This is a genomic window from Candidatus Methylacidiphilales bacterium (assembly GCA_033875315.1).
Classification (GTDB): Bacteria; Verrucomicrobiota; Verrucomicrobiia; order Methylacidiphilales; family CAZTYG01; genus JANRJG01.
In genome coordinates, this window is record JANRJG010000005.1 from 1 (window position 1) to 48,418 (window position 48,418).

General features: G+C 61.4%; 54 protein-coding genes and 3 tRNA genes. 35 read left to right on the forward strand and 22 right to left on the reverse strand.

Features of this window, described 5'->3' with window-relative positions; all coding sequences use genetic code 11:
* Window positions 1-137: 137 nt before the first annotated feature.
* The gene (locus SFU85_01555) at window positions 138-1,298 is read right to left on the reverse strand and encodes a substrate-binding domain-containing protein (GenBank protein MDX6765455.1); all 1,161 of its coding nucleotides are present in this window, start codon (window positions 1,296-1,298) and stop codon (window positions 138-140) included.
* A 12-nt stretch (window positions 1,299-1,310) separates the two neighbouring features.
* Window positions 1,311-2,009, reverse strand: coding sequence for a lytic transglycosylase domain-containing protein (locus tag SFU85_01560; protein ID MDX6765456.1), 699 nt, complete (start codon window positions 2,007-2,009; stop codon window positions 1,311-1,313).
* Between the two features lie 89 nt (window positions 2,010-2,098).
* Between SFU85_01560 and priA the strand changes: the two genes are divergently transcribed.
* The 7 genes from priA (at window position 2,099) to SFU85_01595 (ending at window position 10,861) form a co-directional block, all read left to right on the forward strand.
* Window positions 2,099-4,360: a primosomal protein N' gene (priA, locus tag SFU85_01565; GenBank protein MDX6765457.1), complete on the forward strand. Its 2,262-nt coding sequence runs from the start codon at window positions 2,099-2,101 to the stop codon at window positions 4,358-4,360.
* A gap of 145 nt (window positions 4,361-4,505) precedes the next feature.
* Complete coding sequence (locus tag SFU85_01570) at window positions 4,506-4,853, forward strand: hypothetical protein (protein ID MDX6765458.1); 348 nt, start codon at window positions 4,506-4,508, stop codon at window positions 4,851-4,853.
* 90 nt (window positions 4,854-4,943) lie between these two features.
* Window positions 4,944-5,747: an FAD-binding domain-containing protein gene (locus SFU85_01575; protein ID MDX6765459.1), complete on the forward strand. Its 804-nt coding sequence runs from the start codon at window positions 4,944-4,946 to the stop codon at window positions 5,745-5,747.
* Entirely contained in the window at window positions 5,740-6,156 is a 417-nt protein-coding gene (locus tag SFU85_01580; protein ID MDX6765460.1) for a hypothetical protein, read from the forward strand. Before SFU85_01575 ends, SFU85_01580 begins: the two co-directional genes overlap by 8 nt.
* A 251-nt stretch (window positions 6,157-6,407) precedes the next feature.
* Window positions 6,408-7,949: a methionine--tRNA ligase gene (gene metG / locus SFU85_01585; GenBank protein ID MDX6765461.1), complete on the forward strand. Its 1,542-nt coding sequence runs from the start codon at window positions 6,408-6,410 to the stop codon at window positions 7,947-7,949.
* Window positions 7,950-8,172: 223 nt separating this feature from the next.
* Window positions 8,173-9,993, forward strand: a complete 1,821-nt coding sequence (locus SFU85_01590) for a phosphoenolpyruvate carboxykinase (GTP) (GenBank protein ID MDX6765462.1) — start codon at window positions 8,173-8,175, stop codon at window positions 9,991-9,993.
* A gap of 166 nt (window positions 9,994-10,159) precedes the next feature.
* The gene (locus SFU85_01595; GenBank protein ID MDX6765463.1) at window positions 10,160-10,861 is read left to right on the forward strand and encodes a hypothetical protein; all 702 of its coding nucleotides are present in this window, start codon (window positions 10,160-10,162) and stop codon (window positions 10,859-10,861) included.
* On the opposite strand, the gene SFU85_01600 is transcribed toward SFU85_01595, so the two are convergent.
* The 6 genes from SFU85_01600 to rplU all read right to left on the reverse strand — a co-directional run bounded on the left by SFU85_01600 (window position 10,851) and on the right by rplU (window position 14,769).
* Window positions 10,851-11,666: a L,D-transpeptidase gene (locus SFU85_01600; GenBank protein MDX6765464.1), complete on the reverse strand. Its 816-nt coding sequence runs from the start codon at window positions 11,664-11,666 to the stop codon at window positions 10,851-10,853. The two genes, SFU85_01595 and SFU85_01600, sit on opposite strands and share 11 nt — an antisense overlap.
* A gap of 389 nt (window positions 11,667-12,055) precedes the next feature.
* Window positions 12,056-12,238, reverse strand: a complete 183-nt coding sequence (locus SFU85_01605; GenBank protein MDX6765465.1) for a hypothetical protein — start codon at window positions 12,236-12,238, stop codon at window positions 12,056-12,058.
* Between the two features lie 144 nt (window positions 12,239-12,382).
* Entirely contained in the window at window positions 12,383-13,552 is a 1,170-nt protein-coding gene (locus SFU85_01610; GenBank protein ID MDX6765466.1) for a sulfite reductase subunit alpha, read from the reverse strand.
* 104 nt (window positions 13,553-13,656) lie between these two features.
* On the reverse strand, window positions 13,657-13,887 hold the full coding sequence (locus SFU85_01615; GenBank protein MDX6765467.1) for a ferredoxin: 231 nt from the start codon (window positions 13,885-13,887) through the stop codon (window positions 13,657-13,659).
* Window positions 13,888-14,157: 270 nt separating this feature from the next.
* On the reverse strand, window positions 14,158-14,415 hold the full coding sequence (gene rpmA, locus SFU85_01620) for a 50S ribosomal protein L27 (protein ID MDX6765468.1): 258 nt from the start codon (window positions 14,413-14,415) through the stop codon (window positions 14,158-14,160).
* A 39-nt stretch (window positions 14,416-14,454) separates the two neighbouring features.
* Window positions 14,455-14,769, reverse strand: coding sequence for a 50S ribosomal protein L21 (gene rplU / locus SFU85_01625; GenBank protein ID MDX6765469.1), 315 nt, complete (start codon window positions 14,767-14,769; stop codon window positions 14,455-14,457).
* Between the two features lie 166 nt (window positions 14,770-14,935).
* On the opposite strand from rplU, the gene SFU85_01630 reads away from it, so the two are divergent.
* The 6 genes from SFU85_01630 to SFU85_01655 all read left to right on the forward strand — a co-directional run bounded on the left by SFU85_01630 (window position 14,936) and on the right by SFU85_01655 (window position 19,959).
* Window positions 14,936-16,219 (forward strand): pitrilysin family protein, encoded by a 1,284-nt coding sequence (locus SFU85_01630; GenBank protein ID MDX6765470.1) that lies wholly within the window; start codon window positions 14,936-14,938, stop codon window positions 16,217-16,219.
* 69 nt (window positions 16,220-16,288) lie between these two features.
* The gene (locus tag SFU85_01635) at window positions 16,289-17,449 is read left to right on the forward strand and encodes an anthranilate synthase component I family protein (GenBank protein MDX6765471.1); all 1,161 of its coding nucleotides are present in this window, start codon (window positions 16,289-16,291) and stop codon (window positions 17,447-17,449) included.
* Window positions 17,446-18,135 (forward strand): aminotransferase class IV, encoded by a 690-nt coding sequence (locus tag SFU85_01640; protein MDX6765472.1) that lies wholly within the window; start codon window positions 17,446-17,448, stop codon window positions 18,133-18,135. The genes SFU85_01635 and SFU85_01640 overlap by 4 nt, the downstream gene beginning before the upstream one ends.
* Window positions 18,136-18,187: 52 nt before the next feature.
* Window positions 18,188-18,730: an iron-sulfur cluster assembly protein gene (locus tag SFU85_01645; GenBank protein ID MDX6765473.1), complete on the forward strand. Its 543-nt coding sequence runs from the start codon at window positions 18,188-18,190 to the stop codon at window positions 18,728-18,730.
* 33 nt (window positions 18,731-18,763) lie between these two features.
* A complete protein-coding gene (locus tag SFU85_01650; GenBank protein MDX6765474.1) occupies window positions 18,764-19,660 on the forward strand; it encodes a hypothetical protein in 897 nt (298 codons plus the stop codon).
* Entirely contained in the window at window positions 19,657-19,959 is a 303-nt protein-coding gene (locus SFU85_01655; GenBank protein MDX6765475.1) for a hypothetical protein, read from the forward strand. Before SFU85_01650 ends, SFU85_01655 begins: the two co-directional genes overlap by 4 nt.
* A 42-nt stretch (window positions 19,960-20,001) precedes the next feature.
* On the opposite strand, the gene SFU85_01660 is transcribed toward SFU85_01655, so the two are convergent.
* Window positions 20,002-20,349, reverse strand: a complete 348-nt coding sequence (locus tag SFU85_01660; GenBank protein ID MDX6765476.1) for a diacylglycerol kinase family protein — start codon at window positions 20,347-20,349, stop codon at window positions 20,002-20,004.
* A gap of 158 nt (window positions 20,350-20,507) precedes the next feature.
* Between SFU85_01660 and SFU85_01665 the strand changes: the two genes are divergently transcribed.
* Together SFU85_01665 and SFU85_01670 are read left to right on the forward strand one after the other, a co-directional pair.
* Complete coding sequence (locus SFU85_01665) at window positions 20,508-20,771, forward strand: hypothetical protein (protein ID MDX6765477.1); 264 nt, start codon at window positions 20,508-20,510, stop codon at window positions 20,769-20,771.
* Window positions 20,772-21,197, forward strand: coding sequence for a TA system VapC family ribonuclease toxin (locus SFU85_01670; protein MDX6765478.1), 426 nt, complete (start codon window positions 20,772-20,774; stop codon window positions 21,195-21,197).
* Window positions 21,198-21,496: 299 nt separating this feature from the next.
* On the opposite strand, the gene SFU85_01675 is transcribed toward SFU85_01670, so the two are convergent.
* Genes SFU85_01675 through SFU85_01695 form a run of 5 tightly spaced genes read right to left on the reverse strand, consistent with a single transcriptional unit; the run spans window position 21,497 to window position 25,648 of the window.
* The gene (locus tag SFU85_01675) at window positions 21,497-22,183 is read right to left on the reverse strand and encodes an LUD domain-containing protein (protein ID MDX6765479.1); all 687 of its coding nucleotides are present in this window, start codon (window positions 22,181-22,183) and stop codon (window positions 21,497-21,499) included.
* On the reverse strand, window positions 22,180-23,610 hold the full coding sequence (locus tag SFU85_01680) for a LutB/LldF family L-lactate oxidation iron-sulfur protein (protein ID MDX6765480.1): 1,431 nt from the start codon (window positions 23,608-23,610) through the stop codon (window positions 22,180-22,182). Before SFU85_01680 ends, SFU85_01675 begins: the two co-directional genes overlap by 4 nt.
* Before the next feature lie 47 nt (window positions 23,611-23,657).
* The gene (locus SFU85_01685; GenBank protein ID MDX6765481.1) at window positions 23,658-24,374 is read right to left on the reverse strand and encodes a (Fe-S)-binding protein; all 717 of its coding nucleotides are present in this window, start codon (window positions 24,372-24,374) and stop codon (window positions 23,658-23,660) included.
* A gap of 33 nt (window positions 24,375-24,407) precedes the next feature.
* A complete protein-coding gene (locus SFU85_01690; protein MDX6765482.1) occupies window positions 24,408-25,238 on the reverse strand; it encodes an HAD family hydrolase in 831 nt (276 codons plus the stop codon).
* Entirely contained in the window at window positions 25,235-25,648 is a 414-nt protein-coding gene (locus tag SFU85_01695; protein ID MDX6765483.1) for an EVE domain-containing protein, read from the reverse strand. Before SFU85_01695 ends, SFU85_01690 begins: the two co-directional genes overlap by 4 nt.
* Before the next feature lie 94 nt (window positions 25,649-25,742).
* Here SFU85_01695 and SFU85_01700 point away from each other — a divergent pair, with 94 nt between their 5' ends.
* The 13 genes from SFU85_01700 (at window position 25,743) to SFU85_01760 (ending at window position 38,236) form a co-directional block, all read left to right on the forward strand.
* On the forward strand, window positions 25,743-25,898 hold the full coding sequence (locus SFU85_01700; protein ID MDX6765484.1) for a small basic protein: 156 nt from the start codon (window positions 25,743-25,745) through the stop codon (window positions 25,896-25,898).
* Between the two features lie 39 nt (window positions 25,899-25,937).
* A complete protein-coding gene (locus SFU85_01705; protein MDX6765485.1) occupies window positions 25,938-26,840 on the forward strand; it encodes a pseudouridine synthase in 903 nt (300 codons plus the stop codon).
* A 77-nt stretch (window positions 26,841-26,917) separates the two neighbouring features.
* Window positions 26,918-28,315 carry an argininosuccinate lyase gene (gene argH / locus SFU85_01710; GenBank protein ID MDX6765486.1) on the forward strand — a complete coding sequence of 466 codons (1,398 nt, stop codon included), beginning with the start codon at window positions 26,918-26,920 and terminating at the stop codon, window positions 28,313-28,315.
* Between the two features lie 42 nt (window positions 28,316-28,357).
* Complete coding sequence (locus SFU85_01715; protein ID MDX6765487.1) at window positions 28,358-29,650, forward strand: diaminopimelate decarboxylase; 1,293 nt, start codon at window positions 28,358-28,360, stop codon at window positions 29,648-29,650.
* A 150-nt stretch (window positions 29,651-29,800) separates the two neighbouring features.
* Complete coding sequence (gene dapF, locus SFU85_01720; GenBank protein MDX6765488.1) at window positions 29,801-30,616, forward strand: diaminopimelate epimerase; 816 nt, start codon at window positions 29,801-29,803, stop codon at window positions 30,614-30,616.
* On the forward strand, window positions 30,603-31,484 hold the full coding sequence (gene dapA / locus SFU85_01725; protein MDX6765489.1) for a 4-hydroxy-tetrahydrodipicolinate synthase: 882 nt from the start codon (window positions 30,603-30,605) through the stop codon (window positions 31,482-31,484). The genes dapF and dapA overlap by 14 nt, the downstream gene beginning before the upstream one ends.
* A 2-nt stretch (window positions 31,485-31,486) precedes the next feature.
* Entirely contained in the window at window positions 31,487-32,224 is a 738-nt protein-coding gene (gene dapB, locus SFU85_01730; protein ID MDX6765490.1) for a 4-hydroxy-tetrahydrodipicolinate reductase, read from the forward strand.
* The gene (folK, locus tag SFU85_01735) at window positions 32,221-32,712 is read left to right on the forward strand and encodes a 2-amino-4-hydroxy-6-hydroxymethyldihydropteridine diphosphokinase (protein ID MDX6765491.1); all 492 of its coding nucleotides are present in this window, start codon (window positions 32,221-32,223) and stop codon (window positions 32,710-32,712) included. Before dapB ends, folK begins: the two co-directional genes overlap by 4 nt.
* On the forward strand, window positions 32,694-33,476 hold the full coding sequence (gene panB, locus SFU85_01740; GenBank protein ID MDX6765492.1) for a 3-methyl-2-oxobutanoate hydroxymethyltransferase: 783 nt from the start codon (window positions 32,694-32,696) through the stop codon (window positions 33,474-33,476). Before folK ends, panB begins: the two co-directional genes overlap by 19 nt.
* Window positions 33,477-33,573: 97 nt before the next feature.
* Window positions 33,574-34,992, forward strand: coding sequence for a sigma-54 dependent transcriptional regulator (locus SFU85_01745; protein MDX6765493.1), 1,419 nt, complete (start codon window positions 33,574-33,576; stop codon window positions 34,990-34,992).
* Window positions 34,993-35,041: 49 nt separating this feature from the next.
* A tRNA-Thr gene (locus SFU85_01750) sits at window positions 35,042-35,113 on the forward strand.
* 421 nt (window positions 35,114-35,534) lie between these two features.
* Entirely contained in the window at window positions 35,535-37,382 is a 1,848-nt protein-coding gene (locus tag SFU85_01755; protein MDX6765494.1) for a lysophospholipid acyltransferase family protein, read from the forward strand.
* A gap of 44 nt (window positions 37,383-37,426) precedes the next feature.
* Window positions 37,427-38,236, forward strand: coding sequence for a hypothetical protein (locus SFU85_01760; protein ID MDX6765495.1), 810 nt, complete (start codon window positions 37,427-37,429; stop codon window positions 38,234-38,236).
* Here SFU85_01760 and SFU85_01765 read toward each other — a convergent pair.
* The 3 genes from SFU85_01765 to SFU85_01775 are packed head-to-tail and all read right to left on the reverse strand — an operon-like array spanning window position 38,165 to window position 39,881.
* Window positions 38,165-39,223 (reverse strand): 3-deoxy-7-phosphoheptulonate synthase, encoded by a 1,059-nt coding sequence (locus SFU85_01765; protein ID MDX6765496.1) that lies wholly within the window; start codon window positions 39,221-39,223, stop codon window positions 38,165-38,167. The genes SFU85_01760 and SFU85_01765 overlap by 72 nt on opposite strands.
* 40 nt (window positions 39,224-39,263) lie before the next feature.
* A complete protein-coding gene (locus tag SFU85_01770; protein ID MDX6765497.1) occupies window positions 39,264-39,551 on the reverse strand; it encodes a hypothetical protein in 288 nt (95 codons plus the stop codon).
* A 57-nt stretch (window positions 39,552-39,608) separates the two neighbouring features.
* Window positions 39,609-39,881, reverse strand: coding sequence for a hypothetical protein (locus SFU85_01775; protein ID MDX6765498.1), 273 nt, complete (start codon window positions 39,879-39,881; stop codon window positions 39,609-39,611).
* 121 nt (window positions 39,882-40,002) lie between these two features.
* Here SFU85_01775 and SFU85_01780 point away from each other — a divergent pair, with 121 nt between their 5' ends.
* Complete coding sequence (locus tag SFU85_01780) at window positions 40,003-41,109, forward strand: LysM peptidoglycan-binding domain-containing protein (protein ID MDX6765499.1); 1,107 nt, start codon at window positions 40,003-40,005, stop codon at window positions 41,107-41,109.
* Here SFU85_01780 and SFU85_01785 read toward each other — a convergent pair.
* The gene (locus tag SFU85_01785; protein MDX6765500.1) at window positions 41,060-41,812 is read right to left on the reverse strand and encodes a TIGR02206 family membrane protein; all 753 of its coding nucleotides are present in this window, start codon (window positions 41,810-41,812) and stop codon (window positions 41,060-41,062) included. The two genes, SFU85_01780 and SFU85_01785, sit on opposite strands and share 50 nt — an antisense overlap.
* A gap of 88 nt (window positions 41,813-41,900) precedes the next feature.
* Between SFU85_01785 and queG the strand changes: the two genes are divergently transcribed.
* The 4 genes from queG (at window position 41,901) to SFU85_01805 (ending at window position 43,804) form a co-directional block, all read left to right on the forward strand.
* Window positions 41,901-42,905, forward strand: coding sequence for a tRNA epoxyqueuosine(34) reductase QueG (gene queG, locus SFU85_01790; protein MDX6765501.1), 1,005 nt, complete (start codon window positions 41,901-41,903; stop codon window positions 42,903-42,905).
* Window positions 42,906-42,939: 34 nt separating this feature from the next.
* Window positions 42,940-43,551, forward strand: a complete 612-nt coding sequence (locus SFU85_01795; protein ID MDX6765502.1) for a nucleoside monophosphate kinase — start codon at window positions 42,940-42,942, stop codon at window positions 43,549-43,551.
* A 21-nt stretch (window positions 43,552-43,572) separates the two neighbouring features.
* A tRNA-Ile gene (locus tag SFU85_01800) sits at window positions 43,573-43,645 on the forward strand.
* A gap of 74 nt (window positions 43,646-43,719) precedes the next feature.
* Window positions 43,720-43,804, forward strand: a tRNA-Leu gene (locus SFU85_01805).
* Window positions 43,805-43,885: 81 nt separating this feature from the next.
* Here SFU85_01805 and SFU85_01810 read toward each other — a convergent pair.
* Genes SFU85_01810 through nrdR form a run of 3 tightly spaced genes read right to left on the reverse strand, consistent with a single transcriptional unit; the run spans window position 43,886 to window position 45,256 of the window.
* A complete protein-coding gene (locus tag SFU85_01810; protein MDX6765503.1) occupies window positions 43,886-44,230 on the reverse strand; it encodes a histidine triad nucleotide-binding protein in 345 nt (114 codons plus the stop codon).
* An 11-nt stretch (window positions 44,231-44,241) separates the two neighbouring features.
* The gene (locus SFU85_01815) at window positions 44,242-44,793 is read right to left on the reverse strand and encodes a hypothetical protein (GenBank protein ID MDX6765504.1); all 552 of its coding nucleotides are present in this window, start codon (window positions 44,791-44,793) and stop codon (window positions 44,242-44,244) included.
* 10 nt (window positions 44,794-44,803) lie between these two features.
* The gene (nrdR, locus tag SFU85_01820) at window positions 44,804-45,256 is read right to left on the reverse strand and encodes a transcriptional regulator NrdR (protein MDX6765505.1); all 453 of its coding nucleotides are present in this window, start codon (window positions 45,254-45,256) and stop codon (window positions 44,804-44,806) included.
* A gap of 133 nt (window positions 45,257-45,389) precedes the next feature.
* Here nrdR and SFU85_01825 point away from each other — a divergent pair, with 133 nt between their 5' ends.
* A complete protein-coding gene (locus tag SFU85_01825) occupies window positions 45,390-45,566 on the forward strand; it encodes a hypothetical protein (protein MDX6765506.1) in 177 nt (58 codons plus the stop codon).
* A gap of 398 nt (window positions 45,567-45,964) precedes the next feature.
* Here SFU85_01825 and rpoN read toward each other — a convergent pair whose 3' ends face one another.
* A complete protein-coding gene (rpoN, locus tag SFU85_01830; protein ID MDX6765507.1) occupies window positions 45,965-47,362 on the reverse strand; it encodes an RNA polymerase factor sigma-54 in 1,398 nt (465 codons plus the stop codon).
* Between the two features lie 135 nt (window positions 47,363-47,497).
* Here rpoN and SFU85_01835 point away from each other — a divergent pair, with 135 nt between their 5' ends.
* Entirely contained in the window at window positions 47,498-48,283 is a 786-nt protein-coding gene (locus SFU85_01835) for an MBL fold metallo-hydrolase (protein MDX6765508.1), read from the forward strand.
* The last annotated feature ends 135 nt before the right edge of the window (window positions 48,284-48,418 follow it).

A 48,418-nucleotide genomic window follows, 5' to 3' on the forward strand; every position in this document is an offset into this window, starting at 1 on the left:
CCGCCGCACTCGCCCCCTTGGAACGACGCTTGATAATCTTGGCCCGCAAATCAGCACTGTAGGATTTCATCCCAATCTTCTACGGGATACCACCAACACTGTACAGCTTTTACGAAGCTAATTAAATGCAAAATGCTCTAAAAGCTGACGATTTCCACCGGCACCGGAGGCTGGACGGGCCGGCTCGGGCGGTCGGCTTCCTTGCCCGAGAGGGTGGACACCGACATCCGCACCACCAGATCCGCGGGCAGGAGGATCTTGACCGGCAGTTGCGCGGCCTGCATTTCGTTCAGCAGGTAGTTGGCCGCCACCCGGCCCATCTCGAAGGCGTAGATGTCCACCGTCGTCATGGCCGGTTCCAGCATATGCGCGAAATGGTTGTTGTCGTAGCCGGCCACGCTCACGTCCCGGGGAACTTCGATCTTCATGTGGCGGAATTCGGCCACCAATTCGAAAGCTTCACGGTCGGTCGCGCAGACGAAGGCCGTCGGCTTGGTCTTGCGCGTCTGGTAGATCTCAGCCGCCCGCCGCGCGCACAGTTCGTGGTGTGGCTCGGGAAAGATCCACTCGGTGTGGGGTTCCAGTCCGTATTGGCGCAGGCTGTTTTGATAGGAGGCCAGTCGTTCCCGGTAGCCTTCGTGGAAACTGAGGCCGACCCCGTAGAATGCGATGTCGCGGTGGTTGTTCTGCACCAGGTGGTCGATGAGTTTTTCCATGCCCGCGCGGTTGTCCGAGCAGACGCAGCCCAGGCCCTCGTGGTGGATGTTGGCGTTGCCCAGCAGGACCGAGGGGATGCTGGCCGTGCGGGTGTATTCCAGCACCTCCGGCTCGGTGCGGCTGGCCAGGGCCAGGCCCATCAGGCCCCGTTCCCGCTGGAGCGCGATCTTTTCGATTTTATCCCGGCAGCTGGCGAAATTCGAGAGAAGGACGGTTTCGTAGCCTTCGTCCGACATGGTGTGTTCGAAGCCGGTGAGCCAGTCCTGGAAGAGACTGTACCAACCCTTGAGGATGTCGGTGTTGACCACGAATCCAACTTGGCCCAGGGGTTTCTGGTCCAGCCAGGCCCGGGTCTGCCAAAGCCCGGTGTCCGCCTTGTGGATCAGGCGCTCGGCTTCCAGATTGGCAAAACCCAGGGCCAGGGAGGAACGCGGGATGCGCAGCAAGCGACTCAGTTCGGCTTCCGAAGGAAAGGAGGCACCGAAATAATGCAACCGGGCCAAGGTGCGGAGGAGGGAAATCGCGCGATCTTTGTCACTGAAGGACAATTTGACCGTGGCCTTCTTTGAAGAAGCGGTCATGACAATTTCTATTTAGGCATACCCGTTGTCTGCTGGCAAGGTAATCCGGGCTTCTGGCGACGATTTGCGCTTTTGGATCGAACGCCGTTCCTGCCAGCGCCACCAGTATCCGGTGATTTTTCCCCACAGCAATTCGGGCACGGAAAGGTTGGGATGCTTGCGGTAGAGTTCCCATCGATCAAGGATGTCGAGGACATACTTTTTGGTGGTCGGAAAATCAATGCGTTCGATGAAGGCCCCGGCCACGGGTTTGGGCAGTTCCCGGGCCCAACGACGTGCATGCGTCCGTCCGGCATTGTACTCAGCCAGGCCGAAGACCTCCGGCCGGTCGGCTTCGCTCCAGCGACCCCGCGCCCGGGCCAGATACCACGTTCCGGCCAGGATGTTGGTCCGCGGGTCGAACAGGTCGGTCTCGCGGTAGTTTTCCAGTTTTTCCGCGTCGGCCCACTCCTGGCCCGCCGGCGGGGTGACCTGCATCAAGCCGCGTTCCCCCGCCAGCCCCGTCGCCTCCGGGTCAAAATCGCTTTCACGCCAGATGACGGCCCGGATCAATTGGACGTCCATCTGATAGCGGGTGGCCGCCTCGATGATCCAGGTGTCGAATTGACTGTCGCGTTCTTTTTCCTTCTTGCCCCACCACCATGCCCCGCCCAGCACCGCCAGCGGCGGCAGCAGGATGGCCAGATAAATGAGGCGGGAGGGGCGCTTCATGCGTCCAACCCTAGGGCTGCCCGTTCCGCACGCAAGCCCGGCAGCCCAAAAGGGCGTGACCCCATCCCGCCCTTCCTCATCATGGTGATGTGCCCGCCCCCCGCCAGACTTCGCTCGACCTCGCCTCCGCCGGATCGGCCGTCTATGTGCGCGTCGTCCCGGAAATCGCCCTCGACAAAGCCTTCGACTACGTCCTGCCTCCGTCGCTCAAGGGAAAAGTCCTGCCCGGCCACCGCGTCCGTGTCCCTTGGGGCAAAAAATCCGTCCTGGCCTATGTGGTCGATTTCCCGGAAGTACCCGAAGTCGCCCGCTGCCGCGAAGTCGAAGCCCTGGTCGATGCGCATCCCCTCATCCCACCCCCGATCCTCGCCCTGGCCCGCTGGATGGCCGCTTATTACTGCTGCGATCTCCCCCAGGTGCTGAAAATGATGCTTCCGGGCGTCGTCCGGCAAAAAGAGGACGCCTATAAAAAGCAACTCCGAGTCACCGTGCCGGACCACCTCGTCCCGGGGGAAGTCGAGGCCGCCCTCGGCCGGGCTACCGCCCAGAAAAAAGCCTGGCATGCCGCCCGTGCCAAGGGCGGGGGATTCCTGGCCGAGCTCTGCCGCGAACTCAAGACCACTGCCACCACCTTCCACGCCCTGGCCGACCGGGGCTTTGTCCGTATCGGCCTGGAAACCATTGAGCGCGATCCGGCCACCGCCCAGGTGACCACCTCGGATGCGCTCCTCCTCAACCCGGAACAAAAACATTCCCTGGAACTCATCCTTGCCGAGGCCGCCCTTCCCCAACCCAAGCCCGTGCTCATCCAGGGCGTCACCGGTAGCGGCAAGACCGAGGTCTACCTCCAGGCCCTTTCCGCCGTCCTCGACCGCGGAAAAAGCGCCATCATCCTCGTTCCAGAAATCGCCCTCACCCCCCAGACCATCGAACGCTTCCGCTCGCGCTTCGAGGGACGGGAAATCCGAGTGGCCGTGCTGCACAGCCACCTCTCTGCCGGGGAGCGGCACGACCAGTGGCAGAACATCCGCAGCGGCAAGGCCCGCGTCGTCATCGGCGCCCGCTCCGCCATCTTCGCCCCCGTACCCAACCTCGGGTTGATCGTCGTCGATGAGGAACACGAGTCCGGTTACAAGCAGGAGGAGGCGCCGCACTACCAGGCGAGGGATGTCGCGGTCATGCGCGGCTTCTTGGAAAAAGTCCCGGTCGTCCTCGGCTCCGCCACCCCGTCCCTCGAGTCGGTCCACAACGCCCGCCAGGGCAAATACCGCCTCGTCCGTCTCAACGCCCGGGCCGAGGATTTCCGCCTGCCCCGAGTTCACATCGTCGACCTGCGCAAAGAACCCCAGCGACCCGGCCATCCCGCGCTGCTGAGCGAAGTGCTCAAAAAGGCCCTCACGTCCCGCTTGGAAAAGGGCGAGCAGGCCATCATCTTCCTCAACCGGAGGGGCTTTGCCTCCAGCCTCCAGTGCCCCAAGTGCGGCCACGTCGAGGAATGCCCGCACTGTGCCGTGCCCCTGACCTATCATCGCAGTGAGCAAACCCTCCGTTGCCACTTCTGCGACCACCGCGCGGACGTGCCGCGCAAGTGCCCGGAATGCAATTTCGATCAATACCGCCTGGCCGGCACCGGAACCCAGCGGATCGAGGAAGCGGTGGCGCGCGACTTCCCCGCCGCCCGCTGGTGCCGGATGGATTCCGATTCCATGCGCAACAAAGGGGCTTTCGTGAAGGCTCTCGATGACTTCCGGGAAAAGCGCACCGACATTCTGGTGGGCACCCAGATGATCGCCAAGGGCCTGCACTTTCCCAACGTCACCTGTGTCGGCGTGGTCTCGGTCGACCACGCCCTCAACCTGCCCGATTTCCGGGCGGGCGAGCGCGTCTTCCAGCAACTGGTCCAAGTGGCGGGACGGGCCGGGCGGGGGGAGGTGCCCGGCGAGGTCTTCGTCCAAACCTACAGCCCGCACCAGGACGCCATCCAGTTTGCCCGGCACCACGATGTCGATGGCTTCCAGGAATCCGAGTTGCAATACCGCCAGGCCCACGGCTACCCGCCGTTTTCACGGGCCGTGCTCATCACCTTCCGGGGGCGGTCCGAGGAAAAAACCAAGTTCTGCATCGAGACCGCGGCGCGGCGGCTGAAGGAGGCCCTGGAGCCGAAGATCCAAGTTCCCGACCCCGGCCCGGCGCCGTTGCCGCGGTTGCGCGACCACTTCCGCTACCAGATCTTTTTGCTCGTGCCCTCGATCGCCGCCGTGGCACCGCTGTTGAAACGGGAGATCGTCGACGTGAACTGGCCCGGTGAAGTCCGAGCCGTGGTCGACGTCGATCCGGTCAACTTGCTGTAGTTGGCCGCAAAAAAGCGCAAAGCGCGCAAAAAAATCCAAGGCATTTTCCTTTTGTGAATTCTGCGCCTTTTCGTGGCCAACTACCTTGTTCTCACTCAGGCATTCACCCCATAGTGGCGGTCGGGTCCGGGGATAACATCAGGTTATGACGGACACTTTTCTTTCCACCGGTCACATGGCGTTATGGCTCCTGATTGCCGGGTTGTTCTTTCCCCGTCTGGCCCTTCTTTTCGCATGGCTCATCACCGGGACCTATCCGGCGAATCCCCTGTCTGACCTGGTGAACGTGCTTTCGTGGCTCTTCTTCCCCCGATTCCTGATGGCCTATTACATCTACCTAGATATGGGCACGCAGAACTTCTGGTTCTGGGCCTACATCGTGGTGGGCATCGTCAGCATCTTTGGCGAGGGTGGTTACGTCCACCGGCGCATCATCCGCCGGACCCGCGTCAGCCGCGACGGTCGCACGACCACCACGGTCGAGGAAGAGTAGGGGCAACACCTCCCAATCAATCCGTCAAGAGTGCGGAGTAACCTCCGGCACACTCGTTTGTCCTCAGGTCAATGTGTGGCAGAGTGAAGCATGATTCTCCCGCCGCCCGGACCCGACCGCGAGGCCAGCGTCCGCCGGCTGGCCACGTTGCTCGAGGGACTTTATGCCGGGTCCCCGGCGGACGCCAGGCCCGGTGTCTGGGTCGGTGGACGCAACGCCGCCCTCGCGCAGCTCCGCTCCTGGACGGCCGGGGGCTATGCCGCCACTCGCAATTCCCTTCTTCCCGGGCACGGCAATGTCTCCCGCCTTTCCCCCTATCTTCGCCATGGAGTGCTCACGTTGCGTGAGGTGGCGGAACACGTTCGCCACACCTGCACCTCGGAAGCCGACCGGGTTAAATTCTGGGCCGAACTCGGCTGGCGGCAGTTCTGGCTCCTCGTCCGCCGCGCCCGGGGAGACGCGATCTACCACGACTTGGAGCCGCCGAAGGTTCCGCTCGGCGAAGAACGGATGCCCGACGATATCGCGGAAGGCCGGACTGGGCTGGCCTGCATGGATGCCTTTGTGAAAGAATTGACCACCACCGGCTGGCTGCACAACCACGCCCGCCTCTGGTTCGCCGCCTACGTGGTTCACTTCCGCAAAGTCCGCTGGCAGGAAGGGGAGCGCTTCTTTTACCGTCATTTGCTCGATGGCGACCCGGCCAGCAACGCCCTTTCCTGGCAGTGGGTGGCCTCCACGTTCTCCCACAAGCCCTATATCTTCAACCGCGACAATCTCGAGCACCACACCCGCGGCGTTCATTGCCGGACCTGCACCGCGGCCTGCCCCTTCCAGGCTTCATATCCGGAACTGGAGCGGCGGCTTTTTGGGAAGGAACCCGGCCATGACTGAACCTGTGCTTGTTTGGTTGCACGGGGATTCCCTCTCCCCCGAAGATCCCGCCGCCCGGCTCCATCCAGGGGCCCGCCGCGTGTTCGTCTTCGATCGCCCGTTGCTCGAACGTTCGCCGCTCAGTTTCAAACGAATCTTCTTCCTCTACGAATGTGCGGGCGAAGCGGCGGACGAACTCCGCGTGGGTGACCCGGTGGAAGAATTGATCAGCGCCTGCCACAGCGCCGGAGTCCGGCGCATCGCCGTGACCGAGAGTTTAGCGCCGCGTTTCCATGAACTGGTCACACGGTTGGGAGAATCCATGGCCGTCGAAATCGTGCCCGCAGACAGCTTCGTCCCCGTTCCCGCGGACTACGTTCCCAAGCGGTTCAGCGCATTTTGGAAAAACCACGGCCGGGAATGGCAGTGAGACAGAGTTCATGGAATAGCCGACCCTCTCCCAAAAAGAGGCTTCCGGGCTCACGGTGTCAGGTATCCGCTTCGACCACCAGCAGACGGACTCCGGCGTGACAGGGGGGATTTTCAGAGGACGGAGAACGGAGGACAGATGGCGGATGGCGGATGGCGGAGTGGTCGCCACGGCCACTCTCCGACATCCCCTACAGGACGACGGCGGTTCGTGCTTGGAGGGTGGACGGGGGCGGGTATACTTCTGCCTTTATGCCCGAGCGCTTTTTCATCACCACGGCCATCGACTATGTCAACGGGAAGCCCCACTTGGGCCATGCCTATGAGAAGGTGCTGACCGATTTCCTCGCCCGCTTCCACCGTCGCGCCGGGGATGAGGTTTTCTTCCTCACCGGGGTCGACGAACACGGACTGAAGGTCCAGCAGAGTGCGCAAAAAGAAGGGGTCGAACCCAAGGTGCTTTGCGACCGCAACGCCGCCCTCTTCCGGGCGCTTTACGACCGGCTTGGGGTCAGCTACGACGACTTTATCCGCACGACGGAAGACCGCCACAAGCACGTCGTCCGCCTGATTCTGCAGAAGCTCTTCGACGCCGGGGAAATTTACGCCGGGGACTACGAGGGTTATTACAGTCCGAAGCAGGAGCAGTTCCTGACCGAGAAGGAGATGGTCGACGGGAAGTTCCCGGCCGAATACGGTGACGTCATCACGCTGAAGGAGCCGGTCTATTTCTTCCGTTTGGAAAAGCACCGCGCCTGGCTGCAGGACTTCATCCGCAGCAACCCGGACTGGATCTTCCCGGCCTTCCGCAGCAAGGAAGTGCTCGGTGCGTTGGAGAACCCCATCGGCGACCTCTGCATCTCGCGCCCGAAGTCGCGCCTGGCCTGGGGCATCCCGCTGCCCTTCGATGAGGACCAGGTGACTTATGTGTGGTTCGATGCCCTGATCAACTACATCTCCGGCATCGGCTACGCCGGGGAGGGGATCGATCCGCGCTGGCCGGCGGTGCATGTCATCGGCAAGGACATCATGGTCCCGGCCCACGCGGTTTACTGGCCGATCATGCTCAAGGCCCTCGGTCTGCCGCTGCCGAAGCAACTCCTCGTCCATGGCTTCTGGCTGCGCAACCAGGAGAAGATGAGCAAGTCCGTCGGCAATGTCGTCGACCCGCTGGATGTCATCGATGTCTACGGGGTGGACGCCTTCCGTTATTTCGTCCTCCGCGAAATGGCCCTGGGTCAGGATGCGGACTTTTCGCCGGAGCAATTCCACCAGCGCTACCAAAGCGAGTTGGGCAACAACCTGGGCAACCTCGTCAACCGCACGGTGTCGATGGTGGGCCGTTACCGCGAGGGCGTGGTGCCCGTTCCGGAGGCGTCCACCTTGACCCCGGCGGATGAAGCCCTGCGCGCGGACCTGTTGGCCGGCATCGCCACCTATCGCGAACTTGTGGGCAAGCTCCAGATCCACATGGCGCTGGTAGAATTGTGGCGGGTGATCACGCGGGCCAACCAGTATGTCGAGGAATCGGCTCCGTGGAAACTGGCCAAAGATCCTGCTTCTTCGCCCCGTCTCGACCGGGTGCTTGCAGAAATGACGTCGGCCCTCGTCGTGCTTTTGGCCGAGTTGCAACCTCTGCTGCCGCAAACAGTGGAGAAGGCGCGCGGCCAACTGGGTGGCCTGACTCTGCCCGCTGGGGTGGATGATCCGGCCTGGCCGGTCTTGCCTGCGCAACTCCGTTTGGGCGCCCCCGAGCCCCTTTTCCCCAGAATCGAAATCGTCCCGGCGGTTTGAGCCTCGTCGTTCCGAACCCTCGTTCCGGGTGATCCACCGGATTTCCTGCCAAGCTAAGGGGTCTATTCTGGACTTGCTCATAATAAGTTAATCTAATTTTAATGCTTGCCATGAGGGATGGTATCTTATTATGATTCCTTATGATTTAAACCTGCCATGGCGGGACTGACCGAGGGATCGGTGGCTCGCCTGGCGGAACCGGAAACCAACCAGAATACGAAGTATGAGCACCCCACGCGTCGGAAAAGGACACACCACCAACCCCAACCTCCTCAAGTGGATTGAAAAGATCACCGAACTCTGCCAACCGGATCAGGTTCATTTCTGCGACGGTTCGCAGGAAGAATCAGATGAGTTGCTGCAACAGATGGTCGCCTCGGGCATGGCGGTCAAGTTAAACGAAAAGAAGCGCCCGAACAGTTTCCTCTTCCGTTCCGATCCGAGCGATGTGGCGCGCGTGGAAGACCGGACCTACATCTGCAGCTTGAGCCAGGACGATGCCGGTCCGACCAACAACTGGATGGACCCGCGCGAAATGCGCAAGACCCTCAAGCCGCTTTTCGCCGGATGCATGAAGGGCCGCACCATGTATGTCATCCCCTTCAGCATGGGCCCGATCGGGTCGCCCATCTCCCACATCGGCGTCGAGTTGTCGGACTCTCCCTACGTGGTGGTCAACATGCGCCTGATGACCCGCATGGGCCAACGGGTCTTCGACGAAATCGACAAGGGCGATGTCTTCGTCGTCCCCTGTGTGCACTCGGTCGGTGCTCCGCTTGCCCCCGGTCAGAAAGATCCGGCCTGGCCCTGCAACCCGACGACCAAATACATCGTGCACTTCCCCGAAACGCGCGAGATCTGGTCCTACGGGTCCGGTTATGGCGGCAATGCCTTGTTGGGCAAAAAGTGTTTTGCGCTGCGCATCGCATCCTGCATGGCCCGCGACCAGGGCTGGATGGCCGAGCACATGCTCATCCTGGGGGTCGAGGACCCGAAGGGCGAGAAGACCTATGTGGCGGCGGCCTTCCCGAGCGCCTGCGGGAAAACCAATTTTGCCATGCTCATCCCGCCGAAACCGCTCCAGCAGCAGGGTTGGAAGGTTTCGACCGTGGGGGACGACATCGCCTGGATCAAGCCCGGGGCCGACGGACGGCTCTACGCCATCAACCCCGAAGCGGGGTACTTCGGCGTGGCTCCCGGAACCAACGAAAAATCGAACCCCAACGCCATGGCCAGTTGTTCGAAGGACACCATCTTCACCAATTGTGCCCTGACCCCGGATGGTGATGTCTGGTGGGAGGACATGACCCCGGAGCCCCCGGCGGGCACCCTGATTGACTGGAAGGGCCAGCCTTGGACCAAGGAAAGCAAGGAAAAGGCCGCGCACCCGAATGCCCGATTCACCGCCCCGGCGAAGAACTGCCCCAGCCTGGATCCCGCCTGGGAAGACCCGGCTGGGGTGCCGATCAGCGCCATCATCTTCGGGGGGCGGCGCATGAGCCATGTGCCGTTGATCTTCCAGGCCTACAACTGGACCCACGGCGTTTACCTGGGCGCCACCATGGGTTCGGAGATGACCGCTGCGGCCTTCGGCAAGATCGGAGAGGTCCGGCGCGATCCCTTCGCCATGCTGCCCTTCTGTGGTTACCACATGGGCGATTACATCCGTCACTGGATCAACATGGGCAAGAAGCTCAGCGAAACCCCCCGCATCTTCCACGTCAACTGGTTCCGCAAGGACAAGGACGGCAAGTTCCTCTGGCCGGGCTTCGGCGAGAACATGCGTGTGCTCAAGTGGATCGTCGACCGCGTCCGCGGCCGGGGCGTTTCCAAGGAAACCCCGCTCGGCTGGATCCCGCACCATGAAGACATCGACTGGACCGGCTTGGATTACTCCAAAGCCAAGTGGGATGAACTCATGGAGATTGACCGGTCCATCTGGTTGCAGAAGACCCTGCAGCACGAGGAATTGTTCCTCAAGCTGCACGACCACCTTCCCAAAGAGATGATCTACGAGCGCGAGCTGTTGATCTGCCGGTTGTAAACGATTCGGTTTGTTCCTTGTGTTTGAACGGCCCCGGAGATATCCGGGGCCGTTTTTTTAACCAGGGCTCTCGAAATCTTGTAGGGGGGCAAGGGACTGCCGCCCTACAGGGATCGTCAAAATCTTCCCGGCTGATTTCTTCCCATCGATCTGATAAAAAAAGGCGATGTCCCGTGGATGCCTGGCGTTGTTCCCGTTTTTACTGATGGTTGTGGGGGACTCCTGCCCCGCCTCTGAAGTGCAAGACCATGGCCTGGCCTTTGAGCGTCTGGTGATTCGTCAGCTCACTGGCTCCGAAGAGTTGGAAAAATCATACACCGCGGAGTGGGACATCCCGGCCGTGGCGAACAAACGGACCGGGCTGCCCATCTCCGTGAAATTCATCGAATGGAAGAACAGTGTCTATCTCGGCGATGTCTTGCGCCAACGGACCATCCGTGAGCCGTTCGAGATGGTGGTGGGCTTCTTTCAACCCGATGCTGCGCGCGGACGGGCACGCATTGTCGCCGTGCATCACCTGACCTTCCAGCCCGAGGTTTGGCTCTCGTGGTGGGGCACGGTGACCGAGGCGGACCTGCGGGCAATCATCGAGGCGGCCAAGACCGGCACCGTGGCGGAGGCCCAGGAAGCGGCCCGTCCGATGGCGGCGGCCCTGCGAAAAAAGTCGGTGATCTTCAGCATCAACCCGAAAATCAACAAGGACCAGCGTCGCATCCAGTGTTCCATTCCCTTCAACCGTTTCTACGCCGAGGTCCTGCACCAACCGGAAATTCCGCAGGAAAGATTGGAGTTGTTTGGAAGTGAGTTCCCGGGCGAAACCCTTTGGTCCGCCCGCCCGTCAACGGGCATTGGGCCCGTCATTCGATGACTTCGACCGGTGTTCCGACATCGACCATCTGGAGGATTTTCCGGGCGTTCCAATTGGCCAGACGGAAACAGCCGCTGGATCCGGTGCGGGAGATGTCGGCCGGTTCCGGAGTGCCATGGATGCCATAGCCCGGGAGGCTGAGCCCGGTCCACGCCATGCCCACCGGGTTGTTCGGCCCTGGAGGCAGGATCATTTTGGCGGTCAGTCCCTCTTTTTCCGCAATATGGGTGAGGACCGTGGGATCGAAGGTGTAATTGGGGTTGGGAACCTTGTTCTTCACGGTCAGCGCCCCGGCCGGGCGTTTGTTCTTGTTGGCGGCGATGGAGCAGGGGAAGCAGGCCACGACTTGGGTGCCCTTGTAGGCCAGCAGGGTCGTTTCGGACAGGAGAATCACGATGCGGTCGACCTTGGGCAGGGGAAGTTCCGGCTGGAGGTTGGGCACGGTGAGGCGGGTTCCGGTTTCGATGACCGTGAGCCCGGGGTTGAGTTCCTGGAGGAAGGAAGGCATGGCGTGGAATTTTTCACCGAGCATTTCCCAGGCATCGTTGTAGCCGAGGTGGGTGGCTTTGGCTTTATCGGCCCAGAGCACGGGAGTGGGTTGGATGAGGGCCAGGTCCTCGGCGGTCACGGTGTATTCGAGGAAAGGATTACCGGCCATGCCCAGGGCGATGCGGGTTTCGACGTCGAGCTGGCCGGTCACCGGCAGACCGCGGTTTTTTTGGAACTGGGTGATGGCGCGCTTGCTGCGCATGCCAAAGTCGCCGTCGATGGTGCCGCAAGAAAAGTGCCAGCGTTCGAGGCGCACCTGCCAGGTGGCGTAGTCCAGTTCGGTGACGGGGGCGTCGCCGATGATGGGTTCGGCGCGCTTGACGATCCCGGTCAGGGGCGGTTCTTCCGACTTGGGTTCTGCCGGGGGAAGAGCTGAGGGCGCGGGGGCAGGGATGGGCGTGGATCCCGGAGCGGGTTCAGGATGAGGAGTGGATTCAATCCTGGCTGGGGCGGGTGTGGGCGTGGGCGGAGGAGCAACATCCGCGGGAAGGGGATCTGCCTTGGGTGCGGGATCGAAGGGGGAGGACGCAGACGCCGGAGCGGGCCCGGGCGGGATCGGGGATTTAGCCGATGGAGCCGGTTGAGCCGGTGGGGGTGGTAGGGTAGGGGTGCGGCGAGGCGGTGGCTCCGCCGGCTGGACCGGGGTTACTTTTTTTTTTGGGCGGGGGCCGATCCGCGCTCATCTTCCACTTGGAAAACTTCCGCATCCGGATGGGCCTCGACCATCTTCATGGCCTTTTCGGTCAGGGTGGCCTGATCGGCGTTTTTTTTGCGCTCGAGGTGCAGGAGGTAAAGGCTGACTCCGAGGGCACCCAAGGACAGGATCAAGACAAGGCCAAGCCAGGATGGGGATTTCCCCCCTTTTCCGCGCGTGTCGTGGGTGCTTTTCTTCCGCGTAGCCATGCCTTGAAATTCGCCACATGTGGGCGGTTGTCAATCACCCGGTATCGCTTCATAGGTGCCCGGCGGCCATCAATACACGTCGCGGACGTATCGGCGCTCGTCCTTCATCAGGGTCTTGTTGATGTATTCATCGGCCGCTTCCGGAGAGAGGCCGCCGTGATCGCGGGCGATGTCAATCAGTGCCTGATGAACGTCCTTGGCCATTCGCTTGGCGTCGCCGCAGACGTAGAAATAAGCCCCGTCCTTGAGCCACTTCCAGAGTTCGGCCCCGTTTTCGCGCATGCGGTCCTGCACGTAGATCTTGTGTTCCTGGTCACGGGAGAAGGCCGTATCCAGGCGGGTGAGCAGACCGGCTTTCTGCCAGGCGGCAAATTCCTCCTCGTAAAGGAAGTCGGTGGATTTTTTCTGGTCGCCGAAGAAAAGCCAGTTCGGGCCGGTGGCACGGTCCATTTCGCGTTGTTCCAGAAAGGCGCGGAAGGGGGCAATGCCGGTGCCGGGACCGACCATGATCACGGGCGTTTGGGGGTTGTCCGGCAGTTTGAAGTGTTTGTTGGGGGCGAGGAAAACCGGCACATGGGGTTTGCCGATGACGGTTTCGTCGGCCAGGAAGCCCGAGGCCAGGCCCTTTTTCTTCCGTCCATGGTGTTCGTAGCGGACAATGGCCACAGTGAGGTGGACTTCGTCCGGGTGTTTGGCCTGCGAGGAGGCGATGGAATAGAGGCGGGGAACGATGCGGCCGAGCATTTCCAGCAATTCAGCGGCACTCGGTTTGTATCCGGGCACCTCGGTGAAGACGTCGATGACATCACGGGTGAAGATGTAGTCGGCCAGTTTGGCTTCATCGGCGACGATGGCGGCCAATTCTTCTTTTTTGGGCCCGGCGGGGAGTTTTTCAGCCAGGGCCTTGACGAGCTTGGTGCCGGCCCGGTTGAGGGTGAAATCTTTGGTCAGGAGCTCGTGCAGGGATTTGGTGCTGCCGTCTTTCTGGGCGATGGGCTCGGCGGGGTTGAGGCCGAGGAGTTGGATCAGGCCGTCGACCACGGCGGGGTCGTTGACCGGAAAGACACCGAGGGAGTAGCCCGGTTGGTATTGCATGCCGCTCCCGGAAAGGTTGATGACGATGTGGCGGGTTTCCTTGGCCGAGCCGGGCTTGTTGATCTGATTTTTCGAGCTGACAGTGGAAAGAAAGGGGTTGTTCTTGTTGTAGGGGCTGGCGGGGGCTGCGACGGCGTCACTCATGGGTTCTCCTCGGCGGGTTGGTTTGAAAAGGGTGTGAAAATGGAAAAGGCAGCAGGGTAAACCCCGCTGCCTTTCCGGCAAGAATATTTGCTGATTGGCAGCGATCAACCGTCGTTGCCGATGGCGCCCGTCGGGCAGACATCCAGCGCGCGCTGGGCGGCGTCTTCTTCCTCGGGGGAGGCGGGTTGCTTGTAGAAATAGACGTAGGTCTGGTCGTCGTTGTACTTCAACAACCCGGGGGCTTCGTCCAGACAGACGTGGCACGGGGTGCAGGTATCATCGACATACCATTTTCCGGGAAGGTTTTCGGGTAGTTTGCGTGTTGCGTCAGCCATGGGTTCTCCTGGTTGGGGTTGAGGCTTTGGGCAAAGTATGCGGAAACGCTTTCAATTCAAGGAAAGAATGGCGTCTTGAAACTTCCTGGCCCGGGGGTGGGTCGAGGCGTGGTTCGCGGGGACCTTTCCCAAGTCCGCAGCCGGGGTTTCAGGGGGTGGCCAGGGCATAAAAAAGCCGCCGGGCATGCCGACGGCTTTTTGCTCTTCTGCTGTTCTTTAGATGGCTAGTCGGCGCCAGCCTTTGGTCGCTGGACGATGGCCGCCGGCCGATCAGGAAGCCGAAGAGAGCGGGAGAACGTGGACGCGGCGGTTGGGCTTGTCGAACTTCACATTGCCGTCCGTGAGGGCGAACAGGGTGTGGTCGCGGCCGATGCCGACGTTGGTGCCGGGGCGGACGCGGGTGCCGCGCTGGCGGATGATGATGTTGCCGGATGCGACGAGTTCGCCGCCGAATTTCTTCACGCCGAGGCGTTTGCTGGCGCTGTCGCGGCCGTTCTGGGAACTTCCTTGTCCTTTTTTATGTGCCATGGAGAGGAGGGGGTGGAGGTTATAGGGAGGGGGGTGAAATCAGGATTTGATCTTGGCGATTTTCACGCGGAGGTAGCGCTGGCGGTGTCCCACGGTGCGGTGATAACCCTCGGTGCGGCGGTATTTGAAGGCGATGACCTTGTCCCCTTTGACCTCTCCGAGGACTTCGCCGGTGACGGAGGCGCCGGAGACGGTGGGCTTGCCCACATTGACGGAGGCACCGTCTGCGATCAGAAGGACGTCGTTGAAAGTGGTGGATTTACCCGGCTCTGCGCCCGCGAGGAGTTCCACGTCAATGAGGTCGCCCTCGCTGACTTTGTATTGTTTACTACCGGTACGGATGACTGCGAACATGATATTTGGCTCCTAGAGAGTTTTCGAGAATGCCCGAATTCCGGGGTCACTCAAGGAAAAAGATGGGAATTATGTCCCCTGTGGGCGGGGTGGTGGGGAGGCGTAATCCCGGGGGGATGCCGGGCAGTAGTTTGACACTCCCCGACGGTGACGATAATTTGGCCGGATGCCCGTTTACCAAACCCATGCCCTGGGGCGTTCCACTTTGGTTTTCTGCCCCCTTGAGCATGTGGAAAGCGTGTCAGTCGGACTGTGGTTCCGCACGGGTTCCCGCTATGAGCCCCTGGATCTGCATGGGGGAGCCCATTTTTTGGAGCACATGCTCTTCAAGGGCACCCGGCGGCGAACCGCCCTCCAGATCAGTGAAGCGGTGGAAAGTCGCGGTGGTGACCTCAACGCGTTCACTTCTGAAGAAATGACCTGTTACTACTGTCGGGTGGATTCCGACCACCTGAAACTGGTGCTGGATGTTCTCTTCGACATGCTTTGGCACTCCAGCTTCCCGGCCGCGGAAATGTCCCGGGAACGCGGAGTCATCCTGGAGGAAATCCGGATGTACGACGACCAGCCCCAAGTGGTGGTGCAAGAACACCTCAACCAGGCCATGTGGCCCTCCAGCACACTGGGCCGGTCCATTCTGGGTTCACCCGATTCGGTGGCGGCCATGTCGCGCACAGCCTTGATGAAGTTTTGGCGGGGTCACTACGGTCCGGATTCCTTGGTGGTCTCGGTGGCCGGCCGGACCGATTTGGAGACCGTCCAGTCGCTGCTTCATGCCCACCTCCGGGTGGCGACGACCAGCCCGGAAACGCGTGGTTGGAAGCCGGTTTCCTTCAAGACCCGGCGCACCGTTCGCACCGAGGCCACCACCCGGCCGGTCCAGCAGTGCAATCTCGCCCTGGGCATCCGCGGCATCCCGCGCAAAGACCCCCGCCGCTTCGCCGAGAAGCTCCTATCCGTCATCCTGGGCGAAAACATGAGTTCGCGCCTCTTCCAAGTGGTGCGTGAAAAGCACGGTTTGGCGTATTCGATCCACACTTCGGTTTCGCATTTCAATGACACCGGCGCCTTTTACATCCAGGCCGGGGTGGAGCGGGAAAAGATGGCGGAGGCGCTGGGGTTGGTGGCCACGGAATTGGGCCGCATCGCCCGTTATGCCCCATCCGCCGCCGAAGTCCGCCGGGCCAAGGATTACACCATCGGCCAGTTGAAACTCGGCTTGGAAAGCACCACCAACCGCATGATGTGGATGGGGGAATGCATGCTCGGCCTGGGCCACCTCATCCAGCCGCGTGAAATCATCGATACGGTTGAGGCCGTTTCGCCGGCCGAGATTCGCAGTGTGGCGGCGGATTTCTTTCAACCCGGACGCATGACGCTTTCCGCGGTCGGTCCCGAACTGGATGCCGCCGAGTTGGAAGAGGCGGCCCGTCCGTTCAACAGTCTTTAAAAAAATGGCCACGGCAACGCCCGCTCCCAGGCGCTTGCTTCCCGGTCAATCCTGCCGAGAGTGGAACCGATGAATCCGCCCCCCACTGCCGTCATCGTGCGCGATGGAATGCCCGGTACGGCCTATTTTTTTGGGGCGGCCGATTCCACCCTGGTTGGCGGGCCGGGTGATCATGGCCTTTTGGCGGAGGGTCTGGCCCGCCGTCGCGCCAGTTGCCCGCCCGCGGATACCGTACATCCACCAGGAGCGTGGGTCGGGGCCTTCCGATACGACGGGTCCTTTGTTTTCCATGATTGCCCGCATGTGCGCGTCGGGACCTGCGATGAACTCTGGCCCGAACAGATGACCGCAGCAGCGGATCAATCCGGGTTGGTTCACCCGTGGATGGAGACACTTGACCGCCACGGCTATCGGGCGGTCGTCAACGCGGCAAAGGAACACATCCGGGCGGGCGACATTTACCAGGTGAACCTGACCCGCCGTTTCTGGCAACCGTCAGCTGGCGACAATGCCTACGAACTCTTCCGGCACTTATGGTCCGTGACCGAAGCGCCGTTGTCGGCCTTCCTCAGCCTGCCGGGCGGCGCGCTCTGCTCGGCCTCGCCGGAACTTTTTCTATCGATTCAAGGGCGCCAAGCAACCACCCGTCCGATCAAAGGCACCCGCCCGCGCGAACGCGATCCGATGCGTGATGCCCAGAATGCCTACGAGCTGGTGTCCTCGCCCAAAGAGCAGGCCGAACTGGTCATGATCACCGATCTGGAACGCAACGACCTCGGGCGAATCTGTGAGTATGGTTCGGTGGAGGTTGCCGAGCTGGTCAAACGCGAGGCCTTTTCCCATGTCTTCCACTTGGTGTCCACCGTGACCGGCCGGCTGCGGTCGGGTATCGGGCCGGTGGAAGCGGTTGCGGCGTGTTTCCCCGGGGGATCCATCACCGGCGCTCCCAAAAAACGGGCCATGGAGATCATCTCCGCCCTCGAAACCGAACCGCGCGGTTGGTATACCGGTGCTATGGGTTACTTTGGTTACGATGGATCGGCCCAGTTCAACATCGCCATCCGCACACTGGTGCTGGAGGAGGGCGTGCTGCATTTTCACACCGGCAGCGGCATCACCGCGGACTCCGACCCCGGGCAGGAGTTTGATGAAACCCGGCACAAAGCCTCCGCCCTGCTCCAGGCGGTGGCCCAATACCGTTCCTCACACATGGCTGGCGTCACCACATGATTGATCCACTGGATGAGGGGTTCCGCTACGGACGGGGGGCGTTTGAGACTGTTCGGGTTTCCCGGGGACGGGCCCTGCTTCGCGCGGAGCATGTCGATGCCTTGAAAGAAGCGGCCGTGGCCCTGGGTTTGGACAGCAGCCGTATCGAACCCGGAGATCCGCCTGCCGATAGCGGCTTCTGGCGATGGATCCTGACGCCGCGGCAGTTTCTCACCCTCTGGGTCGATGAAGGCGTTGAGGAAGTGGTGGGGGTCGAACTCGGGCTATCCCGTCTGCGCGTCTGTTCAACGGCATGGGAATCGCGCCACAAGACCTTGAGCTACCTTTTGCAGATCCAAGCGCGGGAAGAATCCGTCACGGGCCGGGATGTCCTCTTGAATGAAAACGGTCATATGGCCGGGGCCACCATGGCCAACCTGTTCTGGGTGCGCGACGGACGCGTCTTCACCCCCTCGCGGGATTGTGGTTGCCGGAACGGGGCGGTGCGGCGCTGGATTTTACGGAACACACCGGATTTGGCCGAAGTGGCCGAATCCCCCGCCGTGCTGGATGGCGCGGATGAAATCTTCCTGACCAATTCCCGCCTGGGTATTGTTCCTGTGCTGCGATGGCAGGGAATGACCTGTAACACCGGGCCCGTCACGCTCGGTCTGCGTGGCCGGCTTTTGGAAGCCTGGAACGGTTGAGGATTTCCCCCGGGGGTGTTGCAACAGTCCGGGATTCGGCCATTCTTAAGCCATGTCCGAAAACGGTTCCCAAATCCAGATCGTCCGCGATGTCGACGCTGTGCAAATTCCCGCCGGGACATCGGTCACCCTCCACGCGGGCAGTGTGGTGGTGCTGACCCAGTCGCTCGGTGGCAGCTTCACCGTTCATTCCCAGAATCCTCCCGGACTTTTCCGCATCGCCAGCAAGGATGCACCCGCCTTGGGGCTGCAATCCGAGGACGCGGGCACCTCTCCTGCAACCGGGAGTTTGGAGGAACGCATCTGGGAGCGCCTCAAGACCTGCTACGATCCGGAGATTCCGGTCAACATCGTCGACCTCGGTCTGGTTTACAGCATGGTTCTTTCCGATGCTGCCGGTGGAAAACGGGTCGATGTCAAGATGACCCTCACCGCCCCCGGCTGCGGCATGGGTCCCTCGATTGCTGCTGACGCCAAGCAGAAGATTCTTTCCCTCAAGGAAATCTCCGAAGCCGAGGTTGAGGTGGTTTGGGAGCCCCAGTGGAACCCTTCGATGATTTCGCCCGAGGGCAAGCAGCGCCTTGGAATTGAATAAGGACAGGGACCGAGGACGGATGACGGAGGACAGATGACGGCTGTTTCTGCCAACTGCGTCCGGCCCGGTTTCGTGAGGCATGAGCTGGATTGGCGATTGGAGCGGGATGAGCATCCGGCGCGCATCGAGTCCCTGATGGGTGAACACATGCGCCGGCGGGAGCGGGGCGAAACCCATCCGGTTTACGATTTTCTCTTCGAGTATTATTCCTACCGGCCTTCGCATCTTTTCAAATGGAGTCCGGGCTTGGGGGTTTACTTGGAAGGGGCAGGACCGGCAGATTTTCCTGACAAACCCTGGGCTTTTGACTGCGACGGAGGATGGATCGATGCCGCGCACTTGCCGCTTCACCGACGTGAGAGTTGGGAGTGGATCTTGCGCCTGCTGGAGGTGACGGCAGAGCGCCCGCCGGTTTTTGCCTGCGGGGGGCTGCACGAGTGGGCCATGGTTTACCGGGGAGAGGTCCGCCATGCTGCCGTGCCGCTGCGGATGCAAGCCGACGACCTCGCGGCATTTGTGGAATCGCAGGCGATCAGTTGCTCGCACTTCGACGCCTTCCGTTTTTTCACTCCCGCCGCACGGCCTTTGAACCGGGTGCAACCGTCGAAGGAATCGCGCCACACTCTGGAGCAACGGGGTTGCCTTCATGCCAACATGGATCTCTACAAGTGGGCCTACAAGATCGCGCCCTGGGGATCTTCGATCCTGTTGGCCGACTGCCTGGAGCTGGCCATGCAGGCCCGGGAACTGGACATGCAGGCCAGCCCGTACGATCTGCGGTCGTGGGGATTAGAGCCGGTGAAAATGGAAACGACCGAAGGCCGGGCGGCCTTCACGCGGGGCCAGATGGAACTGGCGGAGAAAGCCGTTCCCCTGCGACGACGCCTGATCGCGGAATACCGGACGGCCCTTTCCTTGCAAAGCCCATGAATACGACCACCCATTTTTGGTTCCAGCCGGGGCCTTCCTTCGGCTACACCCTCAAGCGCATCGGCGAACACCCTTGGAACACCATCCTGACCATGAAGGAGGCGGTGAAACTCGACCCGGGATCGCTGGTCTTCACCGGGCCCCACGCCGACGGACACGCGCGTTACTGGAAGGAAATGCTTCCCCAGTTCTTCGAGCAGGGGAAGGAGCCGGTTTTCGAATTGGACACCACCCCGATCCACCCCCACAAGGTCGAGGTCGAACCGAGAAAGCCGTTCGAGCCTTACAAAGACCGCTGAATGGAACCGAAGCCAACGGAGTTAACGAAGCAAGGCACTTGTTTAGGCAAAGAAGACACATCCCGCGATGGCCAGGGAAGTGAAAGCGGCGAGGAGGACGCCGGCGGCGGCCACATCTTTGAGGTCGCGGATTTTCGCATCCTTTTCGGTCGTTACCCGGTCGGCCAGCCATTCGAGGGCGGTGTTGAAGGCCTCCGCCGTCCAGACCAGACCGATGGCCAGGGACAACAGCCCCCATTCGACTGCGGATGCTTTTTGCCAGATCCCCGCCACGATGACCACAAGCGTGGCCACCAAGTGAACCCGGGCGTTGGTCTGGCTGCGGATGAGCAGCGTGATTCCCCGGAAAGCAGGCGGAAACGAGCGGAGGATTTTGAAAACGGGGTGCATATAAGGGGTTTAAGTTGGGCTTTTTTTCTTGAGGCTCAACTTCCATCCCATCATGTGCATTTCTTAAACACAGGAAAGCATCTTTACATATAAGCGTATTCGCATAAATTGGCTTTATGAGGACAACCCTCGATTTGCCAGACTCTCTTTTTCGGGAAGTGAAAACACGCGCCGTCCAACAAGGCGTCACGCTCAAGGACCTTCTCGCCAACTACATCGAAGCTGGGTTGCGCCGTCCGTTCCCCCCGGAAAAAGACGGTGCGCGGACGAACGTTCGCCCCCCTTTGCCTGTCGCCATTCCCCGCGTTCCAGGGGCTCCCCTGCATCCCGCCCTGACGAATGCGGAACTCGACGCCCTGCTGGATGGAGAAGATGCAGCCCACCATCGTCGTGTGCTTGCCCGGCCCTCCACATCCGGATAAATGGACATCCCGGACATCAACGTCTGGCTGGCCTTGGTGGATCAAAATCATGTCCACCATGCATCTGCGGTGCGTTATTGGGAGGAAACGGCGGATTCTCAGATGGCCTTCACGCGTGTTTCGATGATGGGACTGCTTCGTCTCAGCACCCAGCCGGGTGTGCTCAGTCGCACGCTCACCGCCGCGGAAGCTTGGCGGACTTACCACCAACTGATGGCGACCCCCGGAGTCACCTACCTGGCCGAACCTGCTTCCTTGGAAACCCGCTTCGCCGCACTCACCACCGAGACCGATCTGCCTCGTCGTCTGTGGACGGATGCCTACCTCGCCGCATTTGCCATGGCCGGCGGCTCCCGCCTTGTTTCCTTCGACGTCGATTTCAATCGGTTCCCCGGCTTGAACTTCCTCTGCTTACAACCGGTCTGATTTCCACCACCGAAAAAACCCAAGGCAGGTTACTCGCGCAAAGACGCGGAGGCGCAGGGGTGAGGCAAGTTTAAAGTTTTCAGACTTAAGTTTTAAGCAGGATCTCTTTGTAACCGGGGAATCCTTTGCCCGGTCAGCATTTCGGAAATCCGATAGTCGCCAGTTTGGCTTCAATACTAGAAAGGAAAAAATCGGACCCAGTCGTTGGGAGCAGTGGGCTCTTTCAGACCTCCGATAACTGCATAAATGTGGAAGGTAGGATCACAGATCTCTTCTGATCAGAAACCTAGGACCGGGGACTACTGACCAAGGACCAGTACAACTGTCAACTTTTTCGGTCCGTGGGCGCCGAGGACGAGGATGCGCTCGATGTCACCTGTGCGGCTGGGGCCGGTTTCGAAACACATCATGCTGGGAAGGTGGTCGCCGTATTTCTTTTCGATCAGCCGGAAGGCGGCGGGAAGGTCGGGCAGCAATTGATCCGCACTAGCAATGACCACGTGGTGAGGGGGGAGGATGGAGAGGGTGCGTCCACCGGCTGAAGCCGAGGTCGCGAGGACGCCGCCGGTCTGGGCGACGAGGCAGTCGCAGGCGGTCAGGCTGACGTCGGTTTTTTCCAAGGCGGCGGCATCGTAGTGGCCGTCGGTGGAAAATCCCGGCAGGTCGAGGGCATGACGCGCGGGATCGACATGGGGGTCAGTGTGCCAGGCGGCGGATTGCCAGCCGTGGCGCGCCTTGAGGTCGGCCATGACCGCAGGAAGTTGGGCCGACGAGGTCGTGATGAATTCTGTTTTGAGAAGTTCCGAACGTTCCCGGAACGCGGCCAGGCGGCCTTCCGGGGTGTCGGTCACGGCGGGGAGCCAAGCGGCGTAGCCGCTGGGAGCAGACGACGGTTGACTGTGGGCAGAGGAAGGATGGGAAAGCTTCGCTGGCGTTTGTAGAGCTTCCTTGATCCGGGCAAAGACGATGGCGCGATCGTCGCTCATTTCTGGCCTCCGTCGTCCGTCATCTGTTGTCCGGCCTTACGGCTCTCCCACCATTCCCGGAAGGCATACGGGGGCGGTTCGGGTAGGTCGCGGAACCGGGTCCACGAGATGAGGGGGTCGAAGGGGGTGGCTTTGACGAGGGAATGCAGGGGCTGGAAGAGGCGTCCGAGTTTTCCAGCCAGGGCGTAGAGTTTGGGTTGGGCGGCCAGCCAGCCGAAGCCGAGGAAGAGCGGAAGTTCCCACCAGATTTTTTTGCCCTGGATGGCGTTGCGGCGGTTGTGCAGCAGGTGGTGGTGGAGGTCGATCTTGACCGGGCAGGCGTCGGTGCAGGCGCCGCAGAGCGAGGAGGCGGAGGAGAGGTGTTTCCACGTTTGCAGTCCGCGGAGGTGGGGCGTGATGACCGAACCGATGGGCCCGGGGTAGGTGGTGCCGTAGGAATGGCCGCCGACGTTTTTGAAAATGGGACAGACGTTGAGACAGGCCCCGCAGCGGATGCAGTGGAGAGCGTCGCGTTGTTGGGCATCGGCCAGGAGGGTGGTCCGGGCGTTGTCCATGATGATGAGGTGGAATTCCTCGGGGCCGTCGCTTTCGCCTGATTTGCGCGGGCCGGTGATGATCGTGTTGTAACAGGTGACGTGCTGGCCGGAACCCGCGGTGGCGAGCATGGGCAGGAGGAGGGCCAGGTCTTCCATTTTGGGGATGACCTTCTCGATGCCCATGATGGCGATGTGGATGCGGGGGAGCGAAGTTGTGAGTCGTCCGTTGCCCTCGTTGGTGCACATGACCATGGAGCCGGTTTCCGCCACGGCGAAGTTGACCCCGCTGATGCCGATGTCGGCGTCGCAGTATTTCTGCCGGATGGCGCGCCGGGCGATCATGGTGAGTTCTTCCGGGCTGTCGGTCTGGGCGGAGCCGAGCTTGTCGTGGAAGAGGTTGGAAATTTCATCCCGCTTGAGGTGCATGGCGGGGAAGACGATGTGGAAGGGGGGTTCCTGGCGGAGTTGGACGATGAATTCGCCCAGATCGGATTCGACGACTTCGAAGCCCTCGGCTTCCAAGGCCTGGCTGAGGTGGATTTCCTCGCCGGTCATGCTCTTGGACTTGATGACGGACTTGGCCTGGTGCTGGCGGATGATCGAGATGATGTGTTCCTTGGCACGGTCGCCGTTGGCGGCGACAAACACCTTGGTGCCGCGGGCCTCGGCTTTCTCGATGAACTCCGGCAGGTAGCGGTCGAGGTGTTCGACGGCCTCGTGTTTGATCGCGGCGGCGGCGTCGCGGGCGGCCTGCCAGTCCTGGAAGCGGTCCTTGTTCTCGTCGCGTTTGACCTCGTAGCCTTTGAGCGCACGGCGGATGAAGGCGCGGGTGTCTTCGCGGTCGTGGTAGTCCGAACTGCCGAGCTGGAAGGATTTGGAGGGAGCAATCACAAATTTGAACAGAAGGTAACCAAGTTAAGGAAGCAATACAGGAGCAGTTATTTGGAAGCCAGGACCTCGGCGAGGTGGAGGCTTCGGATGGGTTGTTTTTGGCGGTCGAGCATGCCCTGGATCTGCATGAGACAGCTGGAGTCGTTGGAGATGACGGTGGAGGCGCCGGTCTGGAGGATGGACTGGCATTTGACGTCGCCCATGGATTCGGAGACATGGGGGAACTTGACCGAGAAAGTTCCGCCGAAGCCGCAGCAGCTTTCGGCTTCACCCATTTCGATCAGCTCGAGGCCTTTGACGTGTCGGAGGAGATGGCGGGGCTGGCTCTTGATGCGGAGTTCGCGCAGACCGTGGCAACCGTCGTGGAAAGTGGCCTTTGTTTCGAGGCGGGCGCCGAGGTCTTCCACGCCGAGCTTGGTGACGAGGAAGTCGGAGAATTCCCAGACCTTGGCCGAGAGCGCTTTGGCCTCGGCTTCGCGGGGATGGCCGGCGAAGAGTTCCGGGTTGAACACTTTCAGCATGGCCCCGCAGGAACCGGAGGCCGAGACGACGACATCGGCCTTGGCGAAGAGATCGAGCATGCGCTCGGCCGTGCCGCGGGCTTCATCCCAGTAGCCGGTGTTGAAGGCCGGTTGGCCGCAGCAGGTCTGGCCTTCAGGGTAGTCGACCGTGTGGCCGAGTTGTTCCAGGACCTTGACAATACTGATGCCTACTTTTGGGAAATAATGGTCGACGAAGCAAGGAATGAAGAGGGAAACACGCACGGGACAACCAATATGGTTCGGATTGGCCGCTTTTCAATCGGAAAGCGGTTGCAAGATGAGGGCCCGCAGGCCTTCGACCACACCCTGATCGGCGGGTTGGCTGGCGACGAAACCGCCTTCGGCGAGGACCTGGTCCTTGACTTCGGGCAGCGAATTGGAGGGACAGATGAGGTGGTGGGCGTAGCGCCGCTGGAGCATGGGGAGGTCGTTCAGGTTGTCGCCGGCGGCGATGGTGTTTTCGGCCGCGATGCCCTCCTCGGACTGGACCAGGGCCAGGCAACTGCCCTTGTGGAAATCGATGTGGGCGAAGCGCAGGTAAACGGAGTTGCGCACCGCATGGAGGTCGGGATGGGCTTGATAGAGGGGCTCCAGGGCCTCATGGACCGCGCTGGCTTGTTCGTCATCGGTGGCGATGAGGCCGAGGGGCGAGCCGACGTCGCGGATGATTTGCAGCCCCTTGAATTTGGCCAGGTCGCGGCGCATCTGTTCGATCATGGCGTCGGCGCGCTGGAAGAGTTCGGCGTGAACGTCGAAACAGCGGCGGTTCCATTCGCGATGGCCGATGAGAGATCCGTTGTGGACGCGGTGGACTTCGCGTTCGATCAACATGACCCAATCGGGGAGGAACGGGGCCTTCCGGCGGTCGAGTTCTTCACGGAGGCTGTCCCAATCGCGGCCGGTGTTGACGGCCCAGACGACACGGCGGTGCCTGCGGGTTTCGTTGATCCAGGCGAAAAACGCCTCGGCCATCGGCACCGGGGATTGGTGGTCGATGAGGGTGCCGTCGAAGTCCGTGGAAAGAAGGAGCGGGGCGAGCTGGGGATCAGAAGGCGGAGGGCGCAGGGCGGAAGGCAGCGGATTCATGGGTGTGTTCCGAGTTGCAATATCGTTTCGTACTCGGCCGGGGTGATGGGCATGACGGAAAGCCGGGATTGTTTGAGCAGGGCGATGTTCTTGAGTTTCGCGTGGGCCTTGATTTCGGCCAGGGTGACAGGCCGGGGAAGGGCTCGGATCGGTTTGAGGTCGACGACCGACCAATCCCCTTCTTCGGAAGTGGGATCGGGGTAGGCTTCGCGGATGACTTCGGCCAGACCGACGACGGATTTTTCCTCGACGCTGTGGTAGTAGAGGACCGCATCGCCCTTCTTCATGGCCCGCAAGTTGTTGCGGGCTTGGAAGTTGCGGACCCCGTCCCAGGTGGTTTTTTTGTCCTTGAGGAGTTGGGAAAAGGGGTATTTGGTGGGTTCTTGTTTGACGAGCCAATGGGAAGCCATGGCGGGAGATTACGGGACATCCAGCAAATGCCAAACGACAAAGCGTGTACAATCTGCTTGCGGATCATGGCGGCTTCCGTAGCTTTTCAACCTTATGTCACAGCACAAAAGCCTCCGTGGGTCCAGCGCCATTGTCGCCAAGCGCAACGTTCTCAAGCGTTTCGAGCGCGTGGAAGTCATGAAAAAGCGCGGCACATGGAAGTCCGAACAGAAAGTGTACGGACTGCCGAAGACCAAGATCATCGAATAAGGGTTGTCCGCCCTTTTTTCGCAGAGGAATCGTGTGCCCATGTCCTCTGACGCCCCCCGCCTCAATCGCTACCTCGCCTCTTCCGGGCAGGGTTCGCGCCGTGCCTGTGAAACCTTGATCCGCGACGGGCGGGTGACCATCAACGGCCATGTGGTGACCGATCTGGCCACACGGGTCGGTCCGGGTGATGAGGTGGCCGTCGACACCGTTCCCTGCCAAGTGGCGTCCGAGTTGGTTCTGTTGTTGAACAAGCCCAAGGGGGTGATTTGTTCCAAAGCCCAGATGGACGACCGCCCGACCGTTTTCCACCTGCTTCCTCCCAACCTGCCTTCGCTTTTTTATGTGGGCCGCCTGGATGCCGACAGCGAGGGCATGCTCATCATGACCAACAGCGGGGACTTGGCCGAGCGCATCAGCCATCCGCGCAACAAACTGCCCAAGGTGTACGAAGTCCTGCTCGACCGGAATTTTGAAATCAAGGACCGCGAACGGCTCTTGCGCGGCATCGAGACGCCGTTCAGCTTCGGGCGCATGGAATCCGTCGACCCAATGACCGGACCGCGCGCAAGGGTGGTGCTGAGCCAGGGCTTGAAGCGCCAGGTGCGCCTGATGTTCCGCTTTTGCGGATACAAGGTCGTGGGCCTGCGCCGGGTGCAGATCGGCGGCCTGCGCATGGGCGAACTCAAACCCGGCCAATGGCGCGAACTCGACGAGAAGGACCTGCGCCGGCTCATGTCCCTGGATGTGGCTGGAGCGGTGGCCCAGAAGCCCATCCTGCCCAAGTCCTACGCCAAAAAATTGACCGCTGATGGTGAAAAACGCCCGCCCGCCCGCCGTCCTTCGCTCAAGTCGCGTCGCACCGAACTTGACCGTCCGCCGCGTCGCAGGAACAACACCAAAGGACCCCGCTCCCGTCCTTCGGGTCGATCCGGTCGTTCCTGAGATCCGCCGCCCCGGCGGCGAGGTTCAGATTCTTGGTGTCCATCGGGATGGGTTGTGGTTTAGTTTTCCCACCACGCATGAAAAAACCTTCTCCGAAAAAATCCCAGGCGCTTTGGGGCGGACGTTTTGCCTCGGAAACCCACCGCTTGGTGCAGGAACTGGGCAAGTCGGTCCACTACGACCACCGCCTCTACCGGGAAGATATCGCCGGCAGCATCGCCCATGCGCGGATGTTGAAAAAAATCGGCATCCTGAGTGCCGGGGAATTGCGGGCGATTGAAAAAGGCCTGCGCCTGATCGAGGCCCAGATCACGGATGGAAAATTTGCCTGGCTCGACAGTCGCGAGGATGTGCACATGAACATCGAGGCCGCCCTCACCGCGCGCACCCCCGCCGGGGCGCGCCTGCACACCGGCCGCAGCCGCAACGACCAGGTCGCCACCGACATGCGCCTTTGGTTGAAAAAACGCATCAATGAAGACCTCCTGGATGTGGCGGCGATGCAGGCCGCCCTGGTTCGTTGGGCTTCCCGGGACGCGGAGATCCTGCTCCCCGGCTACACCCATCTCCAGCGGGCCCAGCCGGTTTATCTGGCCCACCACCTTCTGGCTTATGTGGAAATGTTGGAGCGCGACAAAGGCCGCCTGTCCGACGCCTGCAAACGGCTGGATCTGCTTCCCCTCGGCTCGGGTGCGTTGGCCGGCAGCACCATCCCACTTGACCGGGAATTCGTCGCCAGGGAACTCGGTTTCGCCGGCGTGACCGCCAACTCACTCGACGCGGTCAGCGACCGGGATTTCATCATCGAGTATGCCTCCGCCGGAGCCCTGGTCGCGGTCCACCTTTCCCGGTTGGCCGAGGACCTCATCCTCTGGTCGACGGCGGAATTCGGCTTCATCCGCATCGGCGACGCCTTCACCACGGGTTCCAGCTTGATGCCGCAGAAGAAAAATCCCGACGTGGCCGAACTCACCCGGGGCAAGAGCGGTCGCGTCATCGGCAACCTTGTTTCCCTGCTCGTCCTGCTCAAAGGCCTGCCTATGACCTACAACCGGGACCTCCAGGAAGACAAGGAACGGCTGTTCGACACCGCCGACACCCTCCGCCTCTGCCTGCGGGTCAATGCGGCCATGCTCGGCGACATCCGGGTCAACCGCGAGGCCTGCGCCCGTGCGGTGGCCGATCCCTGTCTTCTAGCTACCGACATAGCCGACGCCCTTGTGCTCAAAGGCGTGCCCTTCCGCCACGCCCATGAGATTGTTGGCCGCGCGGTCGGCATCGCCGAACAGAAGGGGTGCACCATTGCCGAACTCGGGTTGGCTGAATGGAAGACGCTTTCCGACAAGGTGGACGCCCGCGTCCTGGCGGTCTTTGATCCCGTGGCCGCGCTCGAACGCCGCAAGATGACCGGCGCGCCTTCCCGCAGGCAGGTGAACGCCCAGTTGGCCCGTTGGAAAAAGAAGCTCGGTCTTTGAGCATTTGATTTTTGACCGCGTCGGGGCATGCTTTTTCCTCCCATGAGCCAGCCTTTTCCGTCCCGTAACTCCGATCCAGCATTCCTTCAGCAAATCGCCGACAAGGTCGGCACGCCCTTCTGGCTGGTCGATGCGGCCGAGTTGCGCCGTCGCATCGCCGATGTGAAATTTCTCGTGGATGCCCCCTTCCTGCACGCCCGCTACGCCATGAAGGCCAATCCGGCCGCGCGCATCCTCCGCGAAATCAAGGACCACGGATTGTGGATCGACGCGGTCAGTGCCCATGAATGCCAGCGGGCCATGCGGGCCGGGTTCTCCGGAGGCCAGCGCCCCCCCGAAATCCTCTACACCGCCGATGTCTTCCGCGACCGCTGGCAGGACGTGATCTTGAAAGATGGCATCCTCCCCAACCTCGGTTCGCCCGGCATGGCCCGCGATCTTCAGGAGGCGGGTTACCGCGGCAACGTGGCCCTGCGGGTCAATGTCGGCTTCGGCCACGGACACGTCAACGCCTGTGACACCGGCGGCCCCAGCTCGAAGCACGGCATCTGGTGGGAGGATCTGGGTGAAGCGGCCCGGGCCGTCCGGGCCGCCGGCTGCGAGGTCATCATGCTCCACGCCCATGTTGGCAGTGGTCCGAAGCAACAGGAACTGCGCGACAATCTCCAAAAGCTCGCCGGCGTGTTCCTTGGCCTGGCCAAGGACTTCCCCAAGCTGGAGTCGGTCAGCCTCGGTGGAGGTCTCCCCTACAACTACCGCCAACACGAGGATCTCGACCTGCCCGCACTGAAATCAATCCTGACCGGAGCTCAGCGGGATTTGTCCAAGGCCCTGGCGCGTGATATCCATGTCGAAATCGAGCCCGGGCGTTACTACGTCGTTTCCGCCACCACCCTGGTGGCGAAGGTCCACGACCTGAAGAGCACCCGGACCAACGAGAAAGGCCAGGGGGTGACTTTTGCCATGATCGATGCCGGATTCACCGATCTGGTGCGTCCCGCGATGTATGGCAGCCACCACCGCATCAGCCTCCCGGCGCGGACCGGGGAGCAGGAGGAACCGATTTGTGTGGCCGGACCGCTTTGCGAGAGCGGCGATGTCTTCACCCGCGGGGCCGACGAGATGCTGGAGCCCCGCCAATTGCCGCGTCCGCAGCGGGGGGATCTTCTCTGCCTGCATGATGCCGGAGCCTACGGCTATGCCATGTCGAGCCACTACAATTCCCTCGGACGTGCCCCTCAGGTTTGGGTGGAGGAGGATGGAAGCACCCGGTTGATCTCGCGCCGTGAAACGCTGGAGGACCTGCTGATCCCCGAGTGTGACGAAGCGGTTTGAGATAATCCTTCTCCGGGAGGGCGAAGCTACCGCCGCGCCTTGATTTTTTAAGTTTGATGGAACGGCTCAGCGGGAGCTTCGCCCTCCCGGAGGCGGGTGGTCCCAAACCTTGCATTTCCCCGACGGGACGATACGCTTTTCCCTTAACTTATGGGGGTTCAATTCTGGAAAATGAGCGGTGCGGGCAATGATTTCATCTGCCTCGACAACCGCCGCAAGAAGCTGCGACTGACCAAGAAGCAGATTGCCGCGCTTTGCCACCGCCAGTTCGGCGTGGGTGCGGATGGCCTGCTTGTGGTCGAACCCGGGGATGCCTGCCACGATTTCCGCATGCGATATTACAATGCCGACGGCGGCGAGGCCGACATGTGCGGCAATGGTGCCCGTTGTTTCGCCCGCTACGCCCGGCGCATAGCCCGGGTGCGCAAGCCCGCCCTGGCCTTCCGCACCGGTGCCGGCACCGTGACCGGGGAGTTTCTCGGCGAGGAAGTGCGAGTCGGCCTGACTCCGCCGCAGGACGAGGCTTTAAACCGGCAGGTGGCCACCAGCGCGGGCACCCTCACCGTCCATTCGATCAATACCGGCGTCCCGCATGCGGTGGTGTTTGTCGATGATGTGGAGAAGACGGAGATCGTCAGGCTGGGTTCCGAACTGCGCTGGCACGCCGACTTCCAGCCCAAGGGAACCAACGTCAATTTTGTCCAACGCCTCAGCGCCCGTCGACTGCGTGTGCGCACCTACGAGCGCGGGGTCGAGGGGGAAACCCTGGCCTGTGGCACCGGCGTGGCCGCCGCGGCCCTCATCGCCGCCCGCGTCCACGGACTGGCCAGTCCGGTGGAGATCAAAGTCCAGGGCGGGGATCTCTTGAAGGTTTATTTTGATACCCGGGAGGGCGCATTCACGAACGTCCGCTTGCAGGGGCCGGCGGATTTTGTGTTCGAGGGAGAAATCGATGTCCACGTTTAAGGGAACCACCACCGCGCTCGTCACCCCGTTCAAGAACGGCTTGGTCGACGGCGAAGCCTTTGCCGCCCTGATCGAGCGCCAGATTGCCGCCGGGATCGAAGGCGTTGTCCCCGTCGGCACCACCGGGGAATCCCCGACACTCAATCACGAGGAGCATCTCCGCGTGATCGAATTGGCGGTGCAATACACCAAGGGCCGCACCCGCGTCATCGCTGGCACCGGTTCCAACTCCACCGCCGAGGCCATCGAATACACCCAGGCCGCGGAAAAGCTTGGGGCTGATGCCGCCCTGCTCGTGGCCCCATATTACAACAAGCCGACCCAGCACGGTCTCTACGAGCATTTCATGGCCATCGCCCGTTCGACCGAGTTGCCCCTCGTGCTTTACTCCATCCCGGGGCGGTGCGGCATCGAGATCGGCGTCGAGACGGTGGCCCGCCTGGCCGCTGAAGCTGACAATATCGTCGCCATCAAGGAAGCCGGAGGTTCGGTCGACCGGGTCAGCCGCTTGCGCCAAGCCCTGCCCGACAGCTTTGAGATTCTCAGCGGTGACGACAGCCTGACCGTGCCCTTTATGAGCGTTGGGGCGGTGGGCGTGGTCAGTGTTGCCTCCAACCTCATCCCTGCCGAAGTGAAGTCGCTGGTCGATGCCGCACTGGCCGGTGATTTCAAGCGTGCCGAAACGATCCACCGCAAATACTTTGGGGTATTCACTGACCTGTTTATCGAGAGCAACCCGGTTCCGGTCAAAGCCGCCATGGCCGCCAAAGGTTGGATGACGGAAGAAGTACGCCCACCGCTGGCCGGTTTGTTGCCCGCCAACCGGGAAAAACTCTTCGCCACCCTCCAAAAAGCCGGGGCGGTTTGAACATGAAGACGAAAGTTATCATGGTCGGCGCCAAGGGCCGCATGGGCCAGGCCATCATCCGTTTGGCCCGGGCCTCGTCGGATTATGAGATCGTGGCCGAGGTGGACCAGGGCGACCGTTTGGAAGACGTCATCGCCCGGGCCGATGCGGTGATTGATTTCAGCCACCACACCGCCACCCTGGCAGTGGCGCAACTCTGCGTCCGGCACGGGAAGGCCCTGGCCGTCGGCACCACGGGACACAGCGCGGCCGCCAAGGCCGAGGTCCTGGCCCTGGGTTCAAAAATCCCCCTGATCTTTGCCTCCAACTACTCGGTCGGCGTCAACACCCTTTTCTACCTGACCCGCAAGGCGGCGGAGATCCTCCGCACCTACGACCAGGAAATTGTGGAGATGCACCACCGCCACAAGAAGGATGCGCCCAGCGGCACGGCCCGTTCCTTGGGGGAAATCCTCTGTGAGGTGAAGGGCCGTCCCTACGACGAACTCATCCGGGACGGCCGCAGCGGCGAGCCCGGGGCCCGGACCTCCGACGAGATCGGTATGCACGCCCTCCGCGGCGGTGATGTCGTTGGAGACCATACGGTCATTTTTGCCACCGAGGGCGAGCGGGTGGAACTGACCCACAAGGCCTCCAGCCGCGACACCTTCGCCGGTGGCGCGTTGCGGGCGGCGCGCTGGTTGGTGGGCAAACCCTCCGGGGTCTACACCATGGCCCAGGTGCTGGGTTTGGAGGGATGAAGGTTGGCGTCGGCATCGGCTCCAACCTCGGTGACCGGGGCGCGGAGATCACCGCCGCCTTTGACTTCCTCCGCGTGCTCGATCCCGCTGTCCGCAGATCGCGGATTTACGAATCCGAACCGCTGGATTGTCCGCCCGGCTCCGGGAAATTCCTCAATGCCGCGGCGGTGATTTCCTGGTCGGGTGACCTCTTGGATTTGTTGGACCGATTCCATGCCCATGAAAGAGAAAGGGGCCGGGCTGTGGTGCGCCCGGTCAACGCTCCTCGCCCGGTCGATCTGGACCTGCTTTTCGCGGAGGACTATATTTGCAACACAGCACGGCTGGTTCTGCCCCACCCGAGGATGCGGGAACGGGATTTTGTCCTCCGACCCCTGGCGGAGTTGGAGCCCGATTTCCCGCTTCCCCCTGATGGGAGCAACGTCCAAGATCTCCTGACCCGTTGGCTGCACCAGCACGGGGAGTCGCCATGCCAACCGATCGATTGACCGTTGAGGATATCCGGAATTGGAATCCGGGCCGGCCGTTGCTGGCTCTGACAGCCTATGACCATCCCACCGCGCGCCACTTGGACGGGGCCGGTGTGGAAATCCTCCACGTCGGCGACACCTTGGGCATGGTGGTGCTGGGGTTTGAGGACACCACCCCGGTGACCATGGAAGACATGGTGCGCGCCACCGGCGCGGTGGCCCGCGGACGCTCCCGGGCATTGATCACGGCCGACCTGCCCTTCCAGAGTTACGGGACCCCGGAGCTGGCCCTGGCCAACAGCCGGAGGTTGGTCGATGCCGGTGCCGACGCGGTCAAGATGGAAGGTGGAGCGGAAATCCTTCCCCAGATCCAAGCTGTGCTGGGGGCTGGTATCGCCGTGCAAGGCCACCTGGGCATGCTGCCCCAACATGTCCGGGAAGAGGGTGCCTACCGGCGCAAGGGCAAGCTGGAATCCGAGGCCTCCCGTTTGGAAAACGACGCCCGTCTGCTCGCGGAGGCCGGGGTCTTCTCCCTGGTGTTGGAATGCATCGTCCCTGCCGTTGCCGACCACATCACCCTCGCCGTCACTGTTCCGACTCTCGGGATCGCCTCGGGCTACGGTACCACCGGTCAAATCCGGGTCGTCACGGATCTGACCGGGGCGACCCCCTGGCTGCGGCTGCCCTATGTGGAGGCGGAGTTTCACCTGGACCAGGCCTTGCGGCAGGCCGTGGGGTCATTCCGAGCAAAATGCGCCTCCGCCCGGCACGATGCGCATTAAAAATCGTTGTATCCACCAGCCAAATGACAGAGAATAGAACATTCCGGTGGCATTGTCCGGGCTGACGCCCGGAAGATACCCCAACCCCATACCTTCCATGGCCAAACCGCTCACTGTTCTGCTCATCGATGATGAGATCCTGGTTTGCAATTACATCAAGCAGGTGATCAGCAACCACCAACCGGAGGCCCATGTCGAGGTTTTCGGTGATCCCAAGGAAGGATTGGAGCGGGCACTCAAGGCGGATCTCGATGTCATCATCACCGACCTCATGATGCCGGGGATCAGCGGGTTGGATGTCATCCGCGAATTGCACCGCCTGCGCCCCCAACTCCCGGCCATCCTCATGACCGGCTTCGGAAATCCGGATGTCACCATCGAGGCCGGACGGCTCGGGGTACACGAATTCCTCAACAAGCCGTTCACGGCCGCACAACTGATTGATGCCATTGAATCCGCGGCCGAGTCCTACCGTCTGGCCGCCGAGCCGGTGGTCATTGACAAGCCGCCCCAGGAGGGAAAGACCCTCGTGGGCAAGAGCCATGTCATGCAGGAGATCTTTCTCCAGATCGGCAAGATCGCCGATTCCCCCGTTCCGGTCCTCATCGAAGGGCCGACCGGTTCGGGCAAGGACCTGCTGGCCCGCGCCATTTACCGCCATGGCGAGCGTGCTTCCAAACCTTTCATTGCCATCAATTGCGCCGCCACAACCGAACACGAGTTGGAGACCGAGTTGTTTGGCTATGAAAAAGACGCCTTCCCCGGCGCCGGATCCAGCCGCGCGGGCAAGTTGGAGCAGGCCGAGGGGGGCACGCTCTTCCTCGACAACATCCATGAGATGGGGCTGCAAACCCAGGCCAAGTTCCTCCGCTTCATGCAGGAGGGCGCCACCCACCGCCTGGGCAGCCAGAAGAGCTTCCGCGTCAATGTCCGCATCCTGGCCTCCTGCGAGGACAAGCTCGAACTGGCCGTGGCGGCAAAGAAATTCCGGGATGATCTGTACTTCCGTCTGGCGGTGGTGAAGATGGCCGTGCCCGGCCTGGAAGAACGCCGCGAGGACATCCCGCTGCTGGTGGAGTATTTCCTGCGCCAGCATGGCCCGGTTCTCGGCTTTGCCCGCGCCTCCATCCTGCCCGAGGCCATGGAAAGCCTGCGGCTCATGCGCTGGCCGGGCAATGTCCGCCAACTGGAAAACTTTGTCCGCGAATTGATCCTCAATGCGAGGGAGCACGCCATCACCCCGGCCCATGTCCAGCAGGGGCTCAAACAAAGCCCGGCCGATGCCGTGGCCGACGACACCTTTGCCGGTCTGGTTTCGCGCGTTCTGCGCAAGGTCGAGGCGGGCGAACTTCCCTGTGCCATGCCCACCCTGATGGACATGGTGGAGCGGGAAATTTATGGCCAGGCGCACAAGATGACCCGGGGCAACCGTTCCAAAATGTCCCGGCTCCTCGGCGTTTCCCGCCCGACGGTGCTGGACAAGATCTCGACCCACGGGATCGACAACGTCAGCTGAAGCTCGGGTCTTGTCAGCCGTCGCGGGATCTTTTAATTTATCACGCTCCGCCGGTTTAGCTCAGTGGTAGAGCAGCGGTTTTGTAAACCGCTGGTCATCGGTTCGAATCCGATAACCGGCTCCCCTTTTCCTCCTCCTCCCCAAAATCTCTCCGCGCGAGCCAGTGCCTTTCCGAGCACCCCCACAGAAGAGATGATACCCAATTATGTAGAATCGGCGACAATGTGCCTTACGGGAGGGCGAAGCTCCTGCTGAGCCGCCCTTGGAAGAACGACCTCAAACCGGCTCGGCAGGAGCCTCGCCCTCCCGCTGATCCTGTCGCTCAGCCATGAGGGTTGGGCACTAGGCGCGGAGATGCGGGGTTTTTTCTGCTAAACCGGTCAAGCAAGAACCGGGAACATCCCCTTCCGCTAAACCGGACGCTACAAAAGCCCAAGCTCCACCTTCTGTTTTATGACTATCCTGTCACAGTCGGGTAACAAGCTGGCTAAGTGGCGGCCTAACTCTTCTCTTGGACGGCCCGATTGTTCTATTCTCCGGCGATGGAAGATCCCCGCCCCCAAGTGCCCTTGATCGACCTGCTCCGTTCCCTGCCTTGGTTGGCCCGGGTGCCGGGTGTGCGACTGCTGGTCCGCGGGATCGAGGCGTTGCTCGGATTCCGCGAACTCAACGCCATTTATGCCGGGGTGCGTCGGCGTTGCCTGGAGGAGGGCAAGGATTTCTTCCGTGCTTGCATGGAGGAGACCGGTCTTTCGCGCCGGGTGGACAACGCCGACCTGCTGAAGATTCCTGAAAGCGGACCGGTGGTGGTGGTGGCCAACCATCCCCTGGGCGGTCTCGATGCGATTGCCTTGGCCGACCTGGTCATTTCGCTGCGCCCGGACACCAAGGTCATGGCCAACTATTTGTTGGCCCGCATGCCCGAGAGCCAAGCCCGCCTGATTCCGGTGGATCCGTTTGACGGGGCGGATGCCGGTCGTCGCAACATCGGCTCGATGAAGCAGGCGCTGCGCTGGTTGAACCAGGGCGGCCTCTTGTTGGTGTTTCCGGCCGGTGAGGTGTCCCACCTCCATGCCCGCACCATGACCGTGACCGACCCGGCTTGGAACCCGCACGCGGCCCAGTTGATCCTGCGCACCCGGGCTGCGGTGGTACCGGTGTTTGTCGCCGGACGGAACAGTTGGGTGTTTCAAATCCTCGGACTGATCCATCCCCGCCTGCGCACCCTCCTGCTGGTGCGCGAACTGGTGCGGGCCCGCCGCTCGACCGTGCGAATCCATGTGGGCAACGCCCTGCCGGCTTCCCAATTTGACCACATGGCCTCGGCGGGGGAAATGACCGACTACCTCCGCCTGCAAACCTATGTCCTGCAAGGCCGCGGGGACCACTGGCAGAAACCGGACAGTGTTCCGTTGGTTCCCTTGCAGCCCCTGGCTCCGGCCGAAGATCCCGGGGTCCTGGCCGCGGAAATCCTCTCCCTTTCTGAGGATCGCCTGCTGGCCCGCCACCAGGAATGGGAAGTCCATTACAGTCGAGGGGCGGAATTGCCGGCCGTGCTGCGGGAAATCGGACGCCTGCGCGAGATGACCTTCCGCGAGGTGGGCGAGGGCACCGGACTGGCTGCGGATCTCGAATCCTACGATGAAGATTACGTCCACCTCTTCCTTTGGGACCGCTCGGCCCGCAGCTTGATCGGCGCCTACCGCATCGGGGAATCCGACCGGATCCTGAAGAAAAAAGGTGTACGGGGTCTTTACACCCGGTCCCTCTTCCATTTCCGGCCCGCCTTCGTCCAGGCCATCGGCCCGGCTTTGGAACTGGGGCGGTCATTCATCCGTCCGGAGTACCAGAAGAAGTACCATTCGCTCAACCTGCTCTGGCGTGGCATCGGCGGGTTCCTGCTCCGTTTCCCCCGATACCACACCCTTTTCGGGCCGGTCAGCATCAGCCGGGATTATCATGAGATTTCCCGCAATTTGTTGGTGCAATTCCTGCGCAACCGAAAACAGGACCGTTTGCGCAAACGGATGACCCGGGCGCAGCACCCACCCCGTCCGCCCTGGGTCCCGGGACTGGGGCTGGATGCCGCCGGGGCGCGCATGCAGACCATCGAGGATGTCTCGGCCCTGATCAGTGAGATCGAGAACGATGGCAAGGGCGTGCCGGTGTTGCTGCGCCACTACCTCAAACTCAACGCCCGCCTGATCAATTTCAATGTTGATCCGGCTTTTTCCGATGCGCTGGATGGCCTGGTGGTGGTCGATCTGCGGGAAAGCGAACCGAAGTTGCTTCAGCGGTTTATGGGGAAAGACGGTTTGGAGTCGTTCGCCCACTACCATCGCCGGAATGGGACAGAGGATCTGTCCCCGTTGATAGGTGAATTCCCGTGAAGATTGTCGGTTGGATTCTGGGCGGGATACTGGTGTCTCAAGCGATGGCTCCGGCCCTCGTGCTTGATTGGAACACCCCCGGAATTGATTGGCCTGACCCTTTGCCCCGCGATCTGAGCCAGGGTTTCGATATCGATCCTTCGAATCCGGGCAATGACATCACCATCACAATTGCCGAAGTGGGAGGGACAGGCTTTTTACAAGCCCACGGTTCGGGGAATGAACCTCCGAATGACGTGGTCTTCCACACCGGGGGCACGCCGGGCAATGAGACGCTTTTCCTCAACGTGAATTTTGCCGAGGAAAACGGCTTGGATTATCTGCTCTTCACCATCACGTTTCCCTACGCCCTCGGGGTCAACAACCTGGTCTTCTCCGCCTTCGATGTGGATTCGGTCACGAACGGAGGCCAGAATTTTGTCGATGCCCTGACCAACTTTGCCGGGACCACCCCCTCCGGGGGGACGGTTTATCCGTCCCTGAGCGGCAGTGCGAGCAATGCGGTATCCGGCAGCGGGTCGACGGTGCGGGTCGACGGTACAGGGGGTAATCCCGATGCGGCCGCCGGTGCCAACGTCAGCATCAATTTCGGATCCAATGCGGTGACCCAGATCACCTTCCGATATGGAAGCGGCAACGTGGTGGGTGCCGGGGCCGACCCGACCAGCCAGAGCATCGGGCTGAGTGCGATCTCCTTCGACGCGGTGGTGCCCGAGCCGCAAACCTGGATTGCCGTTCTTTTCCTGGTGTTCTTGGCGGGGGCCACGGAGTGGCGGCGCAGGTCAACCGCGCGCTCGGCGGCTGCGCACGGCTGCGGCCAGTTCATCGAGCAACGGGAGCGTCTGGTCAAATGACAGGCAAGCGTCGGTGATGCTCTGGCCATAGACGGAATTTCCCGGAACGTAGTCCTGTCGTCCCCCGACGAGGTGGCTTTCCAGCATGACTCCGGCCAGGGCGGTTTGCCCGCCGGCGATTTGCGCGGAAAGATTGGCGGCCACATCGGCCTGGCGCAGGTGGTCCTTGTTGCTGTTGCCGTGGCTGCAATCCACCATGAGGAAGTGGGGAAGTTTTTCCGACTGGAGCAGGTCCACCGCTTCCCGGACGTGTTCCGCGCCGTAGTTGGGGCCGGTGCGACTGCCCCCGCGCAGGATGAGGTGGCAGGAATCGTTGCCCTTGGTGCCGAAGATCGCCGCCACCCCCTGCTTGGTCACCGAGGGGAACCAGTGCGGGCTTCGAGCCGAGCGGATGGCGTCCACCGCCATGCGGATGTTGCCTCCGGTGCCGTTCTTGAATCCCACCGTCATGGAGAGGCCGGAGGCGAGTTCGCGATGGATCTGGCTCTCCGTGGTCCGGGCCCCAATCGCACCCCAAGATACCAGGTCGGCAATGAACTGCGGGGTGATGGTGTCGAGGAATTCCGTGGCCGCGGGCAGGCCGAGGGCTACCACATCGCGGAGGAGGGCGCGGGCGGTGCGGAGGCCCTTGTTGATCTCGAAGCTGTTGTCGAGGTTGGGATCATTGATCAGGCCTTTCCAACCGACGGTGGTGCGGGGTTTTTCGAAATAGACACGCATGACCACGAGGAGGTCGGCCTTGAGGCGGTCGGCTACGGGTTTCAACCGAGTGGCGTAGTCCAGGGCGGCAGAGGGATCGTGGATCGAGCAGGGTCCGACGATGACGACGAGCCTGTCGTCGCGCCCGGCGAAAACATCGCGGATGGCGGCGCGGTCGGTGGAGACCTTTTCCTGGAGCGACTCCGCAACCGGGATTTCCTCGATGAGGATGGCCGGGGGCAGCAGGGGGCGCAGGTGGGAGATGCGGACGTCGTCGACCGGGAGCATGAATCCAATACCAGGGCGGAGACTGGAAAGCCTGAAACCGTTACTTGGTGGGGGCGTTGCGCCGGATCTGGTACTTGTCGACGATCGCCTTGGCGTCTTTGTCGTTGTCAGCCAGGGTGAGGAGGTCGTTGATCATGGCTTCGAGACCGGATTGGACCTTGGCCGACTGGTCAACCAACTGCTTGCGCTGTTGGAACTGGTTGGTCATGGCCGAGCGGGTCTGGATGGCATTGAAGATCTGCCAACCCAGGATCAGGCAAAGGGCGAGCGAGAGGAGGGTGAGGGGCAGGAAGGCGTCGAACGAGGATTCTTCGGAATATTCGGACATATGATTGGATGAGTGGAATGGATGGAATAGGGAGGATGGTGGGAAAGGAAACGAGGGTCAATTTCCGCCGTTGGCGTTCTGGTTCACCGTGATACCATGCTTGGAGAGCAATTCCTTGACGCGGGAGTTGCTGACCGAGGCCACGGCGAGATCGCGGACCAAAGCCGTGCCGACCTGCTGGCTGAGCTGGCCGCGGTTGATGTTGACTTGCTGCTCCTGCAGGCCGCGTTCGACATTGCGGTTGGCGGTGGTGACGACGAGGAGGGCGATGGTCAACAGAAGGGCGAGGGAAGCCAGGCCGGTGCTGACGTAGTATTGCCAAGGTTTCATCTAGAAGGGTTTGGCAGGTGGGTATGCGTGCGTCAAGTGGTCTTTAAAGGGCCCTTTTGTCGCGGCATCCGGGTTTTGGGTTTTTATTGTACCGGACCGGCTTTCGTGGGATATAAGCAAGATGAAGTACTTGGTCCTGGCTGGGGTGGTGACGGCGCTCTGCCCCTGTGCGCGCCTGTGGGCTGCCCAGCCCGCGGTCCCCCCGGCGCTGGAGAGAGAAATTCTGGCGGCATCCGCGCTGCTGGTCGACGCCCAGACGGGTGAAGTGGTCTTCAGCCGGAGGCCCGACACGCCCTACCCCCCGGCCAGTACCGTCAAGTTGCTCACGGCCTTGCTGGTCTGGGAAAAGACCGGGCTGGAGGGAGAGGTGGAAATCGCCCCCGAGGACGCCGATGTGGAGCCCAGCCATGTCCCCCTCAAGGCGGGGGAAGTGGTCCCTGTTCGTGATCTGACCAAGGCCCTGCTGGTGGGATCGGACAACGACACGGCCATGGCCCTGGGGCGCAAGGTTGCCGGAGACAGCCGGACCTTCGTCCAGCAGATGAACGAGCGGGCCCGCCAGCTCGGGTGCTCCAGAAGCAATTTCCTGAATCCCAACGGACTGCCGGCCCCCGGTCAGGTGACCACCGCGCGCGATCTGATGCGGATTTTCCGGGCCGTCCTGGCCGTGCCCCAGCTCCGCAGCATTTGTGCCATGCCCTCGTTCGTGCTGCGCACGGCGGTGGGGGCGCAACGGGTGAAAAATCACAACAAGTTGCTGGGTGTGTATGCCGGGATGGGTCCGGCCAAGACGGGGTGGACAGTGGCCTCGCGCCACACCTACGCCGCCTCGGCGACGCGGGACGGCCGAGAATTGTGGTTGGTGATCCTGAACAGTCCCAACAAATGGAATGACGCCCGTTTGCTTTTTGATTATGGGTTCTCCCGCCCCAAACCGGAGCCCCGGGCGACCGATCCCGAAGTCTTGACCGTGTCCGCGCCGCCGGTGCGGGTCAAGCCCCCGACGGCGGCCCTGCGCGGGGCCCCCGAGCCGGGCCCAGCCATTTCGACAACGGCTGCTCCGAATTCAACGCCGTCCAAGTCGGCCCAGCGGCACAAGGTCCGCCAGGGCGAAACCCTTTATTCCATTGCCCGCACTTACGGAGTGGGAGTCAACCAGATCGTGCTGGCCAACAACCTCAATGATCCCCGGCGTCTCCAACCGGGGACCGATCTGCGTATTCCGTGAGACGGCGACGCTTCCAGGCGTCGGCAGCCATCCAGGGCAGGTAGTAGATCACGAAAGAAACCAGGGCCATGGCCTGGAGACTGAGCAGATACCAAGGCCAGGGACCGAGGTGGTCCAGCAGGCTGGCGTGTTCCGGTTTGGCGCAGAGATAGCCGAAGTTTTCCCCCAAGAGGATGTTCGCCAGTGCGGCGCTGGCGAAATACACCTGCAACATCAGGATAGCGCGGGGGAGGGAATGCCGGTTGGGACGCAGCCCGCAGCCGAAGGTCAGGAAGGCGACCGAGGCCAGGAGGCCGGAGTGACCGATGTGGAAGGTGAAAAAATAGGGGTGGGGGAACCCGTATTGCAGGTCGGGGGTGATCACCCCGTGCAGGGTTCCGGCAAGGCCCCAGAAATAAGCCAGGTCGTACAGCGACTGCTTTTTCCACAGGAGGGCGCCCAGGATGATGAATCCCAGCCAGTCGCACAGGTGCATGGGCAGGAATTCCAGCCAGTCCTTGCCCGGGTTTTGCAGTCCGATGATCACCAGTGCCGCCATGTTGCCTGCCATCAAAAAGGCCAAGGCCCGGCGGATGGTTGCTTCCCGCCTTCCCGTGGGGTCTGGGCGGGAAATCATCACCAGCAAGGCAGGCACGACCACGGTCAGGGCCATGACGACCCCGTGGGACAAGCCGAAGCGGACGAAGGCGGGATGGGGTTCCATGATGGTCCTTTATACGGGGTGCCCCGGACTGTCAGTTCAATTCATTTCCAGTCCGTGCACCAGGCGGGGGATCTGCTATAAAACCCCGATGAATCTTGGGGAGCAATTGAAAGTCCTGGCTGCGGGCGAGGGATTCGACCATTGCGCGGTGGCCTCGGTCGAAACACTGGAGTACGGGGGCTATTTTTTACGCTGGTTGGAGGAAGGAAAACAGGGATCCATGGCCTGGCTGGCCCGTGACCCTTTACGCAGGCTTGATCCCGCGCAAGTGCAACCGGGCGCTCGCAGTGTGGTCATGCTGGCCTTGAATTACTACCAGGACCCGCTCCCTGGGCGCGGACGGATGGCCCGGTATGCTCTGGGCCGGGACTACCACGATCTGATGCTGCCCCGCCTGGAGCGACTGGCGTCATGGATGGAGGAACTAGGGGGACGGCAGCGGGTTTATGTCGATACGGGACCGGTCTTGGAAAAGGTTTGGGCCGCGCGGGCCGGGCTGGCCTGGCAGGGCAAGAGCACCATGGCCATCCACCCCCGCTCGGGCACGTGGTTTTTTCTCGGCACCCTCCTCACCACCCTGGCCTTTCCACCCGATCCACCGATGAAGGACCATTGCGGCTCCTGCACCCGCTGCATCGATGCCTGTCCCACCGGGGCCATCCACGCTCCCTACCAGCTGGACGCCCGCCGCTGCATCGCCTACCTCACCATCGAGCATCCCGGGGACATCCCGGAAGAATTCCGTTCCCTGATCGGGGACCGGGTCTATGGGTGCGACGACTGTCTGGAAGTCTGCCCTTGGAACCGTTGGGCCCGGGCGACACAAGAGGCCGGCTTTCAGGAAAGACCACGTCCGGATCTGGCGGAGATGTTGGATTGGAAGCCCGAGGACTTCGACCATCACTTCCGCGGCAGTCCGGTCCGCCGCTTGAAACTCCCCCGTTGGAAACGCAACCTCTGTGTTGTACTGGGCAATATTGGAACAATGTCCGATCTGCCCGCCCTGGAGCGTGCGGCCGCCGGGGACGATCCCATGGTCGCCCGCCATGCCCGCTGGGCGGTAGAAAAACTCCGAACGCAGGATCGCAGTTGAAGCCCGCGAATATTTGTCCCATGCTGGACCCTGCGTGAAATACAGGACTTACCTCATCTTCGGTGCCCCGGGCAGCGGCAAGGGCACCCAGGGGCTGACCCTGGGCACACTCCCGCGTTTCTATCACTGTGCCTGCGGGGACGTCTTCCGATCCATCGACACCCGTTCTGCCATTGGAGGGTTGTTCATGGAATATTCCTCGCGCGGGGAACTGGTGCCCGATGATGTCACCATCGCGCTCTGGCAGGAGGCGATCACGGCCAAGATTGTGGACAAATCGTTCAAGCCCGACATCGACGCCCTCATCCTGGATGGCATCCCGCGCAACAGGCGCCAAGCCGAGTTGATGGAGGAAATGATCGAAGTGCAGCGGGTCTTCCACCTAGTCTGCCACGACCGCGAGGCCATCGTCCACCGATTGAAAAAGCGCGCGCTGAAAGACAACCGGTTGGATGATGCCAACGAGGAAGTCATCCGCCGTCGTTTGGAGACGTATGAACGCGATACCAAGCCGGTGTTGGACTTCTACGGTCCGGAGCGCATCCAGGAAATCGACGCCACCCAGTCGCCGGCCCAGGTGCTGGTTCAAATTCTCAACGAAGTCAATCCGCTGGAATCGGGCCGCCACGCCCCGGCTTCGTGGTAATGCCCGTTTGCATTTTCTCCGGGGCCTATAGCTCAATGGTTAGAGCAGGGGACTCATAATCCCTTGGTTGTAGGTTCGAGTCCTACTGGGCCCATTTCTTCCCGCGCGGTCGTGGTGGGCTTTTGGAACTTGAAACTTCCCACCTTAAACTTGAAGATCACCTGTCGCGCCCGGGTGGCGAAATGGCAGACGCACGGGACTTAAAATCCCGAGGAGGTCACACTCCGTGCGGGTTCGAGTCCCGCCCCGGGCACTTTTCTGCCAATACGGAATGTGGAATGGTGAATTTGGAATGAAATCCGTATTCCTCATTTCGCATTGCGAATTCCCGAAATTATCCCGGGGGCCATTCCATTTCCCGTCCGCCCAGGACATGCAGATGCAAATGGGGCACGGCTTCACCGGCGTCTTTCCCGTTGTTGATCACGGTTCGGAAACCGGATTCGGCAATACCTGTCAGATGGGCCACTTCCTGGACCGCCAATAGCAATTCCCCCAGCAGTTCCTTTTCTTCAACAGGAACGTGCACCAAGCGGGCATACGGTTTCTTGGGAATGACAAGGACATGGACCGGGGCTTGCGGGGCGATGTCACGGAAGGCCAGTACGGTGTCGGTCTCGAAGACGATGTCGGCCGGGATTTCCCGGTCGATGATTTTTTCAAACAAGCCTTTGGACATGGATGCGTTTCTCAAAAGACCGCCAAGTCGACCGCGGTGTGTTTCCAGGAGGCAAGGTGGCTGCGGGCGAAGAGGACGATCTCGTCGTTGAGTTTCTGGCAACCCTGGTCCCACTTGCGGGAACCATCGAGGATCTTGACGCAGTGGCGGATGCCATCGAGCCGGACCCCTTTGACCACGACATGGCGGGCTTCCTGCAGGCGTGCGGCCAGGTGTTGGAAGAAAATGAGTTCAAGGCCGCTGTGGCGGGCGATTTCCGGCAAGTCGATGCTGACGCGAGGGGCGACGAGGCTGACATTGCGGGCGATGTCGCCGCAACCGATGCCGTCGAGGGATTTGCGGATGATGGCCTGGAGCTGCTTGGGGGTGATGAGGGTACCTGGGTAGTCCTGTTGGAGGTAGAAGGTGATGGCCTTGGCCACTTCCCCGGACCATTCCCATGTGGTGTAGCCGGCGTTGCGGGCTGAATGGGCGATGGATTCCGAGAGCCAGCCCTCGGAGAGCGGAACCTGGCGGCTGCTGTGCCACTGGACGAGGGGAAGCGATTGCGGGACAGCGATCATGGAATGGGGTTCAATCGACGGTCAGGCTCTGGACTTCGTTGACGAATTCGTTGATGTCCTTGAATTGGCGGTATACCGAGGCGAAGCGGACGTAGGCCACCTCGTCAAGCTTGCGCAACGCACGCATGAGCGATTCGCCGATGGCGGTGGTGGGGATCTCCTTGTCGTATTCTTTTTCGAGGTCGTCGATGATGCTGTCGACGGTTTGTTCCAGCACATCCGGGCTGATCGGGCGCTTTTCACAAGCCTTGAAGAGTCCGCCAAGGAGTTTCTTGCGGTCGAAAGGTTCGTAGCGACCGTCGCGTTTGACCACGCGCAAATCCTCGCGCTCGATTTCTTCGTAGGTGGTGAACCGGTAAGTGCAGGCGAGGCATTCCCGGCGTCGCCGGATGACGGCTCCGTCCTTCCAAGGTCGTGAATCGATGACCTTGTCCTGGTTGGAACCACATTTTGGACAGCGCATACTAAATGTTGTGTTGGAACAACCTAGTGGCCTACAGGGTATGGGGTCAAGAAAATAGCCGTAAGAGAGGGTTGTCGGGCGAGGGTGTACCGGGTAGGGTGGCGTTGATCTCACTGCCTGTCTGAACAGAGCTGTGATCGACATAAAAAAAGCGGCGGATCGTTGGGCGATCCGCCGCTTTCTTTTAAGCAAGAGAAGTTATTTCTTCTTCTTGGCCACCTTCTTCTTGGCGGCTTTCTTCACTGCTTTTTTCTTCACTGCTTTCTTTTTAACTGCCATGTCTGAACTCACCCCCTTCCATGTCGGATAGTCTGATCGACAGATAAGGAATTAAATTTTTCCGGGCGTCCCGTCAAACATTTTTTCGAAGTGTTGCTTGACGTCTTTTGTGGCTGCGGTGGTGTTCTTTATGGTATTTGAATCAAGTGAATAATAATTCAAGCAGAACTATTTTGAAATTTGATCAAAATACCAATGAAAAATCAAAAATATATCAGGAAAAGACAATCATCTAGATAATAAATGAATAATTAATCATCCGTGAATGAGGTCACGCAGAAAACGTGAAAAGTTTTTTCAAATTGCGGAGAAAAGCGCGTAAAACGCGCAAACAGGGTTGTGGGTGACCTGGCCGAGAGGTCCGGAAGGCGGAGGCGAAGACCATTTTAACAAAAAACAGGCGCCAAAAACGGGCGCGGATCCGTCGTTTTAGTGTTCCCGGCGGAGGTTTGATGGAAGGATATTGAGTTCCGAGCGGTACTTGGCCACGGTGCGGCGGGCCAGATCGACTCCTTTGTCCTTGAGGATGTCGACAATCTCGGAATCCGAGAGCGGTTGGCGGGGATTTTCGCGGGCGATGAGTTCGCCGATGGTGTCTTTGACGCTGGTGTTGGAGAGGGTTTGGCCCTCGGCGGTCATGTAGCCGGAAGTGAAGAAGAATTTCATCGGCACCACGCCATGGGGAGTGGTGACATACTTACTGGCCACGGCGCGGCTGACGGTGGTTTCGTGCACGCCGATGGCTTCCGCCACCTGGCTCATGGTCATGGGTTTGAGGTGGGCGTTGCCGTGCTCGAGGTAGTCGCGCTGGCGTTTGATGATCTCCAAGAGGATGTTTTCGATGGTCTGTTGCCGTTGCTGGAGGCATTTGATGAGGAATTTGCCCGCTCGAATCCGGTCCTTGAGATAATCTTTCAATCCGGCATCGCCGGTGCCTCCTCCAACCAGATCTTTGTAGGTGTCGCTGATTCTGAGGTAGGGCAGGGAATCGTTGTTGAGCACCGCAGTCCAGGATCCGTCATCATCTTTGATGAAGGCGGCCTCGGATTGGACAACGTTCTGGGGTTGGTCGGGGCTGAAGGCGGCTCCGGGGTGGGGTTCCAGCTTGGATATATAGTGGGCGGCTTCGCGCAGGCGGTCCTGGGTGACTTTGTGGTCGCGGGCCAGTTCCTGGAAACGTTTGCGTGCCAGGCGGTCGAGGTCGTGGCTGACCAGCTTGGCCTCCAGTGATTCACCATCCTTGCCCCGGCGCTCGAGCTGGATGAGCAGGGATTCCCGCAGGTCCCTGGCACCCACACCGGCCGGGTGGAAGCTCTGCACCAAGCGAAGGGCTTTCATGACTTCGTCGAGATCCAAGCGGGTGGCGGCGGCGATTTCCGTCAATTCGGCGGTCAGGAATCCGTCCTCGCTGAGATTACCAATGATCTCCTCCGCGGCCTTCAGCACGGATTCACTGGTTTGGGTGAGGATGAGCTGGCCGATGAGGTGGTCGCCCAGGCTTTCGCTTTTGACCTGGGAATCGAAGAAGAACTGACGGCGGGCTTGGGCGTCCTCCTGTGATTGGCGGCTTTCGCGATTCTGGGAAAAGTAGTCCCGCCAGTCCTCGCGGTCCTCCCGGGCTTGTTCAGAGCGGTCGTCCCATTCCTCGTCCTCCTCGGTGGCAGGTTCGGGGGGGGCTTCCTCCAGCAGGGGGTTGGTCTCGATTTCCTGCTGGATGAGGGAACGGAGTTCGAGAACGGGGGCTTGGAGGAAGTGCAGACTCTGCTGCATCTGGGGCGACAGGGTCTGCCCCAGGGATAGGTTTTGTTGGAGTCCAATGCCTGCCATGGAAGAACTCCAAACTGTCAGGCGCGAACCGAAGTATCAAGCAACTTCTATGCCATGATGGGGGCTTGCTATTTTGGGCTTCCATTCCGAGCGGGCGTTATTGCCATACGGGCGTGTGCGGCCAGAGTGGCGCGAATGGGGTCGTATACGTTCACGGTGCTGGCCAGTGGAAGCCGGGGCAATGTGGCAATCCTGCGCACCCCGCTGGGATCGGTCTTGATCGATGCCGGTTTGAATGGACGGCAGTTGGAGGCGCGATTGCGCGAGGTGGGGGCGGACTGGGGGGAGATCCGAGCGGTGGTGTTGACGCACGAGCACAGCGACCACATTGCGGGGTTGCCGGCATTGTTGAAGCGGACCGGTGCGGAGATTCTGGCCAACCGGGCCACTTGGGACAGCCTGGGTCTGAACGGAGAGGGCCGTTGGCGCGAATGGCCGACCGGTTCAACGGTGGGTGTGCTGTCCGGCGTGGAGATGGATTCTTTTCCAGTGCCGCATGACGCCGCGGAACCGGTGGGGTTGGTGGTGCGTGCCGCGGGCACGGTGGTCGGAGTGGCGACCGATCTCGGGTTTGCCACTCCCGTGGTGGTCGAACGGTTGCGGGGCTGTGGGGTGTTGCTGCTGGAGGCCAACCATGATCCCGCGATGCTGCAAGCCGACACCAAGCGTCCTTGGGCGGTCAAGCAACGGATTGCCAACCGTCATGGGCACCTTTCGAACGGGGCTGCGGCGGAGTTGCTGGCCCGCGTGGCGGGACCGGAATTGCGCCATGTCTTTCTGGGGCACCTGAGCGAGGATTGCAACCGACCGGAGCTGGCCGAGCAGATCATTGCCGAAACGTTAGTCCAGCTGGGTAGGAGTGCGGTGCAAGTCCACCGGACCCATCCGGAACGGGTATCGGCGACCGTCGGGCTTGGCTAGAGCATTTCCGGATCATATAGACACATAATGTGCATGAGTGAAGTAGTTGATACATTCTTGTGGAGTGAACAGTGACAAGCAGTCTGCGACCGCCCGCATGAGTTCTTCGTAGGTTCTTGCACAAGCCCGGCGTAA

What these genes read in the sequence shown, in the direction of transcription:
- SFU85_01670 (MDX6765478.1), top strand. Translation starts at nt 20,772, where the DNA reads ATGGACATCCCGGACATCAACGTCTGGCTGGCCTTGGTGGATCAAAAT.
- dapB (MDX6765490.1), top strand. Translation starts at nt 31,487, where the DNA reads ATGAAGACGAAAGTTATCATGGTCGGCGCCAAGGGCCGCATGGGCCAG.
- folK (MDX6765491.1), top strand. Translation starts at nt 32,221, where the DNA reads ATGAAGGTTGGCGTCGGCATCGGCTCCAACCTCGGTGACCGGGGCGCG.
- SFU85_01775 (MDX6765498.1), bottom strand. Translation starts at nt 39,881, where the DNA reads ATGAAACCTTGGCAATACTACGTCAGCACCGGCCTGGCTTCCCTCGCC.
- SFU85_01755 (MDX6765494.1), top strand. Translation starts at nt 35,535, where the DNA reads ATGGAAGATCCCCGCCCCCAAGTGCCCTTGATCGACCTGCTCCGTTCC.
- SFU85_01610 (MDX6765466.1), bottom strand. Translation starts at nt 13,552, where the DNA reads ATGAGTGACGCCGTCGCAGCCCCCGCCAGCCCCTACAACAAGAACAAC.
- queG (MDX6765501.1), top strand. Translation starts at nt 41,901, where the DNA reads ATGAATCTTGGGGAGCAATTGAAAGTCCTGGCTGCGGGCGAGGGATTC.
- rpmA (MDX6765468.1), bottom strand. Translation starts at nt 14,415, where the DNA reads ATGGCACATAAAAAAGGACAAGGAAGTTCCCAGAACGGCCGCGACAGC.
- SFU85_01715 (MDX6765487.1), top strand. Translation starts at nt 28,358, where the DNA reads ATGAGCCAGCCTTTTCCGTCCCGTAACTCCGATCCAGCATTCCTTCAG.
- SFU85_01745 (MDX6765493.1), top strand. Translation starts at nt 33,574, where the DNA reads ATGGCCAAACCGCTCACTGTTCTGCTCATCGATGATGAGATCCTGGTT.
- SFU85_01780 (MDX6765499.1), top strand. Translation starts at nt 40,003, where the DNA reads ATGAAGTACTTGGTCCTGGCTGGGGTGGTGACGGCGCTCTGCCCCTGT.
- SFU85_01595 (MDX6765463.1), top strand. Translation starts at nt 10,160, where the DNA reads ATGTCCCGTGGATGCCTGGCGTTGTTCCCGTTTTTACTGATGGTTGTG.
- SFU85_01590 (MDX6765462.1), top strand. Translation starts at nt 8,173, where the DNA reads ATGAGCACCCCACGCGTCGGAAAAGGACACACCACCAACCCCAACCTC.
- nrdR (MDX6765505.1), bottom strand. Translation starts at nt 45,256, where the DNA reads ATGCGCTGTCCAAAATGTGGTTCCAACCAGGACAAGGTCATCGATTCA.
- metG (MDX6765461.1), top strand. Translation starts at nt 6,408, where the DNA reads ATGCCCGAGCGCTTTTTCATCACCACGGCCATCGACTATGTCAACGGG.
- dapF (MDX6765488.1), top strand. Translation starts at nt 29,801, where the DNA reads ATGGGGGTTCAATTCTGGAAAATGAGCGGTGCGGGCAATGATTTCATC.
- SFU85_01810 (MDX6765503.1), bottom strand. Translation starts at nt 44,230, where the DNA reads ATGTCCAAAGGCTTGTTTGAAAAAATCATCGACCGGGAAATCCCGGCC.
- panB (MDX6765492.1), top strand. Translation starts at nt 32,694, where the DNA reads ATGCCAACCGATCGATTGACCGTTGAGGATATCCGGAATTGGAATCCG.
- SFU85_01645 (MDX6765473.1), top strand. Translation starts at nt 18,188, where the DNA reads ATGTCCGAAAACGGTTCCCAAATCCAGATCGTCCGCGATGTCGACGCT.
- argH (MDX6765486.1), top strand. Translation starts at nt 26,918, where the DNA reads ATGAAAAAACCTTCTCCGAAAAAATCCCAGGCGCTTTGGGGCGGACGT.
- SFU85_01650 (MDX6765474.1), top strand. Translation starts at nt 18,764, where the DNA reads ATGACGGCTGTTTCTGCCAACTGCGTCCGGCCCGGTTTCGTGAGGCAT.
- SFU85_01655 (MDX6765475.1), top strand. Translation starts at nt 19,657, where the DNA reads ATGAATACGACCACCCATTTTTGGTTCCAGCCGGGGCCTTCCTTCGGC.
- SFU85_01615 (MDX6765467.1), bottom strand. Translation starts at nt 13,887, where the DNA reads ATGGCTGACGCAACACGCAAACTACCCGAAAACCTTCCCGGAAAATGG.
- SFU85_01570 (MDX6765458.1), top strand. Translation starts at nt 4,506, where the DNA reads ATGACGGACACTTTTCTTTCCACCGGTCACATGGCGTTATGGCTCCTG.
- SFU85_01580 (MDX6765460.1), top strand. Translation starts at nt 5,740, where the DNA reads ATGACTGAACCTGTGCTTGTTTGGTTGCACGGGGATTCCCTCTCCCCC.
- SFU85_01765 (MDX6765496.1), bottom strand. Translation starts at nt 39,223, where the DNA reads ATGCTCCCGGTCGACGACGTCCGCATCTCCCACCTGCGCCCCCTGCTG.
- SFU85_01640 (MDX6765472.1), top strand. Translation starts at nt 17,446, where the DNA reads ATGATTGATCCACTGGATGAGGGGTTCCGCTACGGACGGGGGGCGTTT.
- SFU85_01575 (MDX6765459.1), top strand. Translation starts at nt 4,944, where the DNA reads ATGATTCTCCCGCCGCCCGGACCCGACCGCGAGGCCAGCGTCCGCCGG.
- SFU85_01555 (MDX6765455.1), bottom strand. Translation starts at nt 1,298, where the DNA reads ATGACCGCTTCTTCAAAGAAGGCCACGGTCAAATTGTCCTTCAGTGAC.
- SFU85_01700 (MDX6765484.1), top strand. Translation starts at nt 25,743, where the DNA reads ATGTCACAGCACAAAAGCCTCCGTGGGTCCAGCGCCATTGTCGCCAAG.
- SFU85_01675 (MDX6765479.1), bottom strand. Translation starts at nt 22,183, where the DNA reads ATGAGCGACGATCGCGCCATCGTCTTTGCCCGGATCAAGGAAGCTCTA.
- SFU85_01695 (MDX6765483.1), bottom strand. Translation starts at nt 25,648, where the DNA reads ATGGCTTCCCATTGGCTCGTCAAACAAGAACCCACCAAATACCCCTTT.
- SFU85_01770 (MDX6765497.1), bottom strand. Translation starts at nt 39,551, where the DNA reads ATGTCCGAATATTCCGAAGAATCCTCGTTCGACGCCTTCCTGCCCCTC.
- rplU (MDX6765469.1), bottom strand. Translation starts at nt 14,769, where the DNA reads ATGTTCGCAGTCATCCGTACCGGTAGTAAACAATACAAAGTCAGCGAG.
- SFU85_01705 (MDX6765485.1), top strand. Translation starts at nt 25,938, where the DNA reads ATGTCCTCTGACGCCCCCCGCCTCAATCGCTACCTCGCCTCTTCCGGG.
- SFU85_01630 (MDX6765470.1), top strand. Translation starts at nt 14,936, where the DNA reads ATGCCCGTTTACCAAACCCATGCCCTGGGGCGTTCCACTTTGGTTTTC.
- SFU85_01760 (MDX6765495.1), top strand. Translation starts at nt 37,427, where the DNA reads ATGGCTCCGGCCCTCGTGCTTGATTGGAACACCCCCGGAATTGATTGG.
- SFU85_01560 (MDX6765456.1), bottom strand. Translation starts at nt 2,009, where the DNA reads ATGAAGCGCCCCTCCCGCCTCATTTATCTGGCCATCCTGCTGCCGCCG.
- SFU85_01660 (MDX6765476.1), bottom strand. Translation starts at nt 20,349, where the DNA reads ATGCACCCCGTTTTCAAAATCCTCCGCTCGTTTCCGCCTGCTTTCCGG.
- SFU85_01835 (MDX6765508.1), top strand. Translation starts at nt 47,498, where the DNA reads ATGGGGTCGTATACGTTCACGGTGCTGGCCAGTGGAAGCCGGGGCAAT.
- SFU85_01690 (MDX6765482.1), bottom strand. Translation starts at nt 25,238, where the DNA reads ATGAATCCGCTGCCTTCCGCCCTGCGCCCTCCGCCTTCTGATCCCCAG.
- rpoN (MDX6765507.1), bottom strand. Translation starts at nt 47,362, where the DNA reads ATGGCAGGCATTGGACTCCAACAAAACCTATCCCTGGGGCAGACCCTG.
- SFU85_01635 (MDX6765471.1), top strand. Translation starts at nt 16,289, where the DNA reads ATGAATCCGCCCCCCACTGCCGTCATCGTGCGCGATGGAATGCCCGGT.
- SFU85_01815 (MDX6765504.1), bottom strand. Translation starts at nt 44,793, where the DNA reads ATGATCGCTGTCCCGCAATCGCTTCCCCTCGTCCAGTGGCACAGCAGC.
- SFU85_01785 (MDX6765500.1), bottom strand. Translation starts at nt 41,812, where the DNA reads ATGGAACCCCATCCCGCCTTCGTCCGCTTCGGCTTGTCCCACGGGGTC.
- dapA (MDX6765489.1), top strand. Translation starts at nt 30,603, where the DNA reads ATGTCCACGTTTAAGGGAACCACCACCGCGCTCGTCACCCCGTTCAAG.